The organism is Devosia sp. (assembly GCF_048261455.1).
In the GTDB taxonomy this organism is placed as follows: domain Bacteria; phylum Pseudomonadota; class Alphaproteobacteria; order Rhizobiales; family Devosiaceae; genus Devosia_A.
Map to the genome: position 1 here is coordinate 168,792 of NZ_JBLXGA010000004.1, position 57,671 is coordinate 226,462.

A 57,671-nucleotide genomic window follows, 5' to 3' on the forward strand; every position below is an offset into this window, starting at 1 on the left:
GCCCGCCAGCACATAGGAAAGCGTCGACTTGCCCGAGCCGTTGCGGCCCATGATGGCATGCACTTCGCCACCCGGGATCGTCAGGTTGACGCCCTTGAGGATTTCACGCTCCTCGATACGGGCATGCAGGTTGCGGATTTCCAGTACGGGGGTGCTCATCGCTCGTCTCCAGTTTGCGAACGGCGTCGCCTGTTGGCGCCAGCCGGAACCTTCTTTGTCTCAGTAGACCTCGGCGCGAGCCCGTCACATGACGAGGCCGCGCCGGGTATTTGCCTTAGCCCACGCTGCCTTCGAGGCTGATCGAGATCAGCTTCTGCGTCTCGACCATGAATTCCATTGGCAGGTGCTGCAGCACGTCGCGCACAAAGCCGTTGACGATCAGCGCCACCGCCTCTTCCTCGCTCAACCCGCGCTGCTGGCAGTAGAACATCTGGTCGTCCGAGATCTTCGACGTCGTCGCCTCGTGCTCGAACACCGCGCTCGCATTGCGGCTCTCGATGTAGGGCACGGTATGCGCCCCGCACTTGTCGCCGATCAGCAGGCTGTCGCACTGCGTGAAGTTGCGCGCATTCTTGGCCTTGGCATGCGCCGAAACCTGTCCGCGATAGGTATTGTCGGAAAAGCCCGCCGCGATGCCTTTGGAAATGATCCGGCTCGAGGTGTTCTTGCCTAGATGGATCATCTTGGTCCCGCTATCGACCTGCTGATAGCCGTTCGAGATCGCGATCGAGTAGAACTCGCCGCGGCTGTTGTCGCCCCTGAGGATGCAGCTAGGATATTTCCAGGTGATCGCCGAACCGGTCTCGACCTGGGTCCAGCTGATCTTGGAATTGTCGCCCCGGCAATCGCCGCGCTTGGTGACGAAATTATAGACGCCGCCCTTGCCGTCCTTGTCGCCCGGGAACCAGTTCTGCACCGTCGAGTACTTGATCTCGGCATTGTCCATGGCAACCAGCTCGACCACCGCCGCATGCAGCTGGTGCTCGGCCCGCGCCGGCGCCGTGCAGCCCTCGAGATAGCTCACATAGCTGTCTTCGTCGGCGATCAGCAGCGTGCGCTCGAACTGGCCGGTCTTGGCCTCGTTGATGCGGAAATAGGTGCTCAGCTCCATCGGGCACCGCACGCCCTTGGGAATGTAGCAGAACGACCCGTCGGTAAAGACGGCCGAATTCAGCGTCGCATAGTAGTTGTCCGACGGCGGCACCACCGTGCCGAGGTACTTGCGCACGAGATCGGGGTATTCGCGGATCGCTTCCGAGATAGAGCAGAAGATGATGCCCATCTTGTTCAGCTCTTCGCGGAAGGTCGTCGCGACCGACACCGAGTCGATCACCGCATCAACCGCGACATTGCTGCTCGGCTGCTCGACGCCGGCCAGCAGTTCACGCTCCTTCAGCGGCACGCCCAGCTTCTCGTACATTTCCAGCAGCGCCGGATCGACCTCGTCGAGACTCTTGGGCCGGTTTCCCGAGCCCTTCGGCGCGGCGTAGTAATACATGTCCTGGAAGTCGATCTGGGGGTAATGCACCTTGGCCCAGGTCGGCTCGGTCATGGTCAGCCAGCGCCGATAGGCCTCGAGCCGCCACTCCAGCATCCACTCCGGCTCTTCCTTCTTCGCCGAAATGAACCGGATCGTGTCCTCGTTAAGCCCCTTGGGGGCCATGTCGGACTCGATCAGCGTTTCGAAGCCATATTTGTACTTGTCGACATCGAGGGCCAGGACCTGATCGACGGTCTCCTTCTCGATCTCTTCCTTGAGGGTCGGGATGTCGTAATTGGCCATCTTCGTCTTCCTATGCCGCAACGCCGTGACGGGCACGATGCCGCCCGACGACGTCGCCAAAACCATTCAGATAAGCTTCCGCGTCCTGTTTTGTAGAGGACCAGCCGAAACTCACACGCAGGGCGCACTCGGTCAGCGCAGGCGCGACGCCCATCGCCTTGAGCACATGGCTCGGCCCGACCTTGCCCGAAGAACAGGCCGAACCCGATGAAACCGAAATCCCAGCGAGATCGAGCCCCATCATCGCCACCGAGGCCTTCAGCCCCGGCACCGCAAAATTGCTGACATTGCCGACGCGCTCGGCCGCCGCGCCAAAAACCACGAGGTCCGGCGCGATCTCGCGCATCCCTGCCTCGATGAAGCGCACCAGCTCCCCGACATCGGCCGCCCGATAGTGCTCGGGGAAGGCCTTGGCCGCTGCGCCGAACCCGGCGACAAGTGCCGCCGCCTCGGTGCCGCCGCGCCGGCCACTCTCCTGACCGCCGCCGGGGATCAGCCGGACCTGGTCCGCATGGCCCTTCATCAGCAAGGCGCCAATGCCAGTCGGGCCGCCGATCTTGTGCGAGCCGACCGCCATCAGATCCGGCGCCCGCGACGCAAAATCCAGCGTGGTCTTGCCAATTGCCTGCGCCGCGTCGACGAACAGATAGTGCGGGCTCGCGCCAACCAGCGCCTCGATCCGGCCCATCGGCTGGACGACGCCCGTCTCATTGTTCACCTGATGCACCGCGACCAGCATCCGCATGCCGACCATATCCGCCTGCTCCAGCATCCGGGCGATGTCATCGACCTTGATCAGCCCATCCGCATCGAGCCCGATCAGTTGCACCGGCAGCCCGGTCGCCTCGGCCGCTTTCAGAACCGCGCCATGCTCGCCTTCGGACACCGCAATCGCATCGACGTTGAACGCCCTGGCACCGCCCACGATCGCCTGGGTAATCGCCTCGGTCGCCGACCCGGTGAAGACCACCTGGTCACGCTCGGCGCCCGCCAGCTTAGCGACATCGCTCCGCGCCCTGTCGATCAGCGCCCGCAGCGCCCGGCCATGCTGATGCACCGACGACGGATTACCGGTCAGCGCCAATGCATCGACCAGCGCCAGCCGCGATTCCGCCAGCAGCGGCGCGGAAGCATTATGGTCGAGATAGGTGGCCGGTCGTTCCATGAACGTCTGGTTTGCCTCTGTCATTGCGGGTGGCCCGGCGGCGCCGAGGCGGGCAGGAACCAAACACTTCTTGAAATCTGGCGCTCACTTTCTCTAAAAGGAGCGCTCACCAGCAGCCGGGCCCGGTCGGCAGACCTGTTCAGCTGCGCGAAAAAGTCAGTTTAGAATAATTCGAAACTGGTTTTTCGGCCCCTGTTGTAGGGAGCGGCGGACACTTCGTCAAGCCGACAGGCCGGTTGCCGGAGCGAGCCTGATGCTCGTGTCCCAAGCCGCGCACCTCATGGAAGCGCATATGCCAGAAGTCATCTTCAACGGACCCGAAGGGCGGCTCGAAGGCCGCTACCAGCAGGGTAAAGACCCCAACGCACCCATCGCCATCGTGCTGCATCCGCACCCGCAGTTCGGCGGCACGATGAACAATCAGATTGTCTATAATCTGTTCTACATGTTTGCCGAGCGCGGTTTCTCGGTGCTGCGGTTTAATTCGCGCGGCGTCGGGCGCTCGCAAGGCCTGTTCGATCACGGTATCGGCGAACTGTCCGATGCCGCCGCAGCGCTCGACTGGCTGCAGTCCCTCAATCGCGAATCGCGCGGCTGCTGGATCGCCGGTTTCTCGTTCGGCGCCTGGATCGGCATGCAGCTTTTGATGCGCCGTCCGGAGGTCGAGGGCTTTATCTCTGTCAGCCCCCCCGAAAACCTCTACGATTTCTCCTTCCTCGCCCCCTGCCCCTCGTCGGGTCTGATCATTCATGGCGAGAAGGACCGCGTCGCACCGCCGGCTTCGGTCCAGAAGCTGGTCGACAAGCTCCAGGCACAGAAGGGCATTACCATCGAGCAGCAGATCGTCGATGGCGCCAACCACTTCTACGAGGGCAAGATCGACGACCTGACCGAAGCCTGCGCCGAATATCTCGATCGTCGCCGCGAAGACATCGCCAACGGCGGCGGCCGCTGACCGGCAAACGTCGCACCATTTGGGGACCTCAACCTTCAGCCGTCAGGCCGGGGGGCCCCACAGCACCGATCTCGTGGGTTCGACACGCAACCCGCGGGGCTTCACGAACCTCAGTGATTGCCAGATGACCAAGTACAAGTCCGACTTCCTGAACATCCTTGAGCAGCGTGGCTTCATCCACCAGATTTCCGACCCCGAGGGTCTGGATGCGCTGGCCGCAAAAGGCCGGATCTCGGGCTATGTCGGCTATGATGCCACCGCGACCTCGATCCACATCGGCAATCTGATTTCGGTCACCATGCTCTACTGGCTGCAGCACACCGGCCATCAGGCGATCAGCCTGATGGGTGGCGGCACCTCGATGGTTGGCGATCCGTCATTCCGCGATGATCAGCGCCGCCTGCTGACCGTCGAGCAGATCGCCGCCAATATCGAGAGCATCAAGTCGGTCTACAGCCACATTCTCGACTATGAGGGCTCCAACCCTGCCATCATGGTCAACAATGCGGATTGGCTCCTCAAGCTGAACTACGTCGAGTTCCTGCGCGACGTCGGCAAGCATTTCTCGGTCAACCGCATGCTGAGTTTCGACTCGGTCAAGCTGCGGCTCGATCGCGAGCAGTCGCTCAGCTTCCTCGAGTTCAACTACATGATCATGCAGGGCTACGACTTCGTCGAGCTCAACCGCCGCTACGGCACGGTGCTGCAGATGGGCGGGTCCGACCAGTGGGGCAACATCATCAATGGCGTCGACCTCAGCCACCGCATGGATGGCAACCAGCTCTACGCCCTGACGACGCCGCTGCTGACCAAATCCAGCGGCGAGAAAATGGGCAAGTCGGCATCCGGCGCCGTCTGGCTCAATGCCGATCTCTTCAGTCCCTATGACTTCTGGCAGTACTTCCGGAACACCGAAGACGCAGACGTCGAGAAATGGCTGAAGATCTTCACGCGCATGCCGCTGGACGAAGTCGCGCGCCTGGGGGCGCTCGGCGGATCCGAATTGAACGAAGCCAAAAAGATATTGGCGACCGAAGTCACCGCCATCGTGCATGGCCGCGAAGCGGCCGAACAGGCTGCCGCAACCGCACAGGCCACATTCGAATCAGGCGCAATCGATCTGTCGCTGCCGACCATCGAAATCGCCAGCGGCGAACTCGATGCCGGCATGGGTCTGCTCAACGCCATGGTCTCGGCCGGGCTCGCCGGCTCCAACGGCGAAGCCCGTCGCCACGTACAGTCCGGCGCGGTCCGCATCAACGACACGGTCACCGATGACGCCCGCGCGACACTCGACAGCGCCGCACTACTACCCGAAGGCGTGGTAAAGCTGTCGGTCGGCAAGAAAAAGCACGTGTTGCTGAAGCCGGTCTGACCAGCCAACGGAACTCCGCCTGCCTCGACGACCGGGACGAGACAGGCGGGCTACGATCGCGCAGCGAGGCCGCGCCCGCAGCTGCGTCAAGAAGCGTCAGCGGGTAACCAGCACCGGCAGCTTGCTCTGCGCCAGCACATTGGACGTCTGACTGCCCAGCAGCAGCCGGCTGATCCCCCGTCGGCCATGCGACCCCATGACAATCAGGTCTGCGTTACCCTTTTCAGCGGTAGCGACAATGCCTTCGGCGGCAAACGAATTGTCCACCAGCACGGTCTTGGCGGTCACGCCTTCCGCTTTGGCAATCTTCTGGGCTTCTTCCAGCACGTCCTTTGCCTGTGCCGCGACGGCCTCGGTGTATTCGGGCAATTGGTCGAAGGCTGTCCCGCCGAATGCCGCATAACCGGAGCCGACCAGCGTCGCAGGCTCGATAACAGTGACGATCGTCACCTCGGCGCCGGACAGTTTGGCGATGGCGCACCCCTGCTGGATAGCGCCCTGTGCGAGTTCGGAACCATCAGTGGCGATGAGAATCTGCTTGTACATGAAATGCACCTCCAGCTTTTGATATGGGGAGCATAGCGCGATCGCCAACGGCTGGCTTGATCCGGCTCAAGCGCCGGCTATTCCTCGCGGGGGATTTCGCGGGCGCGATATTCGAACAGCCGCCGGAAGGCACCCGGCACCAGGGCCGAGATCGGGTTGACCTTGAACTCCGGCTTGTCCAGCGCCCCGCGAATGGCGAACGTCACGGCAAACAGCCCTTCGCCGTCGCGGCCCGCAAGCGGTCCGAGCAACTTGCCAAAGGCGTTGTTCAGGCCGAACAGCGGCACATAGGTCCCCGTCAGGTCGTATTCGCCGCGATCGGTATAAATGAAGCCGCGCGCCGTGCCGCCGACTGTGGTGCCGGCCAGCAGCGCCTCGGTGATCTCCACACGATCGGAGCGGCGGACGAAGTCCACATCAGCGCTCTTGAACTCCAGCTTGCCCGAACCGGAAATGATCCGCCGCGAGTCGCGGCCGTTCCCGAGAATCTGCGCGACGTTCTTTTCGTCAACGATGGCGAAGTTATCGAGTGAGAACTGCCCGCGGTCGACCTTGTCCTTGGTATTGGTCGCCAGAACCAGGCTTCCCGCGCCGCCTTCGATGTTCGGATAGATGTTCAACAGGCGCAGCAGCGTGCCCAGATCATTGAACGCCACCGACATCGTGCGGCCGCTGTTGGTCGGATTCGTTGTCACAGAGATCGAACGGTTGCCGCCCAAATTGGCCTGCAGATTGACCCGTTGCAGGTCCGTGCCCTTCAGCCGAAGGTCGAGATTGAGATTGAACGCCGTGGTTCGATAAAAGCCCACCGCGCGTTTCAGCTCCACATCCAGCATGATCGTCTGGTCGATCGCCGTGGCCTGAGGCCCACCCGCGCCCCCGTCCAGGCTGAAGAAGCGCTCGAGCATGGGCTTGAGATCGAGCTGATCGCCCCTGATCCGCACAGCATAACCGCCATCCCGCGGTTCCATCGACATCGAGGCCGAGTCGCCCTCGCTGAGCCTGATGGTGCTGAACTCGGCAGATTGCAGGCCCTTTTTCAGGTCGACCTTCAGCCCGCCAGCCAGCTTCACGTTGCCGAACGCGATATCCACTTGGCTGACATCAGCCAGATCGTCCGTCTGCCGGATGGCCGCCTTGGCGGAGCCCTTGACGCCCACGGCCTTCGAAATGCCGAGGTCCTTGATCGTCAGCGCCGCCTGCTCGAGGTCCACCGCCAGCTGGATCGAACTGTCGGCCATCACTTTGGCAACGAACTTCACCTTGCCGTTGAGGAACTCCGACACGTCGAAGCCCAACTTCTTGAAATCGGCGACATCGATCGTCGTACTCAGCAGCATGTCCGGCGGCGGCGCGTTCTCTTCGAGCTTCCCGTCGATGACGACATCGGCAGAAATGCCGTCGATCGAAGCCTGTCCGGTCAACTGGTACCCGGCCTGCGATGCAATGAACGACAATTGCCCGTTGTCGATCGAATGACCCTGCAGCGGTTCGGTGGAGCCGAAATCCTGCAGCACGCCGTTGATTGCATAATCGGTGCTGCGCGGCTCGCCAGTCGCCTTGTCGAGAATGATCGTCGACACCAGCGACAGGGACAGTTTGCCAGCGATGGAATCGATGCTGATCGGCAACTCGGCGGCGGCCAGCGCCTCGGGCTGCTGCACTTTGGCCAGGGCCACCAGCGGCTTGATATTGCTCGACAGGTCGCCGGAAATCTCGACCACCTGTGTCTCGTCGGTATCCGGCGAAAACACCAGCGCCGCATTGGCGATCGCGATCGGCCCCTTGTCGGTAGGCACCGTCGCCCCATCGGCCGAAATCGTCACGTTCTCGCCCCGCACCAGCAGCCTGGTCTCGCCATCGACCGTGATGGGGTCCATTGTATCGAGCGGCTGCACCTGCACGTCTTCGCCCACGATGTTGATCGTCATGGCATTCGCCGGCAGCGGGACATTGCTGTTCGGATCGAGCGAACCCACCGGAAAATCATACCGCATCGACGACGCCTTGAGCCGGCCACCGACCACGGACTTGACGAACCACTCGCGCGACTCCGGCGCCAGCATCGGCAGCCACAGCCGCTTCACGTCCTCGGCGCTCATCTTGTCGCCGGCGACGGTAAGCTGGAACCCGGCGCCCGATTGCAGCATGTCGAGCCGCCCCGTCGCCGCCAGCTCCGAACCGTCGGCCTTTTTCATCTCGAACCGGTCGATGCCCACCGCGCCATATACGGGCGCCGACCAGCCGGCGAAATTCATCTCGTCGAAGGGCGCATCAACCGGCCCGACATCCGAAACGATCGCGATGTCGCGCCCGGTGATCGACATGCTGACGATCGGCCCGAACTTCGGGTCGAGCCCCATCCGGAACACACCCTTGAAGAACCCCGAGTTCTCGCCGACGCGAAACTCGGCCTCGTCCATGGTAAAGGTGGACGTGTCCGGGTCCCACTTCACCTCGGCGATCGAACTGACGATGGGAATATACTCGCCGTTCAGCTCGACATCGGTGCCCGTCATGTCGAGATGGAAAACGCCACCGGTTATCCTTCCCGTCGGATCGAAGCCGACATCGATCGACACTCCGCTCGAGCCGATCATTTTGAATGGCGAGGATTTGTCCTCGAGGAAGGTCACGAAGTCGCCGATGTTGACGTTGTTGATCGACGTCACCAGCTTTGTGCCGCCCTCCCCGTCGGGCAACTGCTCCAGCATGCCGCTCATCACCGTGCCGGCGAAATCCAGTGAGAACTCTCCGCTAGCACCCGTCGCATCGCGGTTCGGCGCCACATCGAGCGTGATCTCGCGGAAGGTGCGAAAGATGCCATAGAGCGCATCATTCATGTCGAGCGTGCCACCGCGCACCACAAGGCGCGAAAAGTTCCCCTGCCGTGCTTGCTCGACGATCCCGGCAATCCCCTCCTGCGCGGCCATCAGGTTGTAAATCAGCCAGTCATTGTCCGACCGCATGCCCAGACCCATCTGCGGCACATTGCCGGCCATCTCGACACCACTGGGCGACAGGTCGATATCGGGAAAGGCCTCCTGCCCTTCGATAATGCGCACGGTGCGCCCGCCATCCGGATCATCGACATACTCGAACTTGGCGAGCCGCGGGCCGAACAGGTCCTGGTTCACCTGCAGATGCGGACCGACGATCGTCACGGTCGCGCCCGGCTGTCCCACCAGGGCGCGTATCGGCGAGAACCCGACTTCCAGCGCCTCCATGCTGACAGCGCCGCCGGTCTTTGAATCGGTGTAGAGAACTGGCGTGAAGCGGATGACTGGCCAGACGAACCCTTCGAGGGCCAGCGCCATGTCACCCAGTTCGAGTTGCGATCCCTCGGGCATCGAGGCCAGCACGACATTGCGCACCTGCTTGGCCGCGAAGGGCAGAGGGATGGGCGTGATCATCAGCACGACATAGATCAGTGCCAGCAGCGCCACCGGGACGGCCAGAAACCATGCCGCCACCCGCCACAGAATACGAGATGCCGAACGCTTGCGGATTTCGGTGTCAGGCGCTGGGGTGGGTTTCACTGTTTTCCGACTTGAGACTGCCCGCTGCGACGCCCTATCCTAGAATCATCCGGCGCGAGTTCTAACTGGCTGATGATACCGGCTGGAATGTGGCACCAACACCCCACCACAGCCGCTTTCCGAAGCATTTCTCTCTTCATTTACGGACGATTACCATGCCCGAACCCGGCGAAACTGCACCCGACTTCGCGCTGCCGCTCGATGACGGGTCGACATTCACGCTTTCAAGTGAACGCGGGCATCCTGTTGTTCTGTATTTCTATCCGCAGGACGAAACGGAAGGCTGCACCATCGAAAATCGCGCCTTTACCGCGCTGGCACCTCAGTTCGCTGAACTCGGTGTCACGGTGATCGGCATCTCGCCCGACAGCGTCGAAAGCCACTGCGCCTTCCGCGACAAGCACGGCCTCGCCCTGCCCCTCGCCGCCGATCCCGACCACAAGGTCATCGACGCCTACGGCCTGTGGCAGCTCAAAAAGATGTTTGGCAACAGCTATATGGGCGTCAAGCGCGGCACGGTACTGATCGATGCCGACGGCCGCATCTTTCGCACCGTGATGGCGCCGCGCGTCAAGGATCACGCCGATAAGGTGCTGACGGCCACGCGCGAGATGGTGGCGACTGCCTGACCATCCTCAACTGATCGCAGCAACACTTTCGGCTTTGATTAACCTTAATGAGCCATGATTGGAACCAATTGAGTAGTGTGTTCCGGAGTATGCGGCGTGCGTGCGAAGTCAGAGGCCAGAAGGCCGCAGGTCAAAGTGTTCAGCCGGCCCAAGCCGGCACCCAAAACCGCGTCCGGCCCGGGGATACGACCTGCCCTGTTCTATAGCGTCTTTGCGCTGCTGTTCGGCTCCAATGTGCTGACCGCCGTCGCGCTGATGATGGCGCCGGATATCGCCGCGCTCGCGGGCGACAAGACGGCCATGGTCACCGCCGCCTACGAGGATCGGATCGCCCAGCTCCGCGTCGAAGTCGACCGGCTGCACTCGCGCCAATATGCCCAGGCCGGTGACATCAATCTGCAGCTGCAGGAAGTCAGCCAGCAACAGGAAGTCCTGTCGGAGCAGCACCAACTGGTTCGCCAGCTCGCCGCCAAGGCAGCAGAAATGGGCCTGCAGACGGCCGACCTGAAGATGACCGCCCCAGTTCCGCCGATTCCCGCGGTGCGCAGCGGGACCGACGAACTCGCCGATGTTTCTGCAAAGATGCACACAATGATGGACGAGAGCCGCCTGGCCCTCGCCGCCATCTCGCAGAGCGCCACGCAGTCGACGCTCGCCATCCTGGGCGCGCTCGATGACATCGGTATCAAACCAGCCCTGCCAGATGATGCGACCGCCATGGGTGGCCCGCTGCTACCGGAGGCAACGACGGCGCGCCCCATCAGTCTCGCCGACGAAGCGACGGAGGCCTTTCAGGCCCTCGCCCGTTTCCGGGCCGCACGAGGTGCGCTCGACTTCGCACCCATTCACGGCCCGATGGCGGACATGAGTCGGGTCAGCTCGAACTTCGGCAATCGCCGCGATCCATTCACCGGCAAGCGCGCCTTTCACGGCGGCATCGATTTCCCGGCAGCCCGAGGCACCCCCGTCCTCAGCGCTGGCGAAGGCAAGGTCACTTTCGTCGGCCGCAAATCGGGCTACGGCAATGTCGTGGAAGTCACCCACGATACCGGTCTCATCACCCGCTACGGGCACCTGTCCGCCTTCATTGCCAAGCAGGGTCAGAAGGTGAGCGCCGGCACGCCAATCGCCCGCGTCGGCTCTACGGGGCGTTCGACCGGCCCGCATCTGCATTTCGAGGTCCGGCGGAAAAATGTGCCGCTAGACCCCACGCGCTTCCTTGCGGTGGGACGCAAACTTCAGCAGTATTTGGGCGCTTGAGCCATACGTGGCGCATGGGGGCAACGTCTGGCGCACATCAGCCATGCGTGGCAGTTGTGCACGTGATCGGCGGTAGCGTTTCTTTCACGACGGGTTTACGCTCAACCGCAAATGCTGATGACGTCCGACATTCCAACGATGTTGCGCCTGCATCGTGCGATGTTTATCGCACGTGAGGTTGATCGGGTTGAGCAGGACCTGGTCAAGCAGGGCCTCGCGCATTTTCATGTTTCCGGCGCCGGCCACGAATCGACGGCTCTGATCGCCGACTATCTCGGCGCCGATGACTGGCTGCATTTGCATTATCGCGACAAGGCTTTGCTGCTTGCCCGCGGCCTGCCCATCGCCGAGTTCTTCCGCGGCCTCCTCGCCACCGGCCCGTCCCATTCCGCCGGCCGGCAGATGAGCGCCCATTTTTCCGCTCGCGACCTGCGTGTCGCCTCGATGGTGGGCCCGGTGGGCAACAATGCCCTCCACGCCGTCGGCAACGCCCAGGCGGTCAAACACCATCCCGATGCGCCGGTAGTCCTGTGCTGCGTCGGCGACGGGACCACGCAGGAGGGCGAGTTTCTCGAGGCTGTGGCCGAAGCCGTCCGATCCGAGGCCCCGGTCATCTTCCTCGTCGAAAACAACCGCTGGTCCATTTCCACCAGCACCCCCGGCCAGACCTTCTTCGACCTGCCGTCAGGCCCGGCCGACAGTATCTTCGGCCTGCCGATCGCCCGCGTCGATGGCGTTGATCTCACCGCCACGCGCGCCGCCTTCGAAACCGCCGTCACGGCGACCCGAGCCAGCCGCGGGCCCGCCATGATCGTCCTCGATGTCGAGCGGCTGACCAACCACACCAATGCGGACGACCAGACGCTTTACCGCAGCGATGCCGATATTGCCGCCAGCGCCAGACGCGATCCGCTCGCCTCCATCCGTCAGTCCCTGCGCGAATCTCAGATGGGCGAAGAGGCACTGGCCCAGCTCGAAACCTCTCTGATCGCCGAAGTGGCCCAGGCCGCTGCGGAAGCACGTGCCGAGGCGGCCCCGCAGACGGCCGGGACGGCAAAGGCGCCCTACCCGACTGAGATCGCCAGCCGGCGCGAGTATCGCGGTGACGACAAATCACCAGCGCTCAACATGCGCGAGGCACTCAACCGCGTGCTGCGCCAGCATCTGGAGAGCGATGCCGAGGTTGTCCTCTTCGGCGAGGACATCGAAGACCCCAAGGGCGACGTCTTCGGTGTGACCAAAGGGCTCTCTACGGCCTTCCCGGGACGGGTGCACAATTCGGCCCTCACCGAATCGACCATCGTCGGCACTGCCATCGGCCGCGCGCTCGCCGGCCAGCGCCCCGTCGGGTTCCTGCAGTTCGCCGATTTCCTGCCGCTGGCCTTCAACCAGATCCTCAGCGAACTCGGCTCCATGTACTGGCGCACGGATGGTGCCTGGCAGGCCCCGGTGATCCTCATGGTCTCGTGCGGCGGCTACAAGCCGGGCCTCGGCCCCTTCCACGCCCAGACGCTCGAAGGCCTGCTTGCTCATGTGCCTGGCATCGACGTCGTCATGCCCTCGAGCGCCGGCGATGCCGCGGGACTGCTCAACGCCGCCTTCGCCTCGGGCCGCCCGACGGTTTTTCTCTACCCCAAATCGAGCCTCAATCTCTCGGACCGCCGCACCTCCGACGATACCGACACCCAGTTCGTCCTCCCCGGTCGCGCCCGCACCGTGCTGCCCGGCACCGAACTGACGCTCGTCACCTGGGGCAACCCTTTGGCCCAGAGCCTGATGGCGGCAGAAACTTTCGCGGCTGCCGGCGGCGGCATCGAGGTCATCGATCTGCGCTCGATCTCCCCTTGGGATGAAGAGGCGGTGCTCCGCTCCGTGCGCCGCACCGGCAAGCTGCTGGTGGTCCACGAAGACAATCACACCACCGGCTTCGGTGCCGAAGTGCTGGCCACCGTGCTCGAGAAAGCCGGATGTCCGGTCGAGGCACGCCGCGTTACCCGCGACGATATCCATGTGCCGTTCCAGTTCGAGCGCCAGATCGACGCCCTGCCCTCCTACCGTCGCATCATCGAAGCCGCTGCAGCGCTGCTGAAATTCGATCTCGAGTGGGAAGCACACGCGGCCGAGACCGGCCCCACCGCCGTCACCGCCATTGGCTCCGGCCCGGCCGACGACGAGGTGGAAGTCATCGAACTGCTGGTCCGACCCGGAGACACCGTCCAGGTGGGCGATCTCGTCGCCGTGGTTGAAGCCACCAAAGCCGCTGTGGACGTCCAGTCGACTGTTGCCGGCAAGGTGCTGTCACACGCCGCCGAGCTGCGCCAGAAGGTCCAGGTCGGCGCGCCGCTGATCTATGTCGAGGCCGATCCGGACTCCGTGACCCAGACCCGGGCGCGCACCACCGAGCGGATCGACACGGCCCATCTGACGCGCCGCGCAGCACAGCCGGTCGCTGCAACGCCGCAGCATGTCGAGGTTGCCGTCGGCGTTGCCGGTATCGCCGTCACCACCGGCGGCCGCAAGGTCAACAACGCCGACCTCAAGGGCAACTGGCAGACCCGCGACGCCGCCGATATCGTCAAGCTCACGGGCATCGAAAGCCGCCGCTGGGTCATGCCGGGCGAGACCGTGCTGTCTCTCGCGACCGATGCCACCCGCAAGCTTCTCACCGAGCAGCAGCTCGAAATCACCGATATCGATCTGGTCATCGCCACCACCGGCACGCCCGATGTCATCACGCCGTCGCTGGCCTGCCGCGTAGCCGACGCGGTTTCCCCGGGTGGCCGCATCAGCCTGCCGGCCTATGACATCAACGCCGCCTGCTCGGGCTACCTCTACGCGCTCGGCCAAGCCCGCGACTACGTCAGCCGTAACCCGAACGCCCGGGTGCTGATTGTCACCTCGGAAGTGCTGTCGCCGCTGCTCGACCAGAACGACTTCAACACCGCGGTCATTTTCGCCGACGCCGCCACCTGCACCCTGGTGCAGTCGCTCGAGCGCGATGCCACGCCGCTCTTCACCTTCGCCCAGCCGACCATTTCCGGCGCGCCCGAAGCGGGAAAGCTGCTCAAGGTGCCGCGCGCCGGCAACGGCTATGTGGAAATGAATGGCCGGGAGGTGTTCTCCGATGCCGTCCGGTCGATGACCCAGACGCTGGTCTCGGCCTGCGCCGCCGAAGGCATCACCATGGACGACATCGATCTCATGGTGCCGCATCAGGCCAATCAGCGCATCATCGATGCTATCGCACGGCGCTCCGGCCGCCCGGCGCATTCGATCATCCGCACCATGGGCAATACCAGCTCGTCCACCATCCCGATGGCCCTGATGGACGCGCTGCCGGGCCGACAGCCCGGCGACCGCCTTGGCCTCGTCGCCTTCGGCGGCGGCATCACCTACGCCGCCGCCATCGCGACAGTTGGCGGCAAGGCCTGACACCAGGCGAGATTTGTCGGCCGCCATTGGGGTAGTTTGCACCCGCAGCTAGGACGCGCGAAGACCTCTTCCGACCGATCACTGACCGGACGAAAGAAAAACGCCCCGCTTCTTCCCGAAGCGAGGCGTCAATTCGTCGTTGATCGCGAAGACCCTAATCCGCGTCCTCCACGCTGTCGGCATAGCCACCGACGCGAGCGGCGAGCGAAGCCTCCATGAACTGGTCGAGATCGCCATCCAGCACCGCACCGGTATTGGAGGTTTCGACCGAGGTCCTGAGATCCTTCACCATCTGATAGGGCTGCAGCACATAGCTGCGGATCTGGTGCCCCCAGCCGATGTCCGATTTCGACGCGGCCTCGGCATTCGCCGCTTCCTCGCGCTTTTGCAGCTCGGCCTCATACAGACGCGCCTTCAGCATCGCCATCGCCGTCGCACGGTTCTTGTGCTGGCTGCGCTCGGCCTGGCAGGCCACGATGATGCCCGAGGGCACGTGCGTGATGCGGATTGCCGAGTCGGTCGTGTTGACGTGCTGACCACCGGCACCGGAAGCGCGATAGGTGTCGACCTTGAGATCGGAATCATTGATCTCGATGTCGATCGCATCGTCCACCACCGGATAAATCCAGGCGCTGGAAAAGCTCGTGTGCCGGCGGGCCGCACTGTCATAGGGCGATATCCGCACCAGCCGGTGCACACCGCTTTCGGTCTTCATCCAGCCATAGGCATTGTGTCCGGAGATCTTGATCGTCGCCGATTTGATCCCCGCCTCTTCGCCGTCGTGGATCTCCAGCGTCTCGACCTTGAACTTCCGCCGCTCGGCCCAGCGGGTGTACATGCGCAACAGCATGTTGGCCCAGTCCTGGCTCTCGGTTCCGCCGGCACCGGCGTGGATTTCGAGATAGGCGTCGTTGGAATCGGCCTCACCGCTGAGCAGCGTTTCGACCTGCGCCGAACGTGCTTCCTTCAGCGCCTCGATCAGCGCGGCTTCCGCTTCCTTGACCACATCCGCGTCGCCTTCGGCGTCGCCCATCTCGATGAGTTCGGAATTGTCGCGGATGGCCGCCTCGAGGTCGCGCACGGTTTTCACCTGTGCGGCGAGCTGGTCACGCTGCTGCATGACCTCGCGGGCTTTTTCGGGGTCGGCCCAGAACTCGGGGTTCTCGGTCCGGGCATTGAAATCGTCTAGGCGTGCTTCGGCTGTATCCCAGTCAAAGATGCCTCCTCAGCAGGTTCAGCACCTGCTCGATTTCGCCGACCACTTTCTCGATCTCTGTACGCATATTCGCCTCGATCTGTTTCGTCGCTGATTTAGTGGAGACCGCCCACGGGATCAACCCGTTGCACCATCTGCTGGCCCGGCTCAATCGTCTATGATAGGCAGAACGCTGCCGGCGGCAGGGGGCAAGGCGTGCAGGTCAATACCAGTAATATCAGCTTCGTATCGAGCGGAACGGCGGATGCCGAGGCAGCCATGGCCAGCCTGCGCGCTCAGTATGGCGAGGCCGGCTTCGACAATGCCACGGCCATCGTAGCGCTCGGCGGCGATGGTTTGATGCTGCAGACGCTACACCGCACCATGGGCCGCAACATCCCGGTCTACGGCATGAATTTCGGTTCGGTCGGCTTCCTCATGAACGACTTCAACACCGAGGACCTGACGACCCGGCTCGCCGAGGCCAAGCCGACCCACATCTATCCGCTCTCCATGCAGGTGGTCTGCGAAGACGGAACCGAGCATTCGGCCCTCGCCCTCAACGAGGTCTCGCTGTTCCGCATGACCTACCAGGCGATCAAGGTCGAGATCATCGTCGACGGCAATACGCGGCTGACCGAACTGACCTGCGACGGCGTGCTGCTGGCAACGCCCGCCGGCTCCACTGCCTACAACCTGTCGGCCCACGGCCCGATTCTGCCCATCGATTCGCCGCTGCTCGCGCTGACCCCGATTTCGCCCTTCCGGCCGCGCCGCTGGCGTGGCGCCATCCTGCCGAACGAGGCGATCGTCACCTTCCGCACGCGCGAAACCGACAAGCGCCCCACCAGCGCCGTGGCCGATAATGTGGAATTTCAGCGGGTCAAAGAGGTGACCGTGCGTGAGGATCGGTCGCGCCGCGTCACGCTGCTCTTCGATCCGGGCACCGGCCTCGACGAACGCGTCCTCAGCGAGCAGTTCCGCTACTAGCCGGCCGCCAGTGCCAGCTGCGGCGCGTCCTCGGCCGGCGGCAGCGCCATCTTTCGATCGGTCGATCCGGCAAAGCCCGACATCACCCCGCGCGCCGCCTTGCGGGCCAGCATGACATTCTGCTCGGAGAGGTAGGCAAATGCCTCTTCCAGCTCCGGCGGCACCATGCCCCCATGCTCGGCGATCAATTCCTCGGTCAGCGCCGTCACTACGAAATGCCGCGCCGCGAGATCGTCGGCGAGATCAGCGACACGGGCGTGGAAGATCAGCCGTGCGAGCAGGTTACGCACCGGCGCGCTCAAGCCGCAACGGCTCAGCAGCGCGTTCAGCGCCGCCCGGCTGCCGCTCTCGAGCAGCGTGAAAACCTTCTCGCGTCGCGTTTCGCTCAACTCGGCGAGGCAGTCGGCAAAAAACAGTACGTGCCCCTGCACCACCGCATGCAGCATGGTCCGTGTCGACACCTGCTCGCGCGCGATCAGCGCCGCCGAATAGGGTTCGCGACCCGCTGCGGCTTCAGCTTCCCCGATCCCGGTGAGCGCGCTATCCGTCGCATCGCGCAACAAGCGTTCCAGCCGGCGCGGCGCCACCGCGCCCTTGACGATCCGGCACCCCTGCAGCGCCGCCGCTACCGCCTGCACCAGCTCCAGCCGCACCTCTGGCGGCAGGTCCTTGCGGGCCAGCAGCAACCCGCGCACCTCGGCATCGGACTTGCCGCCATCGCTGGCCAATTGCCGCAGCAGCGCCGGCGCAAAGGCAATGTCGCGCCGCGGCAACAGCTTGATCAGCAGCTCCCGGTCGCCACCCGCCACCAGCGCCTCGCCCAGCCGCTGGCTGATCCGCTCGCGCATCGCAATCGCGTGCAGCATCGGCGCATCGGCCTGTCGCACCAGCGGAATCAGATCCGCATCGACCAGCGCGGGAGAATATTGCGCTACGGCCCGCGCAATCACCGGCGCGTCCTGCAGCAGTGCCAAAAGGATTGGCCGTGGCGCATCCAGAGTGTGCAGCAGCCCATAGGCCAGCGCGCCGCGCACCCGCACCGACGCGTCATCGAGAAATCCGATCAACGCCGCAAACAGCGCCGCGTGTTCGTCGGCCGGCCCGGTGTGGTTCAGATAGGCCTGCGCAGCCATATGCGCCGCACGGCCGCGCGCCTCGCTGTCGCGGGACTGACTGAGAGACACGAAATCCTGATACGCAACCATGGAACACTCCAACAGGGTGTCCCAAAACTAGCAGGCAAGATTTAAGGAACGGTTCACCCTGTTCGCTCAGGCCCCGTTAACCGCCATTGCCCCCTGGCTGGCCGTAAAGCTGGGTGAACAGCGCTGCCCCGATCGCCTTGTCCTCGGGGTCGATCAACACCCGCGGTTGCACGTCGCTTGCCGGCGCCACTTCGGTAGTGAACATCGAGGTGAAGCTCATGTTCTCCGGCCCGAAGCGCGACGCGACGGGCTCGGCGTCCGGCCACTTGCCATTCGCGTCGGCCTGCGGCGTCGTCGCGAGTTGCTGCACCGCGAAACTGGCGTCCACCGCGCCAGCGGTCAGTTGATCATGCTTGGCCACCAGCGCCTTGTAGACGTCGCGAATCGTGCGCGCCTTGCCGTCCTCGTAAAAGATGCTTGGGTTGGCGCGGGCCTGGCGCGGAAACAGCTTCGCAGCGATCTGGTTAGGATCATCCAGTCCGGCACGGAAAAACTGCGTCGCCCCCTGCGCCCCCATGAAATGCGCGATGTAAAGTTCACCGGCGCTCGGCATGCGCCCGAACTCAGCCTTTAGATGGGCGCCATTGCTCCGCGTGAAAGCGGCCGCCAGGTCTGCGGAAATCTGGGGGTCTTCACGCAGTTTGAGAATTTCCGCGCGCAAGCCATTGTCAGCGACGTGATATCCGCCATCACGACCGGGCTGAATCGCTTCGGCGTACTTGCCATAGCCCAGCCGTGGTCCCTGCTCTTTCATCACCTGCAGCCAGGTGCTGTCGATGAACTGAAACAGCCCCGTGGCGCTCGACGTCGGCGCTTTGGCCTTCGGATTCAGGCTGCTTTCGCGCATTGCGGTCTGCAACAGGTAGTCGAAGTCGACATTCGACTTTTCGCCCGCCGAATCGATGGCAAACGCGAGCTTTTCCGGAACGGATAGCTTTCGCACCTCCATCTTCGCGGTCCTCACGCTAAGCTTCGGTTAACCTTTTGCCCCAGCATGGTTAACAACCCGTTTATGCGCACCTACGCCGGCGGCTGCCAATTGCTGACGATGTCTTCCAGCTTCGGCCGGTCACGGTCTTCGGGCACCATCGTCGGCGTGCCGATATGCACAAAACCGACAAACCGCTCCCCCGCACGCGCGCCCAGCATCTCCTGGGCCGCCGGGTCAAAGGCGAACCAGCGGGTCACCCAGCTCGCGCCAAAGCCGAGCGCAAAGGCGGCATTGCAAAGGTTGAACGCAACGACGCCGGCCGACAGCAACTGTTCCAGCTCCGGCGCCTTGGGGTGCGGCTTGGGCGAATAGATGACCCCAATGGTCAGCGGCGCGGGCAGAAACTGCCGCCGCTCGATGTCCATCCCCGCCTCGTCCAGCTCGGGGCGCTTCTGCTTGGCGATCTGCGCCAGACGATTGCCGATCTCGGTACGCGCCTCGCCCTCGATCACGATCAGCCGCCAAGGTGCGAACTTGCCATGGTCGGGCACACGCATCCCAATTGTTAGGATCTGCTCGAGTTCATCCGGTGCTGGCCCGGGGTCTTTCAGGAAACCGCCGCCCACGGAGCGACGGGTCTTGAGATAGTCGAGTAGAGGTCCGTTGATGGTCATGCGTGAATCCTTGCGAGCGTCGCCTGCTTATGACACAGCTTTTCCCCATTCCAAGCGTAGCAGCGCACAAAATCGAGCCGCCAGCGGCACGGATTCCAGTCGGGGTATGCGGGTGAAACTGAGGCACTGGATCGCGATCACGGGTATGGCAGCCATGTTGGCGCCCCTGTTTGCCGTGGCACAGCAGGCGCCCATTCCCCTGCCACGGCGCGCCGACCGTATGCCCGACTCGGTGCAGCAGCTCGGCCCGGGCAGTGACACCGCCGCGCCGATCGAACTGCTCGATGATGGCACCAACCCCGCGGCAGACGCTGCAGAGGCCATCGCCCTGCCCCCCGTCCCCGTCACCCTCAGCGCCCGCATCACCGAGGACGGCAGCAGCATCCCCGATGGTCTCGTCTGGCGCGTCTTCGAAACCCGTACCGACGCCTCCGGCGATCTCGCTCTCGCCGCAAAATCCACCGATGCCACGGCGCGCATCAGTCTCGTGCCAGGTGAATATGTCGTGCATGTCGCCTATGGCCGCGCGCAGACCTCGGCGACCATTTCGGTCGGCCCCGATGAAGAAAATTCGCGCTCACTGGTTCTCGATGCAGGCGCCATGCGCCTCGCTGCCGCCATCACCGGCGACATTCCCATCCCGATCAATCTTGTGCGCTTCGATATCTTTTCGACCGACGACGAGACCGACCGCAACATTATCGCCCAGAACCTCGGCGCCAACGATCTCGTAACGCTCAATGCGGGCACCTATCACGTGGTCTCCTATTTCGGCTCGGTCAACGCCGTCGTGCGCGCCGATCTGCGGGTCGAACCCGGTCAGATGACCGACGCAACGCTCTACCACCGCGCGGCTCAGGTGTCGTTCCGACTTGTCAGCGAGGCCGGCGGCGAGGCGATCGCCGACATCGAATGGACCGTGAGAACGGCCGGCGGCGAAACCGTTTTCACCACCATCGGCACCTTCCCCACAACGGTTCTGGCCGAGGGCGACTACATGGTTTTGGCCAAACGAGGCGAGACCGTCTACAACCGCGAATTTCAGGTTCAGCCCGGAAACGCGCGGGAAATCGAGGTCCTGACCACCGTCTACGAGTGATTTATTTCGAGCATCTACGGCTCGAACTTCGCTGTGCTTTTTCGCCCGAACCCTTGTTGCATACCGAATTCATACAAAGCTTTTGCATTACATTGCAGGAAGCTGAATTACCGCGCAGTGACAATAGTAATGTAAGGAAATAGCAAGTCCTAGGGGCGTAATACTGCTCGGGCCAATAAGCGCATCTGACACCCGGGCTAGGAATTGACGCTGGTTGATCTGGACACATCATCCTGTGTGGACACGAAGCAGGACGAAGCATTGCTGGCGCTGCGCCAGCTGGAGCAGACCGAAGCCATCGCCGGGCTCGGACGCTGGATGCTTGCCGGCGACCGATTTGTCGCCAGCCCGGGTTTGGCCGCTCTGTCCGATGGACTTACGACAGCTCGCGCTTTGCTGCGCCGTCTGCCTGCACCAAACCGTCACGCGATCATGTCTGCAATTCGCGCAGCGCGTGCAGGAGGAACCCCGGCTTCGATCGAGCTGCGACCCGTTAAAGCCCAGCGAGACAGCTTGGGTCTTGTGCTCGCCATTCGCCGGGATGATCTGACCGGTATCGTCTGGGGCGTTTGCCAGGACGTGACAGCACTGCGTCGTGTCAGTGCCGAACTGGACCGCAGCGAGAGCCGATGGGAGATGGCTCTGGAAACGGCGCGTCAGGGCGCCTGGGACTCCGATCTCGTCACCGGCAAGGTCTATCACTCGCGCACCTGGCGCATGATCCGCGGTATGGACCCCGACGGCGACCCGAATGATCGCGCCGAGGTCTGGTCGAGCAATATTCACCCCGATGATCTGGCGCATGTGAACGAGCAGATCCGCCTTCAGCACGCCGGCTCGCCCGTCAACATGATCTATCGCGAGCGTATCGCCGACGGCAGCTACATCTGGATTTCCTCCATTGGTGCACCCGTCGCATGGTTCGAGGACGGACGCCCCAGCCGCATCATCGGCACCGATACGGACATAACGCCCCGCAAGCTCGCCGAAGACGAGATTGCACGGCTGTCGCGCCGCCATGCGCTGGCGCTCGACGTCACCCGCATCGGCGTTTTCGAGGTCAACCTCGAAACCGATGAGCTGTTCTGGGACGAGCGTGTCCGGGAGATCTACGGGATCGGCAAGGACGACGAGATCGTCCCCGAACACTGGCAGCAATTCCTCCACCCCGACGATGCGGACTACGCCCGGGCCGCGGTGCAAAAGGCCATCGATGATCAAACGAGCTACACTGCGGATTTCAGGATCATCCGGCCCGGTGGCGAAATCCGCCATCTGCGCGCCCGCGGCACCTGGTATCGCGACCCCATGGGGGCACCCTGTCTGCTCGGTGCCAACCGCGATGTCACCGACGAGGTGCGTGCGCAAAACGAGCTCGAGCGGGCCAAGCTGCTTGCCGAAGCCCGCAACGTGCAACTGGAAGCGGCGCGCGCCAGAATCGAGCACAATTCGCTGCATGACGCGCTGACCGGGCTCCCCAATCGCCGCTACCTTGATAAGACCCTGAAAGAGCGCGCCGAACGCAGTGCTGACAGCGGCGGCTCACTGGGCTTGCTGCACATTGATCTCGATCGCTTCAAGCAGATCAACGACTCCTTCGGTCACAATGCCGGTGATGCCATGCTGGTCCATACCGCAGAGTTGATCGGTGCCAGTCTGCGTGAGAACGAATTCCCGGCACGCATCGGTGGTGACGAGTTCATAGTCGTCGTGCCCTGCTCCGGTGACAAGACCCGCCTGATCGCGCTCGCTCAGACGCTTATCGAAGCGCTGGAGCAGCCGGTCATGTTCGAAGGCAACACCTGTCGTTTTGGTGCGAGCATCGGCATTGCCGTGCACACCGGTCCCTCAATCGACTACCCGGCCCTGATGTCCGAAGCGGATATGGCGCTCTACAGCGCCAAGGACTCCGGCAAGAACTGCTACGAGGTCTTTACGCGGCAGCTGCATATGGAAACCATCACCATGCGGCGGCTGGGCGACGAACTGCTGCACGCCGTCGCCAATGATGCCCTGTTGCCCTATTACCAGCCACTGTTCGACGCCAGGACCATGCGCCTCGTTGCCGTGGAGGCATTGGCCAGATGGCGACACCCGGTCGACGGCATTCAGGCCGCAGTCAGCTTCATGCCGATTGCGCAGGATCTGCGCGTCGTTCCCGATATCGACCGCATTATCCTGCGAAAGGCGCTGGCAGACTTCGCTACCTGGGAACGGAGCGGGCTCAACGTTCCGCACATGTGCCTCAATATGTGCCTCGACGACGTGGCCAACGACAAGCTGATCGCCCAGTTGGAGGGCACCGAGCTGTGCTCCGGCAGTCTGTCATTCGATTTGCCCGAACGCTGCCTGCCCGAAGACCTGGACGAGGAGCTCAACTGGAATCTCGATCAGGTCCGTGACCGTGGCATCGGCTTGACCATCGACGATTTCGGGACCGGCCGCGCCTCTATCCTGAACCTGCTGCGTCTGCGCCCCTCCCGGATCAAGATCGACCGGCGCCTGACTCACGACATCGTCGCCTCTGACGTCCAGCAGCGGCTCGTCGCATCCCTTATCGAAATCGGGCACTCCGCATCGGTTCAGGTTGTGGCCGAGGGCGTTGAAACACTCGAACAGGCCAACATCCTGCGTGAACTCGGATGCGACGTCCTGCAGGGCTTTGCCTTCTCGCGCCCCATGCCAGCCAAGGAGCTGGTCGCGACGCTCTCGGCAGGCGGCTGGCGCAACGCCTCCTGACAAGTCCACCACGGCATTTCACCAATATTTCATTGTATTACGGCTAGCTGCCTGCCTCTGGCTGCGACGATCCCAGCCAGGGAACGCGCGCGGCACCTATGCCGTTGAGCCAGCCATGATTGCAAATTCTCTACGGCCTGTGCCGGGAAACTGAAGTGACCTTACGACGAGAACATCGCCTCACCCCGCGCCGCAACACCATGATTCAGGCGACCATCGTCTTTAGCGGCGGCCAGAAGCAGGTGCCTTGCATCATCCGCAACCTGTCCGATGGCGGCGCCAAGCTCGAGGTCGCCAAGGTCGCCGGCATCCCGCAAACGTTCGACTTGCTGGTGCCACGCCAGCAGCCGCATCATTGCCGGGTCGCCTGGCGTGCACTCAAAGAACTCGGCGTGGCGTTCGAACCGCGCCGGACCTGACCGCACAAGGCGGCTTCGGCCCACCCCTGCTGCCGGATCGGAACGTTGGCAACCGCCCGAGCCGCTGGCGCCGAAGCCGAAGCAAATGCTCCGGCTCCGGCAAAGAGATCAGGCGGCCGTCGCGGCAGCCTTTTCCTTCAAGTCGGGTGGCACGGCTTCAGCCATCACGGCGAGAACCGCCTCTTCCGCCGACTTCACCTCTTGCCCCTGCGAGCCCAGCGTACGGACGGACACCGTGCCCTCGTCGGCTTCGCGCTTGCCCACCACAAAGATCTGCGGCACGCGCTGCAGAGAATGCTCGCGTACCTTGTAGTTGATCTTCTCGTTGCGGGTGTCGATCTCGGCGCGAATGCCGCTCGCCTTCAGCCGGTCGACCAGCCCCTGCGCATACTCGTCCGCTTCCGACACGATCGTCGCCACGACGACCTGCACGGGCGCCAGCCACATCGGCATGCGCCCGGCGTGATGCTCGATCAGCATGCCAATGAAACGCTCCAGCGACCCGAGGATCGCCCGGTGCAGCATCACCACATTCTTGCGCGAACCGTCCTCGGCGACATAGGTCGCGCCGAGCCGCTCGGGCAGAACATAGTCGAGCTGCAGCGTCCCGACCTGCCAGGAGCGCCCGATGGCGTCCTTGAGGTGGAACTCGAGCTTGGGCGCATAAAAGGCCCCCTCGCCCTTGGCGATCTCGAAGTCGTAACCGGTCGCGCGCAGGGCATCGCCCAGCGCCTTTTCCGCCGCATCCCAGCGCTCGATCGTCCCGCCGAACTTCTCTGGCCGCGTCGCGAGCTTGATCACCACATTGTCGAAGCCCATGTGGCCATAGACCGAATAGAGCAGATGCACGAACCGCTCCGTCTCGGCCTGGATCTGCTCCTCGGTGCAGAAGATATGCGCGTCGTCCTGCGTCATCTGCCGCACCCGCAGCAGCCCGTGCAGCGCGCCATGCGCCTCATTGCGGTGGCAGCAACCGAACTCCGCCATCCGCATCGGCAGATCGCGATAGCTCTTGATGCCATGGTTGAAGATTTGCACGTGCGCCGGGCAGTTCATCGGCTTGAGCGCCATCAGCTCGCCCTCGCCGCTCAGCACCGGACCTTCTTCCTCGGTCAGCGGCACCTCGTCGGGCACGACGAACATGTTCTCGCGATACTTGCCCCAGTGGCCCGAGGCGACCCAGAACTTCGAGCTCATCAGCTGCGGAGTCTTGACCTCCTGGTAGCCATCGGCGTTCACCCGGCGACGGATATACTCTTCCATCTGGTTGTAGAGTACATAGCCCTTCGGGTGCCAGAACACCGAGCCCTGCGCCTCTTCCTGCAGGTGGAACAGGTCGAGTTCCTTGCCGATCCGTCGGTGGTCGCGCTTTTCGGCTTCCTCCAGCATCGTCAGATAGTCGTCCAGTTCCTTCTGGCTGGCGAAGGCCGTGCCGTAGATGCGGCTCAGCACCGGATTGCTCGAATCCCCACGCCAATAGGCGCCGGCCACCTTGGTCAGCTTGAACGCGTTTCCGATATCCTTGGTCGTGCGCATATGCGGGCCGCGGCAGAGGTCGAACCACTGACCCTGCTTGTAGATCTTGATTTTCTGGTCTTCGGGAATGGCGTCAACGAGTTCGACCTTGAAGCTCTCGCCCTTGGCCCCGAAGACGCGCTTCGCCTCCTCGCGGTCCCACACTTCCTTGGTAAAGACCGCGCCGCGCGAAATGATCTCGGCCATCTTCTTCTCAATGGTCTCGAAATCGTCCTCGGAGAACGGCGTGTCCCGCTTGAAGTCGTAATAGAAGCCGTTCTCGATCACCGGGCCGATCGTCACCTGCGTGTCGGGCCACAACTCCTGCACCGCTTCGGCCAGCACATGCGCCGTATCGTGGCGGATCAGGCCCAGCCCGTCCTCACTGTCACGCATCACGAATTCGATCGCGGCATCATCGTCCAGTGGGTCGCTGAGGTCCGACAGTTCGCCATTGACCTTCATCGCCACCGTGCGCTTGGCGAGGCTCTTGGAAATGCCCTCGACCACGGTGGTCCCGGTGGTGCCACGCGCATAGTCGCGAACTGCACCGTCGGGGAACGTCACCTTGATCATTTTCATCTCCATGGAATGGTTTCCGGCCCACGGAACATGGGTCCGGCAAGGCGGCGTGTCTAACACGCGCCACACGCGCTGCTCAAGCGAACAGCGGGCCTGTTGCGTCGGAACCGTCCAGCACCGGTGCGGAGGGACGACTTCGCGCCCGTCCATCCGTTAAATCGAACCCGCGACCGCCCCCGGCGATGCGGCGAAGCTAGATCCGCTTCTGCAGCGCCAGCCAGACGCCGCCAGCCATCAGAATCGCGCCGGACACCCGGCTCATCAGCTTCAGCCGCGTCGCCGTCAGCACCTCACGCGCCCGGCCCGCCAGCACCGCATAGACACAGTCCGTGGCCGTTGCGACGGCCATCACGATCAGGCCCAGCACCATGATCTGGCTGAAAGCATCACGGCCCGGATCGACGAATTGCGGCAGGAAGGCCCCGAGAAACAACAGTGTCTTGGGGTTGGAGAGGTTCACCACCGCACCCTGCCAGACGTAGCGGGCATAGGGCAATCGCGACCCCGCCTCCACGACCAGTCGCCCGGTACTGTTGAACATCTTCCAGCCGATCCAGATCAGGTAGGCGGCGCCGACCAGCTTGATCACGACAAAGGCCTCACTCACCACCGACATGACAAAGTCGAGGCCCAGCGCCACCACCGTCACCATGATCAGCATCGCGATCTCGGTGCCCAGAATGGTCAGCAGTCCGGCCCGCGTCCCGCGCGACAGTGAATTGGCAATCACTACTGTCACCGATGGCCCGGGGACGATGGAGAACAGCAGACAGGCAAGCACATAGGGAATCAGGGTGCTGATGGTGATCATGGCGGAAACCTCGCGTTGAACACTGAGCAATCCACAGCCATGTATCCCTGACAAGCCCCGAACGAAGAACGGCGCCGCCCATTGGGCAGCGCCGTATTGTCTTTCTGGCCTGTGTCAGCCTGCCGTCAGCTCTCGCCGTCATCTCCCGGCGTCTCGTCACCCGCTTCCGGCGCCTCGGTTCCTGGCACCGCACCGTCCGGCGCCGTGCCGGTATCCGGTGCATCTGGACCGCCTTCCAGCGCTTCCGGCGTCTCACCAGCGTCCGATTCGGGCTCGCTGATCCGTTCGACCGACACAACCTTTTCGTCCTCGGCCGTGCGGAACACGCGTACGCCCTTGCTCGCGCGGCTGGTGAAGCGGATGCCGGCAACCGGCACCCGGATCAACTGGCCACCATCCGACACCAGCATGATCTGGTCGGCCTCATCCACCGGGAAGGCCGCAACCAGCTTGCCGATCTCGGCGACCTTGGTCTGGTCGGTTGCCTTGATACCCTTGCCGCCACGGTTCGAGATGCGGAACTCGTAGGACGACGAACGCTTGCCGTAGCCGAACTCGGTAATGGTCAGAACAAACTGTTCGGCCGCCCCCATCTCGATATAACGCGCTTCGCTCAACGCCATGTCGTCGCCACCGGCCTCGCCGTCGGCTTCCTCGATCGCATCGACTTCCGGCTCGGCTTCGACCTCTTCGCCTGTCGCAGCGCGGCGTACCGCACCCGACTGCTTGAGATAGGCCGCACGCTCGGCGGGGGTGGCATCCATATGACGCAGAATGGTCATGGAAATGACCGAGTCACCCTCGGAAAGCGTAATACCGCGGTTACCGGTCGACGTGCCGGTCGAGCCGCCGCCGCCAAACACGCGAATATCGCTGGTCTGGAAGCGGATCGCCTGGCCCAGAGCCGTGGTCAGCAGCACATCGTCGCTTTCCTGGCTCAGCTCCACACCGATGATGTGCTGATCGGTGCCGTCGAACTCCATCACCCGCTTGCCCAGCGTCGTGCGCGGCACGCAATCGCTCAGCTTGTTGCGCCGGATCGAACCGGTGGAGGTGGCAAACATCACGTCGTGACGATCCCAGTCCGCCTCGTCCTCGGGCAACGGCACGATCGAAGTGATCCGCTCGCCCTCGTCCAGCGGCAGCATGTTGATCAGCGCCCTGCCCCTTGCCTGCGGCTCTGCCACCGGCAGGCGCCAGACCTTCATCTTGTAGACCTGACCAGTCGACGAGAAGAACAGCACCGGCGCATGGGTAGAGGCCACGAACAGCCGGGTCACGAAATCGGCGTCACGCGTCGCCATGCCGGACCGGCCCTTGCCGCCGCGATGCTGCGCCCGGTACGCCGACAGCGGCACGCGCTTGATATAGCCGCCGTGGGTAACAGTGATGACCATGTCTTCGCGCGCAATCAGATCCTCGTCGTCGAGATCGCCTGCGGCCTCGTCGATCGTGGTCATGCGCGGCGTACCGAACTGGTCGCGCACCTCGATCAGCTCATCGCGAATGATCTGACGCACCCGCTCACGCGAGCGCAGGATGTCGAGATACTCGGAAATGTCCGCGCCGAGCCCGTTGAGTTCAGAGCCGATCTCGTCGCGGCCCAGTGCGGTCAGGCGGCTCAGCGTCAGCGCTAGAATGGCGCGCGCCTGCGTGTCGGACAAAAGGAAAGTGCCATCATCATGGATCCGGTGACGCGGATCATCGATCAGCGCGATCAGCGGCGCGACGTCACGGGCCGGCCAATGCCGCTCCATCAAGCGCTCACGGGCCGTGGTGGGATCGGGCGACGTGCGAATGAGCGCGATCACCTCGTCGACATTGGCGACGGCGACGGCGAGACCAACCAGCACATGGGCGCGGTCACGCGCCTTGTTGAGCAGGAAGCGCGTCCGCCGCGTCACCACTTCCTCGCGGAAATCGATGAACGCGCGCAGCATGGTCTGCAGGCCCATCAGCTCCGGCTTGCCGCCATTCAGCGCCACGAAGTTGCAGCCGAACGAACTCTGCAGCGGCGTAAAGCGATAGAGCTGGTTCAACACGACATCGGAGACCGCATCGCGCTTTAACTCGATTACCACCCGCATGCCCGAACGGTCGGATTCGTCGCGAATGTCCGAAATGCCCTCGATGCGCTTGTCGCGCACCAGTTCCGCCATCTTCTCGATCATCACCGACTTGTTCACCTGATAGGGAATCTCGGTGATGATCAGGGCTTCACGCGAACCGCGCATCTCTTCGACATGCACCCGCCCGCGGATCAGCACCGATCCACGGCCGGTCTCATAGGCCGAGCGAATGCCCGACTTGCCCAGGATGATACCGGCGGTCGGGAAATCCGGCCCCTGGATGATCTGCATGAGTTCCTCGACCGTGATGAACTCATTGTCCATGATCGCCAGAACGCCGTCGATCACTTCGGTCAGGTTGTGGCTTGGAACGTTCGTCGCCATGCCGACTGCGATACCGCCGCCGCCATTGACCAGCAGATTGGGGAAGCGCGCAGGCAGGACCACCGGCTCGGTTTCCGACGAATCATAATTTTCGCGGAAATCGACCGTGTCCTTGTCGAGGTCCTCGAGCATGGCGCCCGTGACCTTTTCCATGCGCACTTCGGTATAGCGCATGGCCGCCGGCATATCGCCGTCGATCGAACCGAAATTGCCCTGACCGTCGATCAGCGTCACGCGCAGGGAGAAGTCCTGCGCCATACGCACCAGCGAATGGTAGACCGCCGAGTCGCCATGCGGGTGGTACTTACCGATCACGTCGCCGACCACACGGGCCGACTTGCGATAGGGCTTGTTGTACTCGTAGCCCTGCACATGCATCGAATACAGGATCCGCCGATGCACCGGCTTCAGCCCGTCGCGCACGTCCGGCAGCGCCCGGCTGACGATCACGCTCATCGCGTAGTCGAGATAGGATTTGCGCATCTCCTCGGAGATGGAGATGTTCGCAACCTCTGAATTCGGCGGCAGCCCGCCCGGCTCGTCTGTCGTGTCGGTCATTTTTGCTTTTCTATCCGGTTGTGCCGGTATTAGGCGATTCCGCGCTGGGGAGCGAATCCGGTACGCCTGAACACCCCTTAGTCCCCCGGAATTTGGGTCTTTGAAGGGCCATCACAGCCAACAACACGCCAAACAGCGTCATGCGGCTGCTGTTTTGCGTCGAATTGCTACGAAACAGCGGACTTTGAGGTGAGCTAGTTCTGGACGGACTCTATGCCAGCCCTTAGAAACGCGCTGAACTCGTATAGCGCAATATACCTCGGAGACTAGCTCGTGTCAGATGGCCGTGACTCCCACAAGGGTGGGTCTTTTCCCAAGTGGTCGATCGGCTTCGGACTGGAAAAAGTAGCGTACCTGACGCTCCGCTTCCCGCGCATCATCGGAATTGCGGCCCTGCTCTTTACCATCCTGTGCGGCTACCAGGTGACGCGGGTCTCCGTCGACGGCGATTTGATGCGCGTCTTCTCCGACTCGGGCGAGCAGTTCGACCGCTACCAGAAACTGACCGAGGCTTTCGGCACCTTCGAGGAAGATGCCTATGTCCTGGTCAACTCGCCTGACCTGACCAATCCCGAGGTCATCGAGCGCATGCGCGACCTCGCCTTCGATCTCGAGCTCAGCGACTGGGCCGTGGGCACGATGACCCCGTTCACCCTGCGCAAGCCCAGTGCGGATGGCGGCACGGTACCGGCGGTGCCGGAAGACATGGCCACGCGCGCCGAAGTCGCCGAGGTGATGACCGATCTGCGCAACAATGACCCGATCATGCGCAACCTCATTGTCGAGGATCTGTCGGGCGTCGTCATGATTCTCTTCCCCGACGTCGAAAAGCTCCGCGAACCCGGTGGCACAAAGGCCATGATCACCGATCTGCGCGAGCTGATCGCCGATTACAATTCCGGCGACCTGACCGTTCAGCTGACCGGGCCGCCGGTCTGGTCGACCGAACTGCTCGAATCCACCGTCGCCGATCAGGCGATGTTCTCGATTGTCGGCTTCCTCATCGGCGCCGCCATTTCGCTGTTCACCCTGCGCAGCTTCTGGGGCGCCGTCCTCGCCACCTTCACCCCGGCCATCGCCGTGCTCTGGGTTATCGGCGCGGTCATGCTGATCTTCGGCTCGTTCAGCTTCCTCACCAACATCATCGTCACCCTGGTGCTGGTCGTCGCCTTCGCCGAGTCGATGTATTTCACCTTCACCTGGCTGCGGCTGTGGAACGACGGCCTCGACCCATACGAGGCCATCGACGAGGCCGTGCGCCGCGTGCTGCCAGCGGCCGCCCTCACCTCGCTCACCACCATGGTGTCCTTCGGCACGCTGATCGTCACCCAGGGCCGCGGCATCGAGGAATTCGGCCTCTCGGGCGTCCTCGGCGTCGCCATGGCCTTTTTGACCTTCGCCACCATAATGCCGCTGACCATGCGGCTCGCCATCCGGCTCGGCTATCGCCCGCCGCGCAAGATGAGCATTGCCGTCACTGCACCAATTCCCCTTGCCCGCAGCATCACCCGTCGCTTCTACAAGCCCATCGCCGCCTTTGGTCTGGTGCTGGCGCTGCTGCTGCTGGTTCCGCACTTCCTGCTGCAGCCGCAGTTCTCCTTCGAAGACTTCCTGCCCCGCAATTCGCAGGCGCTGGCGACCGCGAACAGCATCGATGATGGCGTCGGGGGCGTCGCCCCGGTCTATGTGCGCATCCCCCTCGCAGACAACGATCCCAACCTGTCGGACGCCGATTTCGAGCGGGTAAAGCAGGTGCAGGACATCGTCGAAGGCATCGTCGGCCAGGGCAAGGTCATCTCGGGCGCCTCGATGCTGCAATACGCCGAGGCCGGCTTCAGCCGCGAGGATATCTTCAACGCCGTCGGCCCCTTCATGAAGCGCCGCTTCGTCACCGACGACGGCAGTCAGGCGCTGATCACCGCCTTCCTGCCCACCATCATGGAGTCCGACGATCTCGAGCGCATGGTCAATGAGATGGACACCCAGATCGCCGCCGCCGGCGTCGAGGGGGCCGAAGTCGCCGGCTACCGTCTGATGACCACCTTTGCCAGCACCGGCATCATCCACTCGATCCGCAACAGCCTGATCGCCGCGATCGTCATCAACATCTTCCTGATCGGCCTTGCCTTCCGCTCCTGGCGGCTGGGCCTGCTGTCGATCGTTCCCAACATGTTGCCGATCCTGGGCACCGAGCTCTACCTCTACGTGTCGGGCGCCGGCCTGCAGCTCACCACGGTCATCGCGCTCACGGTCGCCTTCGGTATCGCGGTGGACGACACCATCCACTTCCTGTTCACCTACAAGCGACAGCGCGAAGCAGGCGCGTCCCATCCCGAGGCCTGCGACCTGACGCTCGAGCGCGTCGGGCCGGCCCTCATCGCCACGACGCTGATTATCTGTGCGGGCACTTCGGTTGTGATGTTTTCAACATTGCCTCCCGTTGCATTATTCGGCACCCTGACTGTCATCACACTGATCGTTGCATTGATCGGAGATCTGTTGTTGCTCCCATCTCTGCTTCTCGCCGGGGGGCGGTTCTTTCAGTCAATTGGAGGCAATAAGAAATGAACACTCTGGGGACCCTGCGCGCCATGACGCTCGCAGGTCTGTTGGTCGCATCGCCATTTTCGATTGCTTCGGTCATGGCGGCGCCTGCTGACGTCGCCCTGCTCAAAACCTACCTGGGCAGTTGGAAGGGCAAGGGCAAGCTGGTCGGAAAAGACTCCGAAACGGTTGCCTGCAAGCTCAACCTGTCGCCGGGCAATGGCGACAAGATGAACTACGAGGGGCGCTGCGCCCTGGCCGGTACCAATGTCACTGTCGCCGGCACGATCCAGTACAACGACGCCGGTCGCCGCTACGAGGCGATCATGAGCACCAATGTCACCTTCTCTGGGGTCGCCATCGGCAAGCGGCGTGGTGACGCCATCGTCTTCGATCTGCGCGAGCGGGAAAAGGATGCAGACGGCAACGACCTGACCGTCACGGCTGGCATTACCCTGCGTCCCGCCAAGATCGAGGTGAAATTCAACGTGCTGTTCAACGACTCCGGAGAGAAGTGGGCCGCCACCGTCCCGTTCACCAAGTAGCTGTTTCGCCGGCATTTTCGGTCTTGCGGACGGGTCCCGAACACGGGCCCGTCCGTTTGCATTCGCAAAGGTAAATGCGATGCCACGCATGCCACCTACCGAATTACTTCGGGTTTAAGACGAAACTGGCACAAGCGACCGTCCGACTAAGCGCGACGGTTGCAGTGAAAACCATACTAAAATTTCTGGCCAGACATCGTGCTGTCCTGCTCATTCTGGTCGCATCCACAGCGCTGGTTGCTATCGAGGGCTGGCGCGAGTGGACCTCGCGCAGCGATATTCTTGGCCATACACAGCGCGACGCGCTGAACGTGGCCGATCTCGTCAATTATCATGCTCAAGCGAGCTTTGAGCTCGCAGAACAGACCATTATCGCGACCACCCTCCTGCTCGAGGACGGTGTCCATACGACAACCGAAGACAGCTTGCCGCGGATCATCGCGGCCCAGGCACGCAACGCCGGCTACCTGCAGGGCATATTCGTCTACGGACCTGATGGCGGTGTCATTGCGTCGACCGCCGCACCGCCGATAATCGCCGCGAATGGTGCAGCGGCTGAGCTGGTCGCCCGTCATCGCAAAGATAGCGCCGCCGAGACGCTGTTCGACGGTTTGATGCGCGACATCAACGGCGAATGGATGACGGTCATCAGCCGCCGGGTCACCGCCGATGACGGCAGTTTCGCCGGTGTCGTCGCCGCGGGAATTTCATCCGATCGTCTATCTGCCGTCTATAGCCCGCTGGCAATCGGCGATCACGGCTCTATCACGCTGATGACCCGCAAATTCGAGGTGGTCGCTCGCGGACCGGGCAACGATCTGATAATCGGCACCGTTCCGGACATGACCGGCAGCAAGCTGCTGGATGACGGCACGACGCTCATTCTGCCGCCACTGAACGGCAGTCCAAGGGTTGCGGCCATAGCGCGCAACGAACGCTATCCCATCATTTCGATATCTACGGCCTCGACTGACGAAGCGCTGGCCGATTGGTGGAGCGGCGCAATTCCGCGCTTTGCGACGATGCTGACCATCGTCCTCGGCCTGACACTGCTGGGCTATCGCCTCGCCCAGCAGATCAAGATTCGCGAGAAGAGCGAACTGGCGCTTCGCGAGCGCGAAGCCGAATTCCGCCTGCTTGCGGAAAACGCCAGCGACCTTGTCGAGCGCTTCGACAAGAAGGGCCGGCGTGTCTACATCTCGCCGGCCATCTCGAGATTGACCGGCCACCAGGCCGAAGAACTCATCGGCAAGTCCGCCTACAGCGCCATCCATCCCCAGGACCTTCCGGCCGTCAGTCAGGCGCGTGACCGGCTGCTGAGCGGTCTTTCGTCCCAGGAAACCATCACCTTTAGGCGCCAGCACAAGGACGGCCATCAGCTCTGGCTCGAAACGTCGCTGCGTGTCGTTGAGGACCAGAGCAAGTCCTTTGGAGTGGTCGGAGTCACCCGGGACATCTCCAGCAGGAAAGCGTTGGAGGAGCGTTTGGAGATCATGGCCACCCAGGATGGCCTCACCGGCCTCGCCAATCGCGGCGCCTTCGACAAGGCGCTCGCCGAGGAGTTCGAACGGGCCCACCGCACTGGAGGGTCGCTCGCCCTGTTGATGCTCGATGCGGACCGGTTCAAACGCTTCAACGACGACTATGGCCATATCGCGGGAGACAATTGCCTGAAGGCCATTGCCAGCATCACCCAGGACGCGGCACGTGGTTCGGGCGATCTCGCGGCCCGCTATGGCGGAGAGGAACTCGCGCTGCTGCTCCCGGGTATCGACCATCGGGCCGCAACCGGTATCGCCGAGCAGATCTGTCGCCGCATCTTTGCCCTCGACATCCCTCACGAACGCAACCTGCCTTGGAAACAGGTCACCGTGAGCATTGGTGTTTCGGTGCTGAGGCAGGAGGATCATCTCAGTGCCACAGATGGCACCTGGCTCATCGAGCGAGCGGATAGCGCGCTGTACCGGGCCAAGGCGCGCGGTCGCAACCAGTGGATTCTCTCACAGCCGGAAGCGGCACGTATGGTGGGCTGATCCGAGCGGATCGGCCCAAGGCCGGCGGCGCACCGCCGACCCTTATGCGCTTTGCATCATCCCGATCAGAACGGGATATCGTCGTCCATACCGCCTGACTGGAAAGCCGGAGCGTTCTGCGCCGGACGCCGCTCCTGCTGGCGGCCACCGCCGACGGATTCACGCGGGCCGGAGAAACCGCCGCTCTGCCCCTCACCGTCGCCACGGCCATCGAGCATCGTCAGGTTCGAGTTGAACCCCTGCAGCACCACCTCGGTGGAGTATTTGTCCTGGCCGGACTGGTCTTGCCATTTCCGCGTCTGCAGCTGGCCCTCGAGATAGACCTTGGAACCCTTGCGCAGATATTGCTCGGCGACCCGCGTCAGTCCCTCCGAAAAGATCACCACGCGGTGCCATTCGGTGCGCTCCCGGCGCTCGCCGCTGTTCTTGTCCCGCCAGCTTTCCGAGGTCGCCACGGAAAGGTTCACCACCTTGCCGCCGCTCGGCAGGCTCCGTACTTCGGGGTCCGCACCCAGATTGCCTACGAGAATGACCTTGTTCACGCTGCCTGCCATGGCGGCTTCCTTTCACTGAAACTTCTGTCCCGGATAACGCCCGGGCGAACTGGCGCACATCCTACCGGTCCTTCGTCGCCTGCGCTTGCGGCAATCGGCCCTCGCCCACAGGTTCGTTCGTTCCCTATATGTTCTCTATCGTCAAATTCTGTCAAGGATATGTCCGTCCGCTCCATTGTCCGGTTCCTGATATGGACTTGACCGAATCCCTATTGTTCTCGATATGTTCCTTTCGGAACAAATCGCCCGCCATTCGGTTTGATCGGGCATCACAGCGGATTGCATGTGAAGGGATTGCGTGGCGGGCATTCAAAGCCCATCTTTGCTCTTGATCTCCGCACTCCGCGAACCCTGACACGCCTTGGCACATTTCCGGCTCCGCACCGGCGCGCCAACTTACGGATCTTTCATGGCCAAAGCTTCGTCCTCCCGCCCCGTCAATCCGCACCGCGAGCTGGTCGTTCGTGGTGCCAAGGAACACAATCTCAAGAACGTCGATGTACGGCTGCCGCGCGACAGCCTGATCGTCATGACGGGACTGAGCGGCTCGGGAAAGTCCTCGCTCGCTTTCGACACCATCTATGCCGAAGGTCAGCGGCGCTATGTCGAAAGCCTGTCGGCCTATGCGCGCCAGTTCCTCGAGATGATGCAAAAGCCCGATGTCGAGCAGATCGACGGGCTCAGCCCCGCCATCTCCATCGAGCAGAAGACCACCAGCAAGAACCCGCGCTCGACCGTCGGCACGGTCACCGAGATCTACGACTATCTGCGTCTGCTGTTCGCCCGCGTCGGCGTGCCCTACTCCCCGGTCACCGGCCTACCGATCGAAAGCCAGACCATTTCGCAGATGGCCGACAAGGTTCTCGCTCTGCCGGAAGGCACCCGCCTCTACTTGCTGGCACCCATCGCCCGCGGTCGCAAGGGCGAGTACAAGCGCGAGCTCAACGACCTGATGCGCAAGGGCTTCCTGCGCGTGAAGATCGACGGCGAGTTCTACGACCTCGAAGACACCCCGGCGCTCGACAAGAAGCTCAAGCACGACATCGAGGTCGTCGTTGACCGCATCGTCACCGGCCCCGATATCGCCGCCCGCCTCGCCGAGAGTTTCGAGACCGCGCTGAAGCTCGCCGACGGCATCGCCTTTGCGGAGTTGGCAGACGAGACCGAGCCGGACGGCAAGCCGAAGCGCCTGGTCTTCTCGGAAAAATTCGCCGACCCTGTTTCGGGCTTCACCATCCCGGAGATCGAGCCGCGGCTGTTTTCCTTCAACAACCCGTTTGGCGCCTGCCCGGTGTGCGATGGCCTCGGCACCGAGCAGAAGATCGATCCGAACCTGGTGGTGCCAGACGCCACGCTCACGCTGAAGGGCGGCGCCATCCTGCCCTGGTCGAAGACGTCTGCGCCCTACTATCAGCAGACGCTCAAGGCCATCACCGCGCATTGTGATGCCGACACCGAAACGCCGTGGGAGGACCTGCCCTTCGAGGTGCAGCACGCCGTGCTCTACGGCACCGGCAAGACCAAGATCACCTTCGTCTATGATGACGGGCTGCGCACCTACAAGAGCACCAAGCCGTTCGAAGGAGTCATCGGCAACCTGCAGCGCCGCTATCGAGAAACCGAGAGCGCCGGCATGCGCGAGGAGATCGAGCGCTACATGTCCCAGGCGCCCTGCGTCGCCTGTAACGGCTATCGCCTCAAGCCGGAGACGCTGGCGGTCAAGATCGACGGGCTGCACATCGGCGAGGTGAGCCAGAAATCCATCCGCGCCGCCGCCGAGTGGTTCCAGACCCTGCCCGAGCGGCTCAGCGCGCAACAGAACCAGATCGGCGAGCGCATCTTCAAGGAGATCCGCGAACGCCTGGGCTTCCTCAACGACGTCGGTCTCGACTATCTCACGCTCAGCCGCAATTCCGGCTCGCTGTCGGGCGGCGAAAGCCAGCGCATTCGTCTCGCCAGCCAGATCGGCTCCGGCCTGACCGGCGTCCTCTATGTTCTGGATGAGCCGTCGATCGGGCTCCATCAGCGGGACAACGAGCGCCTGCTCGAGACGCTGCGACGCCTGCGCGACCTGGGCAATACCGTCATCGTCGTCGAACATGACGAAGATGCCATCCTCACGGCGGATTATGTTGTCGACATTGGCCCGGGCGCCGGCGTCAACGGCGGCAATATCGTCGCCGAGGGCACGCCGCAGGACATTGTCGCCAACCCAAAATCCATCACCGGGAAATATCTCAGCGGTGAGATGTCGATACCCCTGCCGACCGAACGGCGTGAGCAGTCCAAGACGCGCAAGCTGCATCTGGATGGTGCCACCGGCAACAATCTGAAAAACGTCTCCGTCGATGTGCCCCTGGGCAATTTCGTCGCCATCACCGGCGTCTCCGGCGGCGGCAAGTCGACGCTGATGATCGACACCATGTATCAGGCGATCGCCCGGCGACTGAATGGCGCCCGCGTCATTCCGGCACCGCACGAGCACCTTAGCGGCCTCGAGCACCTCGACAAGGTCATCGACATCGACCAGTCGCCGATCGGCCGAACCCCGCGCTCCAACCCTGCGACCTACACCGGCGCCTTCACCCCCATGCGCGAATGGTTCGCGGGCCTCCCCGAATCCAAGGCCCGTGGCTATGGCCCCGGCCGCTTCTCTTTCAACGTAAAAGGCGGTCGCTGCGAAAAGTGCGAGGGCGATGGCGTCATCAAGATCGAGATGCACTTCCTGCCCGACGTCTACGTCACCTGCGAAGTGTGCAACGGCAAGCGCTACAACCGCGAAACGCTCGACGTTCACTTCAAGGGCAAGTCGATCGCTGACGTGCTGGAGATGACCATCGACGAGGCCGTGGAGTTCTTCTCCGCCGTGCCGTCGATCCGCGACAAGTTCAAGACGCTACAACGCGTCGGCCTCGGCTACGTCAAGGTCGGCCAACCGGCCACCACGCTGTCGGGCGGCGAGGCGCAGCGCGTCAAGCTGTCGAAGGAGCTGTCGAAGCGCGCCACCGGCCGCACGCTCTACATGCTGGACGAACCGACGACCGGCCTGCACTTCCACGACATCGCCAAGCTGCTCGAAGTGCTGCACGAACTTGTCGACACCGGCAACACGGTCATCGTCATCGAGCATAACCTCGAAGTCATCAAAACCGCCGACTGGGTCATCGACATGGGTCCCGAGGGCGGCGATGGCGGTGGCGAGGTCGTCGGCATCGGCACGCCGGAGGACATCGCGGCGAATCCCCGCTCGCACACCGGACGCTTCCTCAAGGAAGTCATGGACCGCCGCCCCCAGCGTCGCGCTGCCGAGTAGCACGGCATCCGCGCTGCGGTACCTTGCCCGGGACCAGTGGTCTCAACTCACATGGAAAAGGCCGTCCTTCTGGGCGGCCTTTCTTTTGGGTCGGGCTGACACGTTTTCGCCGGTCAGGTAGCGACATTGGCGACGAATCCGCGCTGCCAGCGCCTCAGGAAGCGTTCATCCAGGTGTCAATCGCGCGGCGATAGCGGGGCAACACTGTGCCGCCGCCTCCCGAGGCGCGCGCCGAGCACAGGTCACAAGCGCCCGCCACGACTCATTTGCGTGTCACTTTCACGAAAAAGCTATGCACGCAATGCATGAGGTACGTACCGAAACCGCAGTTACGCTCCACCGCAAATCGGCTCATGCTACGAAAGTCGCGATCCTTGAAAGGACACAACGATGTTCGTCCGTGCCGTATGGCGTACTAAGCGGCTGGTGGACATCAAACAGACGCTACGGGAGACCGAAGTGCCCACAACCCGAGACGCCCTAGGGCTTTCGCGCACGGATTTCCCCCAGATGACCCGCGGACTGTTTGACCGCTAGGCGTTAATTTTACAGTAACCATCCCAGACGCCGGCCCTCCCCCCAGATGGCCGGCGTTGTCGTTCCCGCCCCGACGACCTACGCCGGCCCGTTTTCGCCGCCGCGGATCGCCATGCAGTCAGCGCATATCGGTTGTGAGACTTTTGGCACTGCTCATTTCCCGCCGATGCACTAAATCTACCCTTGCAAACGCAAGGAGACTTCCAATGGGTATTCGTACAAGCTTCAAGAAATGGTCGGCCTACCAGCAGACTGTCCGTGAACTGACCTCGCTCGACAATCGTCAGCTCAGCGACCTCGGCATCAGCCGCACCGACATCACCCGGATCGCCCGCGATCATGCCCGCACGCTCTGAGGGTTCTGACCGTCAGTCTTGCGCGCCTGCGATGTCCTGAAAGCCCGCTTCTACCGAAGCGGGCTTTCGTTTTTATGGGGCGTTCTGCCTTAATAAGCGGTCCGCCCTCGTAGCTCTTCGAAAGACCGACAGACGGCCTCTCGGAACGCCCGCCGTTCAGACAGCCGTTCGTGCCAGGCCTCCACATGGGGCAGCTCCGGCCGATCAATCTCCATGCTCGACCAGCGATAGAGCGCGGCACCAGCCGCGATATCCGCAATCGAGAATGCGTCGCCAGCCAGCCATGGGCTACTCGCCAGGCGCGTATCCATGATCTCGAAAGACCGATAGGTCCGATGCAGCGCTGCGGCGATCGCCTCGGCATCGTGTTGCGGCGCCGGCGTCCGCACCACCTGCCAGAACAACGCGATCCAGGCGGGCTGAAACGTCGTCGCCGTCCAGTCCGTCCACTGGTCGACGACAGCACGATCCACCGGATCCTCTGGCCAGAACCGGCCCGATCCGTATTGCGCCGCGAGATAGCGCAGGATCGCGTGGCTCTCCCAAAGCGTCAGCCCGCCGTCCTTGAGCACCGGCACCGTCCCGTTTGGGTTCAGGCTCAGGAACGCGGCGCTGTCATTGCCGCCGAAAGCGCCGCCGATCTCGACGTGATCATGGTCGAGCTCGAGTTCGTCCAGCATCCACATGACCTTCTGAACATTGCACGAGTTGCGGCGTCCCAGCAGCCTGATCGTCACCACTCTTCTCCTCCGTTGCGCTGCGCCTGCGGCCCTGTTATCTCGCGCCCATGAGCAACACCACCACCCAGCCAATCCACATCATCGGCGCCGGTCTCGCCGGCTCCGAAGCCGCCTGGCAGGCTGCCGAAGCCGGCGCCAAGGTCATCCTGCACGAGATGCGGCCGAACGTCCCGACAGACGCACACAACACCGACGGTTTCGCCGAACTGGTCTGTTCCAACAGCTTCCGCTCCGACGACGCGCGGCACAATGCCGTTGGCCTGCTGCATGAAGAAATGCGCCGCTGCGGCTCGATCATCATGCGCGCCGCGGATGCGTCGGCCCTGCCGGCCGGCGGCGCTCTCGCAGTCGATCGGGATGGCTTTTCGGCCAAGGTCACGGAGGCGGTGCGCAACCACCCCAATCTCACCATCGAACTGGGGGAAGTGCCTGGCCTGCCGCCGGCCGAGTGGGAGAACGTCATCGTCGCCACCGGCCCGCTGACCTCGCCTGCCCTCGCGTCCGCCATTCAGGAACTGACGGGAGAGGAATCCCTCGCCTTCTTCGATGCTATCGCACCGATCGTCCATTACGACTCGATCGACATGGATATCGTCTGGGCCCAGTCGCGCTACGACAAGGTCGGCCCGTCCGGTACAGGCGCGGATTACCTCAACTGCCCGATGGACGAAGCCCAGTACAACACCTTCGTCGATGCCCTGCTTTCAGCGCCACTGCATGAGTTCAAGGACTGGGAGAAGGTCCCCTATTTCGATGGCTGCCTGCCGATCGAAGTCATGGCCGAACGCGGCCGCGGCACACTGCGCTTCGGCCCGATGAAGCCGGTGGGCCTGACCAATCCGCGCAACCCCACGGTCAAGCCCTATGCCATCGTTCAGCTGCGCCAGGACAACGAGTTGGGCACGCTTTGGAACATGGTCGGCTTCCAGACCAAGATGCGCTACGGCATCCAGACGGAAATCTTCCGCTTGATCCCGGGACTTCAGAACGCGCAGTTCGCGCGACTCGGCGGTTTGCACCGCAACACCTTTCTCAATTCCCCCAAGGTCTTGGGCGCGGATCTGAAACTTAAGGTAATGCCACGGTTACGCTTTGCCGGTCAGGTGACTGGCGTCGAAGGCTACGTCGAAAGTGCTGCCGTCGGGCTCATCGCCGGCCGCATGGCGGCGGCCGAGGCACGGGGTGAAACCCTGGCCGCGCCACCCGCCACTACGGCGCTGGGTGCCCTCGTCAATCACATCACCGGCGGTCACCTCGAGGCCGAAGCCTATTCCGGTGCCCGCAGCTTCCAGCCGATGAACGTGAATTTCGGCCTCTTCCCACCGGTGACGATCACCAAGCCGGAAGGCCACGTCGGCCGCTGGAAATCGACTGAAAAGACCATTGCCAAGCGCGAGGCCATCACCGGGCGCGCGCTCGACGACGTGATGGCCTGGGCCTGACCACAAAGTGCCTGCGCCTCAGTGGCGCAGGTTCCACCACCACATGATGACGAGCTTGCGCCAGTCGGCAATCTCATCGGGCGCAGCGAAGAACCGCCGGTTCTCGCGCACCTGCTGCAACTGCGACGCGACGAGCGCGACGGGCGCAAACACCGGCCGCAACGCCTTGGGAACGGTTCCGATCGCAGTCCTCGCCTGAGCGATGTGTTCAGCGGCCATATCGGCGATCTGGCCCAGCGCCTCCGCAAGCCCCTCGCTTTCGGTGCCGGTGAGAATCTCGCGATCCGTCACGCCATTGGCTGACAGTACCGCCATTGGCAGAAACACCCGCCCCTGGCTGGCATTGTAGCCGAAGGCGCGCAGATGTCCGACGAGGGCATGAGCGACACCCAGATGCCCTGCGGCATCGCCGGTCTCGATTTCCTCACCGCCGTTCAGGATCATGGCCGCCAGCTGATAGGGCGTCGATACCGTCTCACCGGCATAGCCCTCAAAGCTCGCCACATCGGGCATCGGATCTTGATAAAGGTCGAACCGTCGCGCGCGCAGCAGCCGGATCAGCGCCCCCGCCGGCAACCCGAATTCGCTGATCGTATCGAGTAGCGCCGCGGCGATCGGGTTCTGCCGCACATTGCCATGCCCGTCCCCCTCAAGCGCATCGATCCACCACTGCAGCCGAAACTCGCCAGCCGCCGGCTCACGGGCCCGATCGCGGATCGCCGCAACATCAGCACTGAAGGCATAAAGCGCTTGCACTGCACGCCGGCGCGCGGGCGGCAGGAACAGCGTCGCGTAATAGCGGTCCCGATCGGCCTCGCGCAGGAACGCCGCCACATAGTCAGGCGGCTCGCTCATTTGGCGTCGTCGACGGCGATCAGCGCAGCCGCCACGGCACGGTCTTCACCCAACAGGATATTATAGGTACGCACGGCCCCGCCGGTCGCAATCGCTTCGACGATCACACCGCTGGCGCGAAGCTCTTCGCGCAATTCGCGGTCGAGCCCCACGATTTCCCGGCCAAGTCCGATCATCAGCACGTCGATATCGGCAGCCGCATCGAACACGGGCTGTAGCGCCGCGCGGGTGATCTCACTCGCCGCGCCCACGTCCCAGCGCACCATCCGGCCAGGCAGGCACAGCAAGGAGCCATGGTGGGACATGCCGCCAAAGCGGAAGCCGCCATTACCATAGGCATCAATCTGCACCTGCTGGGGGAAGCCCCCCTGCTCCGGTACCGTCTCGCTCAAACCGCTGCGCCGTCGGCCCGCTTCGGCGTCTCCTTGGCCTCGGCCACGTCAGCACGTGACTTGAGACCGAGATAGATCAGGATCGGCGAAGCGATGAAGATCGACGAGTAGGTGCCCACGAACACACCCCAGGCCATGGAAGCCGTGAAGCTGCGGATCACCTCGCCACCGAACACAACCAGGGCCATCAGCGCGACGAATGTCGTGAACGACGTCAGGATGGTTCGCGGTAGCGTCGAATTGATCGCGATATCGATCAATTCGGACAGGTTCGTCTTCTTGTATTTGAGCCTGTATTCCCTGATCCGGTCGTAGACCACTACCGTATCGTTCAGTGAGTAACCAACGATCGTCAGCACCGCCGCAATCGACGACGCATTGAATTCCATGCCTGTAAAGGCGAAGAACCCTATCGTCAGGATCACGTCATGCGCCGTGGCGATGATCGCACCGACGGCGAACTGCCATTCGAAGCGGAACCACAGGTAGACAAGGATACCGAGCAGCGCGACGCTGAGCCCGATGATACCGGTTGTTGCCAGTTCGCTCGAGACGGTGCCGCTGATGCTCTCCGTTCGGCGGATTTCATAGGCGTCGCCCTGCAACACGGTTTCGACCCGCGAGATCGCGGCCTGCTGTGCCGCGTCGTCGCCCGGCTGCAGCTCGATGCGAACCAACAGATCCTCCGGCGTGCCGAAGTTCTGCACCTGCACTTCGCCCAGGTCGAGCGGCGCAAGCAGCGCCCGGACCTCGGCGGGATCAGCCTCGCCATCTTGCGCCCGCACTTCGATGGCCGAACCGCCCTTGAAGTCGATACCGAAGTTCAGGCCGGGGATGAAGGCGCCGCCGAGCGACAGCAGAGACGCCAGCACCGAGAAGGTGACGAGCATCTTGCGCCACCGCATGAACGAGATCTTGGTGCCATCCGGTACCGGACGCAGCAGGCCGATCTTGAGCGTCTTGGGACGGAACCATGCATACCAGCGGCTGACCATGAACTTGGTCACCAGATAGGCGGTGAACAGCGTGGTCAGAATGCCGATCGCCAGGGTCACCGCAAAGCCCTGCACCGGGCCGGAACCCAGGAAGAACAGCACCACGGCTGCAATGAGCGTTGTGATGTTGGCATCGAGAATGGTCGCCATCGCACGGGAAAAACCGGAATCTATCGCGGCTATGACCGACCGGCCGGCTGCGCGCTCCTCGCGAATACGCTCGTAAATCAGAACGTTGGCGTCCACCGCCATACCGATGGTCAGAACGATACCCGCGATGCCCGGCAGGGTCAGTGTCGCGCCGAGCGCCGACAGCGTGGCGAGTATCAGCGTGACGTTCAGCGCCACGGCAATGTCGGCCATCACGCCGAACCAGCCATAGGCGGCGATCATGAACAGCACGACGGCGATGGCACCAACGATACCGGCGAGCACACCGGCCTCGATGCTGTCCTGGCCCAAGCTCGGGCCAACGGACCGCTCCTCGACGATGTCGAGGGTCGCCGGCAGCGCGCCAGCACGCAGCAGCACAGCGAGATCTGCGGCGGACTGCGGCGTGAAATTGCCACTGATCTGCCCCGAACCGCCGGTAATCGGCTGCTGGATCACCGGCGCTGTGATGACCTGATTGTCGAGCACGATGGCAAAACGCTTGCCCACATTGCGCGAAGTGATCTCACCGAAGACGATCGCACCACGCGTATCGAACTGGAAGCTCACCACCGAGCGCGAATTTTGCTGGTCGAACCCGGGCTGCGCATTGGTCAGCGACTCGCCGCCCAGCTCAACGTTCTCGTTCAGCAGCTCGTCCCCTCCGTCAGCGCTGGGCAGGATGTAGTAACCGGAGGGGATACCCTGAGCCTCGGCCTGCGCCGCGGTCATGGAGGGATGAACGAGGTGGAAGGTCAGGCGCGCCGTACGGGAAATCAGCTCCTTGAGCCGGGTCGAATCGGCGAAGCCCGGCACCTGCACAAGCACGCGATCGTCGCCCTGCCGCTGAATTACCGGCTCGGTCGTACCGACCTCGTCGATACGGTTGCGGATGACCTCGATGGACTGGGCAACGAGCGCCGACATTCGGGCCGAAATGCCATCCGGAGTCAGCGACACGACGATCTTGCCGTCGGGCGTCTCCGAGAAAGCCAGTTCCGGCGTGCCACCCGCACCGAACGTGCCCGAAATATTGTTCTGCAGACCCTCGATAGCCGCCATCGCGGCGTCTTTCTGGCTCGGGTCGGTCAATTCGACAGTGATCGAATCCGTCGATGTGGTGATCAGATTGCCAATGCCATTGTCATTGGCCAGCGTCGAACGCACGTCCCGGCGCAGATCCTTGATCCGCTCCGAAATGATCGAGTCACGATTGACCTGCAGCAGCAGGTGCGATCCGCCCTGTAGATCGAGCCCCAGCGTGATCTGCTGCTTGGGAAGGAAGTCCGGCCAGGCGGCCAGCTGATCCTTGTCGAGCAGGTTTGGGATCGCCATCAGAATCCCGAAAACGGCAACAATGGCTATGATGGCAGTCCGCCAGGGCGAGAAGTGCATCGCTGGAGTGATCCTGTTATGGCCCCGAAAGGCGGAGGGCGGGTGCCGTGCACCCGCCCATTATGTCGCGCTGTATCAGCGTTACTTGTTGTCGTTGACCGGCGTTGACTTCGAGCGCACGTCGGTAACGCCGCCACGGGTCACGCGAACGCGGGTCCCCTGGGCGATCTCGACTTCGAGGTCTTCGCCATCGACAGCCTTGGTCACCTTGCCCACGAGGCCGCCCGAGGTCACCACGGTATCGCCGCGGGTGATCGCACTCAGCATGGCCTGGTGCGCCTTCATCCGCTTCTGCTGCGGGCGGAAGATCAGGAACCAGAAGATGACGACCAGCAGCAGGATGGGCGCAAACTGGATCAGCAGATCACTGGCGCCCATGGATGGTGCTGCGGCTGCATCCTGTGCGATGGCAGGGGTAACGAACATAAAGTGAAGCTCCTCGCTCGGTGGCTTATTGGCCCGACGGTGGCCGTGCTAGCCCATATAGGGCGCGTTTGCGGCGTTGGGCAGACCCACCGGGCAAAATCGCGCGGAATATAGTGGCCTGACCATAGGATTGCAAAGCCATTCGGCCTGCGGCAAAACGGGCCATCCTCTGGGAGTTCACGCCACCGATGACTGAAGACAATCCGGCGACGATCGTCGCGGCCCTGACACGCATTGCTGATGCGCTTGATCGCCTCGCTCCGTCACCCGCCCCCCCTGCTCCCGACTTCAAGGCAGCCGACGCCTTTCACTGGGATGGCGCAGCCGATCGGCTGGAACCGGTGCATCGGGTTTCTCGCGTACCGCTGGACCTGCTGGAGGGCATCGACGACGTGCGGCGCATCCTGCTCGACAATACGCTGCAGTTCGCACAGGGCCATGCCGCCAACAATGCTCTGCTGTGGGGCGCTCGCGGCATGGGCAAGAGCTCGCTCGTCAAGGCCGTACATGCGCACATCAACGCGCAGAGTGATGCTGCGGCCGGTCGCCTGATCCTCATCGAAATCGCCCGCGAAGATATCGAAACCCTGCCCCGGCTGATGCGGCTGATCGCGCGCGAGCCGCACCGCTTCGTCATCTTCTGCGATGATCTGAGCTTCGATCAGGAAGAAACCAGCTACAAGTCGCTGAAGACCATCCTCGATGGTGGCCTCGAGGGACGTCCGGACAACGTTCTGTTCTACGCCACCTCGAACCGCCGACACCTCATGCCGCGCGACATGGTCGACAACGAACGCGCAACCGCGATTACACCCGGCGAGGCGGTCGATGAGAAGGTGTCGCTGTCGGATCGCTTCGGCCTGTGGCTCGGCTTCCACAATTGCGACCAGCCGACCTTCCTGGCGATGATCCGCGGCTATTGCGATGAGTATGGGCTCGAGGTCGATGACGAGACCCTGCGTGCCCGCGCCATCGAATGGTCAATGACGCGCGGGGCCCGGTCGGGCCGGGTCGCCATCCAGTTCGTCCGCGCTCTGGCCGGCGAAATGGGCAAATCGGTCTAAGACTTCGCGCCTGAAAAAACTAAGGGCGGACCATTGGTCCGCCCTTTTGCATGTCCTGCCAGGCCCTTGGCTTAGCTGGCGAGCAGCGGCATCGGATCGACCGGGGTTGCGCCCTTCCGCAGTTCGAAGTGCAACTGCGGCTTGGAAACCGAACCGGTCATGCCGGCGGTGCCGATATTGTCGCCGCGGTTGACCACCGTGCCCTTGGCCACGTTCATGTCCTTGAGATGCGCATAGGCGGACACGAAGCCGTTCGGGTGGCGAATGAGGATCAGGTTGCCGTAGCCGGCGACACCGGAGCCAGCATAGATCACCTGGCCATTCTCGGCAGCGCGGACCACCGCACCTTCCGGTGCTTCGATATTGATGCCAGTGGCTTTCGAATTGGCGAAATCGGTGATGACGCGGCCCGAGATCGGCCAGCGGAACTTGTCGGCGCCCGACAGCGTCGGTTCCTTGCTCGGCTGAACCAGCGGACCGGGATCGGAGGTCTTGGCCTCGAGCACTGGCTTCGGCGCCGGCTTGGCGGCCGGCGCGGCCGGCTGGGCGACGGGTGTCGAAGGTTGCGGGCTGGCAGCGGCCACCTGAGTGGTCGGACGCGTCTGCGGCACCACCGTGCCTGTCGGTTTGGCCGGAGCCATGTTCGCAAGCAGGTCGGCCCGGCCCGGGATGATGATCTTCTGGCCGACATAGATCTTGTCAGGCGACGAGAAGCCGTTGGCCGCAACGATCGCCTGCGCCGTCACATTGTAGCGCCGTGCGATCGTGTACAGCGACTCGCCACTCTCGATCACATGCACATAGGCGTCTGATGGTACCGATACCGGCGCCGAGCCACCGCCCTGAGTGGCAACGATGGCAGGCGTCGGAACCGAACTCTGGGGCTGGGCTGCGGGCATCATTTGGGTGTTTCCATTTGCGGCTGATGAAGTGAGCACAGGCAAGTCTTGAGTCGAAACTGAGCCCAGCGGCTGGCCAGCCGATGGATTGGCTCCGATCACGGGTGCACCGCGACCGCCACCAATGTCGTTGGGGGGAATGAACGGACCAGTCGCCACATCAGTGGTCGAATTGGGCGCCGAAAGCGTCCTCGGCATTGTCGACGCGCCACTCATTTGTGCAGGCGATCCAACCGAACCCGTGGGGGTCCGATCCAATCCGAGGCTGCTCAACGAACTACACCCTGAAAGTGCGGTCGCAGAGGTCAGCATCCCCACAATTGCAGCGGTCTTCAGCGCCTTACCGGAAATGCGGTTACTCATCAGTCCACTCGTACGCAGGTACTCAATGGAGCTGAAGTTAGGCCGTTAAGGTAAAGACTGACTTAAATGCGATGGAATTTCCGCGCGAATCGCGAATCCGGATTCAGGCCTTCTTAGGGTTACCGCGAAGACCGGCGGGCTAGAGCTGCAGTTTCCCGTCGAGCGCCGCCGCAACAGCCGCGTCTGTCTGCTGCAATTGCAGCGGGGTCACCGTGACGGCGCGCTCGTGCAGCAACTGGTGAAAATCCTGCTGCGGGTCGAGTGGGGACGGCGTTCCGAGGATGGTGATGAAAAATTTGCCCGCGTTGTCGCTGGGGTAATACGCGATGGGCGACCGGGCGAACCGCTGCGCCGGCACCACCCGGATACCAGTCACTTCATCACCGAACGGGATGTTCACGTTGTAATAGACGCCTTCGCCCTGCGCCTTCGCGATCAGTTCGGAAATGACGCCGGCGCCGTGACGGCGCGAGTTGGCCCAGTCCAGCGGCCCACCGGCGGCATAATCGACAGACTGGCTAACCGCTATTCCCAAAACGCCATACATGGCGGCCTGGCGCGCACCAGCCACCGTTCCCGAACAGTTGGAAATATCGCCCAGGTTCTGCCCGTTGTTGATGCCGCTCAGCACCACATCCGGCGTATGGTCCTTGCACAAGTGGGTAAAGCCGACCGCCACGCAATCGGCTGGCGAACCACCATGCACCGCGTACACCTTGGGCTCCCGCTCTTCCATGCTGAGCTCGCGCCCAAAGCTGAAGCGGTGCCCTGCCCCGGATTGATTGCCATCCGGCGCCACAACCCAGACATCATCGCTCAGCGTCGCTGCGATCTCGCGCATCACCGTCATGCCCGGGGCATCGACGCCATCATCATTGGTGATGAGGATCCTCACGAGCGTCCGCCGATCGACGTCAGCCCTTTCATGTAGGGCTGCAGCACGTCGGGGATAGCGACGGAGCCATCTTCTTGCTGATAGTTCTCCATCACCGCGATCAGCGCACGGCCGACCGCGACGCCCGAACCGTTGAGCGTATGGACGTGGCGTACCGTACCCTCGGCGTCGCGATAGCGGGCCTCCATGCGGCGCGCCTGGAAATCACCACAAACCGACACCGATGAGATCTCACGATAGGCGTCCTGTCCCGGCAACCAGGCTTCGATGTCATAGGTCTTCTGCGCACCGAAACCCATATCGCCGGTACACAGCGTCATGACGCGATAGTGGATGCCCAGTTTGTTCAGCACGTCCTCGGCATCGGCGAGCATCTTCTCATGCTCTTCATCGGACCTGTCGGGGGTGGTGATCGCCACCATTTCGACCTTGTTGAACTGGTGCTGCCGCAGCATGCCCCGCGTATCGCGGCCGGCCGATCCGGCCTCCGAGCGGAAGCACGGGGTGAGCGCCGTGAAACGCAGCGGCAGCTCGTCCCCACTGAGGATCGACTCACGGACCAGATTGGTCAGCGGCACCTCGGCGGTGGGGATCAGCCACATCTGATCCTTCTCACCCTCGTCATAGGCGATGATGTTCTTGATCGCTGCGAACTGGTCCTCCCGAAACTTCGGCAATTGGCCAGTGCCGAACAGCGCCTCGTCACGCACCAGCAGCGGCGGCTGGACCTCCGTGTAGCCGTGCGCATCGACATGCAGATCGAGCATGAACTGTCCGATGGCGCGTTCCAGCCGGGCGACTTCGCTCTTCAGCACCACGAACCGGCTGCCCGAGAGCTTGGCCGCGATCTCGAAGTCCATGCCTCCCATGGCCTCGCCAGTCTCGTAGTGCTCCTTCGGTGCGAACGCGAAGCTCGGCTTGGCGGGGCGAACCTTGGACGCTGTCTCGGGCGACCCGTTGGGCCCGAAATATTCGACATTGTCACTTTCATCCGCTCCGACCGGCACCTCCGCCAGCGGCAGATTGGGCGTGGCGAGCAATGCCGCGCGCAGCGCCTCTTCCGCTTCGCGACGCTTCGCCTCCCCGGACTGGATGGTGTCCTTGAGCTCGGCGACTTCGGCCATCAATGCCTGAGCCTTCGCCTCGTCTTTTTGCGCCTTGGCCTGCCCGATCAATTTGGATTGCGCATTGCGCTGCGCTTGCGCCGTCTCGACGATTGCAATCGCGGAACGGCGCGCCTCGTCGAGAGCAATCAGTTCGGATGCCGAGAACGGCGGCTTGCCGCGCGCGGCCAGCGCCTGATCGAAGGCTTCGGGATTGGCTTTGATCCAGTTGATGTCGAGCATGAGGCACCTGCGTGAGAAGCGCCTCGGTTTACCGGATCATGACGGGAGTGCAAGAGGCGCCTGCCCACTCCGCGTCAGGAGTGGGCCGAGAAATCCTGTCGGATCCTGACCCTACTCCGCCGTTTCGGCGGCAGACTCGGCTGCCTTGCGCTGCTTTTCGACCCAGCGCACGGAGAGGATCGCGAGCTCGTAAAGCAGATACATTGGCAGCGCCAAGCCGATCTGCGAGATCGGATCGGGCGGCGTGATGAAGGCAGCGAACAGCAAGATGCCGACGATGGCGTAGCGCCGGCCCTTCTTGAGCATGTCCGAGTTGACGAGCTCGATCCGCGCCAGAAGCGTCAGCACCACCGGCAGCTGGAAACAGATGCCAAACGCGATGATCAACGTCATGGCCAGCCCCAGATATTCGCTGACCTTCACCAGCATCTGGATTTCTTCGGTCTCCATCGAATGGAAGAACCGCATGGCGAGCGGCAGCACGGCGAAATACACCATGCACGCGCCGAGCACGAAGAACACCGGCGTCGCGATCAGATAGGGCACGAAGGCGCGGCGCTCCTTCTTGTAGAGCCCCGGCGCGATGAAGCCGTAGATTTCGATCGCAAGATAGGGAAAGCCCAGGAACAGCGCGCCGAAGAAGGCAAGGCTGAGCTGGGTGAAAAAATACTCCTGCGGCGCGGTGAAAATCAGTTCCACCGGCTGCGGCGCCACGGCCTCACGATACGGCTGCACCAGTATGTTGAAGATCGGCTCTGCGACAAAGAAACAGACGATCAACAGGCCAAAAAGCACTAGCAGCGACCGGATCAGCCGTTTGCGCAGCTCAATCAGGTGGTCGAGCAGCGGCGCCTCGCTGCCAGCAAGCTCATCTTCATCGTCATCCGCAACCGAAGTCGACGGCGTCTTTGTGTCATCCACCTTCGCAGGCGCGGCTGCAGCGGCCGGCTCTTCGGCCTCGGTCTTGTTGGGATCGGCCATGGGTTAGGCCTTCTTGGTGCTGGCGGCGCGCTTGCGCGGCGCCTTGGCAGGCTCCGCGGCCGTGCCAGTATCGGTTAAGGTCTCGGCCTTGCCCGTCCTGGGCGCCTTCGCCGGGGCTGAATCGGCACCTGTCGCGGCCGACTTGGCCGTCCGCGTGGTCCGGGCCTTGGGCGCCGGCTTGGGCGCATCTGCTGGAGCAGATTTGGCAGTTGCTGTCTTGGCCGTGGCGGACTTCGCAGCCCGCGGCTTTGCGGTACTCGACCGAGCCGAGGTCGCCTTGGTGGGCCCGGCTTTGGCGGGCGCAGCTTTGACCGGGGCATCGGCCTTGGCCGTCTCGGCAGGCTGCTTCGCGGGCTTGGCCGTTGCAGTCTTTCGACCTGAGGCGCCTGACTTTCGAGGTGCCTTCGGCTTGACCTCGGCTGTCGGCGTGGCATCAGTCGATTTCGTGGTCGGCGTCATTTGCGGACCGGACGTATCGGTCGACATCCCGGCCTTCGCCTTGATCTCGTCGACGACGCTTTCCTTGTTGGGATCGGACGGCTTGATCGCCCCCGACGGCTTCTCCTTGCCGTCGGCGCCCACCGTGTTGAATTCCTTGCGGATTGCGTCCGTCGTCGCCTTCAGCGGCTGCGTGATCGACGACCGCAGATTACGGATCTCGTTGAGCCCCGTAGTCTTGTTGATTTCCCGCTGGAACTCGGAACCCATGCGACGAATCTGGCCGGCAAACTTGCCGACCCGATTCATCACCGCGGGAAGATCCTTGGGGCCGATGACGATCAGGGCGAGAACCCCGAGCACCAGCATTTCCGTCCAGCCGACGCCGAGCATATCTTAGTGTTCCTGGAGCCGACCCTCAGATCGCAATGATCAGACGTCCTTAGCTTTTTCAGTCTGGCGAGGCGTTTCGGCGCTCGCGCTGGCGTCGATCTGAGGCGACGACTTTGGCGTCTCGTCCTCGTCCTTCAACCCCTTCTGGAAGGACTTGATGCCAGAAGCAACTTCCCCCATGAGGCCTGAAATCTTACCGCGTCCGAACAGCACGATCACGACGACCGCTACAACGATGATGCCCCAAATGCCTGGCGCGTGCATGGCTTTCTCCGAGAAATTTGCCTAACGCTTACTCTATCACGCAGAAATAGGTTCATTCATTGGCGAACACAAGGACGTGTTCCGGATGCAGCGTCAGGAATACGTCACAGCCGACATAAAACCGCGCGTCGACCGGCCTGCGAATCTGTACAGGGGCGTCGAGACCGTCCACCCGGACTTCGCACAGGGCTACGCCGATTGCGTCCCGCCGGGCGACGATACGCCCCGGAATACCGGGCCCATCGAGCGCCACATCCACCACCCCCACCGGCCTGATGCCAACCGTCACGGCAGCACCTTCCGCATATCCCTCGACTGGAACGCTGCCGAGGGGTGTGTCTATTCGTCCCGCCGACACCCGGCCGGCCATTTCACTTAATGGAGAGAAGAACCGCGCAGCACTGAGATCGGCCGGTTTTTCATAAACCGTAGTCGCCGTATCGATCTGAACGATTCGTCCCTTGCGGAGCAAAGCCACCCGATCACCGAGCAGCATCGCCTCTTCAGGGTCATGCGTCACGATCAGTGTCGTCGCCCCGGTTTCGCGCAGCACCGCCATGGTTTCGGCCCGCACACTTTCGCGCATCCTCGCATCGAGGCTTGAGAACGGCTCATCCAGCATCAACACACCAGGGCGTGGCGCAATCGAGCGCGCCAACGCCAGGCGCTGCTGCTGGCCGCCCGACAGCATGTGCGGATGATCATCTTCGCGGTCCACAAGCCCGACCCGTCGCAAGGCCTGCCGTGCTTGCGCAACCGCAGACGTACGATCCAACCGGTCGAGACCGAACATCACGTTCTGCAACAGGCTCATATGCGGAAACAGCGCGAAATCCTGAAACATCAAACCAATACCGCGCCTGTCCGGCGGCAAATGCACGCCGCCACCCGACACCACCTCGCCATTGATCCGCACAACACCGGAGTGAATACGCTGGATGCCGGCGGCCACCCGAAGGATCGTCGATTTGCCCGACCCCGACTCGCCGAGCAAACACACGATTTCGCCGGGGGTCAGTGTCAGATCGAGCTGTCGAAGCACCTCGCGGCCGCCGAGGCGCACATCGACGCCCTCAAAGCTCAATGCAGAGGCAAAGCTGACGCCGGCGGTGCCACGCGGGCCCCAGCCTTCATTCGATTGCAGAGGCGCTTTCAACTGTCAGTCCCGTCGGGTTGGTCATGGTCTTCCGCATCGAGCGGATCTTCGTCGTCGCGCAGCGGCCCGTCGATGGGCAGCGGCACCTGGAAATTGGGGGGCAAGCGGTTGGACAACAGCCCCGTCCCCTTCAGTTCGTCGAACCCAGGCAGGTCAGTGATGCTCTCCAGGCCGAAATGATCGAGAAACGCCTCCGTCGTGCCATAGGTCACTGGCCGGCCCGGTGTCCGGCGGCGGCCGCGCATCCGGATCCACCCCGTCTGCAACAGCACATCGAATGTGCCGCCACCACTTTGGACACCACGCACCTCTTCAATTTCGGCACGTGTTGCCGGCTGGTGATACGCAATGATCGCAAGCGTCTCCAGCGCCGCGCGCGACAGCTGACGATTCTCAGTCTGTTGGCGCCGCAGCAGGAATGACAGGTCGTCTGCCGTGCGAAACGCCCAGCCCTCGCCACGGCGCACCAGATTGACGCCACGATTGGCATAGCGATCGGTCAACAGGCCGAGCAGCTTTTCGACATTGCTGCCCTCCCCGAGATAGGGCGACAACTCGTCGATCGACAGTGGGGCCTCCGACGCGAACAGCACGGCCTCGAGCACGCGCAGGTTGCGTTCCGTCACGAACGCCACCTCGTCGTCTCCGCTCAGCGGCTCGTCATCCATACCAGAATCCTATTCGGTATCTTTGGGCGCTTCGTCCTTGCGCCGCCGAACCAACAGCGGCCCGAAGGTCAGCGACTGGCGCAGTTCTAGTTGCCCCTGCCGCACGAGTTCAAGGCTGGAGGCAAAGGTCGATGCCATCGCCGTCTTGCGCAGTTCCGGAACATCGAGAAATTGCGCCAGATAGGTATCGAGCGGCACCCAGTCCATGCTGTCGCCGACCAGCCGCGTGAGGATGTCCCGCGCCTCCTTCAGCGACCAGACGCTGCGCTCGAACAGCTCGTAGTCTTCACTGAGCCCGGTGGACCGTCCGCTGGCATAGGCCGCCAGCAGCTCATACAGCGTCGCCTCGAACAGCTGAAGGCGATCGACCACCACGGGCTCGGGCTGGCCGCGGGCGTGGATTTCGCGACCGAGCCGCGGCCGGTTCATCAACTGCATCGACGCATGGCGCATGGCTTCGAGCCGCTTCAGCCGGAACTGCAGCAATGCGGCCATCATCTCGCCGCTCGGTTCTTCGTCACCCGGAACTGGGGGAAGCATCAAACGGCTCTTGAGATACGCCAGCCAGGCCGCCATCACCAGATAGTCGGCGGCCACCTCGATCCGCTTCTGACGCACGGTCTCGATGAAGTCGAGATACTGCTCGGCCAGTGCCAGAACGGAGATTTTTGCCAGATCGACTTTCTGGCGCCGCGCCAGATCGAGCAACAGGTCGAGCGGCCCTTCGTACCCGGCCACGTCGACGTACAGCACCTCATCGTCGCGCGAAGCCTCGGGCTCCGCGAACCAGTCGCGGGGAGTATCGGTCATGGTCGCGCCAGCTCTTTCACCAGGCGGCAAGCTTTAAGGCTGCCATCCGACCCGTCAAGCGAGGCGCACTGCCGATCAACCGTTGATCGGCACGCAATCCGAGCCGTTGGCCTTGATCGTCGCACAGGCCTGCGTTGCCTGCTGGAAAGACCCGGTGGGCAAGACCACGCGATACCAGACGCCCTTGGACCCAAGGTTCACTGGCCGCACCTGCAGCTGCGCCCCATTTAGCAACCCGTTGAGCCGGCTCTGTAGCGTGCGCAGCGAGGCCTGGGCGTCACCTTCCGTCCGCTGGGAGGACAGTTGCACATAAGGTCCCGACGCCGTCGCGGGCGCATCGACATTGAGCGGTGCACTGTTGCTTGCCACTGGCGTCGCAGTGCCGCTGGCGAGGCGGCTGCGGTCTGTCGGACGCGGCATAGGCACGGGCGCAACCACCGACGGATCGATGTTAGCCGGATCGCTCGGCTGCGCCAGCACTGTGTCCGTATCGCTCGAAGGCTGCTCTACGGGTGCGACGACATCTGTCGTCGCGGGTTCTGAATCCGGGATGGACGCCAGGAGTTCCGATGGTTGCACGTCAGCGCCGGGCAGTTCTGGCACGGTCGGGCGATCCACGGGCAGCGGCTCGCTGCCGGCCAGCGCGTCGTCGCCGCTGACGATGGTGCCATCGGGCCGCACCGTCACGGTCCGCACCTTGCGATTGGCCAGCTCGCTATCACCGATATCGCTGTCACCAACCGGGCGTGCGACATCGGCAACGCTGGTCTCTTCGCTGCCATCGCGCGATACGAGCTGCTCTTCACCGGTCGTTTCGACGCCATCGAGTTCGTCGAAGACGACAGAATTGGTTGCCTCGGATTCAGCCTCAGGCGGCGGGGCTTCCTTGGTCGGGGTCGCATCTGCCGACAGAACCGGCGCTTCCGCATCGGTCGGGCCACTGCCCATATTGAAGACCCAATACAGTCCCAGCCCGGCGGCAAGCAGCAGAGTGCCCGCTACTGCCATGCCGATATATTGGCGCGCCCCGCCGGAAGCAGTGCGCTTCTGTTCGGGCTTGGCCTTGGGACGGCGATAGGCCTGGTTCGCCCGCACACGACTATCGTTTCGGTCGACCTCGGCGCCAGCTGACGCGGCCGCAGCCAGAATCGCAGCCTCCGCAGACGAAACGGTGGCCTCGCTTTCCTTGATTGCGGCGCGGCGCGGCGCAAATCCAGTCGTCAGCGGCGGCACGACCGGCGCACCGGATTGGGTCGCGGGTGTCGGTTCGACTGCGCGGGGCGTCGAAGTCGGGGTCGGGGCTGGCGTGGAGACTTTCGGCTCTTCCCCACGCGCCGGCCGTTCCGGCGCGGCGAGCTCGACGCGCACGGCTTCTCCGATGAGACTCTCGATCTCATCCATTGGATCGCGCTCTGCAGCAGGCGCCTGGGCCGACGGATTGGCGTCCTGGCCCGGACGCTGGGCAGCAACCGGGTCAACACGCGGCGCCGAAGTCATCTCGTCACGCGCCGGTTCGCCTGCACTCGGTCCGGGAACGCGCGGAGCTGCCTCATGGGCCTGAGGCGCTTTGGGCATATCACGCGGCGCTTGCTGCGGCGAAGGCTGGCGCACCGGCCCCGGCACGATGACCGGCTCCTCTGCGGTTTCGTTGGCGTCGAGTTCAGCCGAAATCAGATCGGCAATCGGATCGACTTCCTCGTAAGATCCCGTGGCAGCTTCGGGTTCGTTCTGCGCGGCAGATTCCTCCACCTCGGACGAACCGAACCCGAAGTCGAAATCAAAACTGTCATCATCCGGCTGCGGCTTGCCGACAACCAGCGGCTCCTGATCGTTCTGCTCAGAACCGACCCCAGTCTCCGACGACGGGCCAGCCTTATCCTGCTGATCGACTGACGGCTCGACGCGCTCCGGCTGGCTCTGCGTGGCGCCGCTGCTGCGTGTTTCGCCACTGACGCTCGGCGTCACAGCAGGCTGCGGGACGCTCGCCGGCCGCGTTTGCGAACCGAAATCCGCAGATTTTGGGGTTTCCCGCTCGCGCCAATTGCTCATCGGCTCAGGCGCAACGGAAGGCGCCGCAGGCGGCTTGCCGAAATCGAAGGACGGCACTTTGGGCGCCGGCGCCGCTGAAGCCGCCCCCGCCTGCTCGTCATTCCGCGAAGGCTCGTCGAACGCGCTGGTCTTGGCCGAAGGGGTTGCGCTCTGCGCCGGGTTAGGCTCTGCCGGTGCCGGCTGGTCCATGCCGGGAATGCGAATACTCGGTCG

At 63.1% G+C, this 57,671-nt stretch carries 44 protein-coding genes (2 of these 44 cut by a window edge); 16 read left to right on the top strand and 28 right to left on the bottom strand.

The window, feature by feature from the left end:
- From sufC to ACN0TK_RS06260, 3 genes are all read right to left on the bottom strand, one after another.
- On the bottom strand, positions 1-159 hold the start of the coding sequence (sufC, locus tag ACN0TK_RS06250; RefSeq protein ID WP_417308606.1) for a Fe-S cluster assembly ATPase SufC. Its footprint begins 606 nt before the window's first position; only the first 159 of its 765 coding nucleotides appear in the window; its start codon is at positions 157-159; the stop codon falls past the left edge of the window.
- A 115-nt stretch (positions 160-274) separates the two neighbouring features.
- Positions 275-1,783, bottom strand: a complete 1,509-nt coding sequence (sufB, locus tag ACN0TK_RS06255; protein ID WP_417308607.1) for a Fe-S cluster assembly protein SufB — start codon at positions 1,781-1,783, stop codon at positions 275-277.
- A 10-nt stretch (positions 1,784-1,793) separates the two neighbouring features.
- Positions 1,794-2,948, bottom strand: coding sequence for a cysteine desulfurase family protein (locus ACN0TK_RS06260; RefSeq protein WP_417308608.1), 1,155 nt, complete (start codon positions 2,946-2,948; stop codon positions 1,794-1,796).
- A gap of 292 nt (positions 2,949-3,240) precedes the next feature.
- On the opposite strand from ACN0TK_RS06260, the gene ACN0TK_RS06265 reads away from it, so the two are divergent.
- Complete coding sequence (locus ACN0TK_RS06265) at positions 3,241-3,903, top strand: alpha/beta hydrolase (RefSeq protein ID WP_417308737.1); 663 nt, start codon at positions 3,241-3,243, stop codon at positions 3,901-3,903.
- Between the two features lie 124 nt (positions 3,904-4,027).
- Positions 4,028-5,278 (top strand): tyrosine--tRNA ligase, encoded by a 1,251-nt coding sequence (tyrS, locus tag ACN0TK_RS06270; RefSeq protein WP_417308609.1) that lies wholly within the window; start codon positions 4,028-4,030, stop codon positions 5,276-5,278.
- Between the two features lie 96 nt (positions 5,279-5,374).
- Here the strand turns inward: tyrS and ACN0TK_RS06275 are convergent, their stop codons facing one another.
- Positions 5,375-5,824, bottom strand: a complete 450-nt coding sequence (locus tag ACN0TK_RS06275) for a universal stress protein (protein ID WP_417308610.1) — start codon at positions 5,822-5,824, stop codon at positions 5,375-5,377.
- Between the two features lie 77 nt (positions 5,825-5,901).
- Positions 5,902-9,363, bottom strand: coding sequence for a hypothetical protein (locus ACN0TK_RS06280; protein ID WP_417308611.1), 3,462 nt, complete (start codon positions 9,361-9,363; stop codon positions 5,902-5,904).
- Positions 9,364-9,518: 155 nt separating this feature from the next.
- Between ACN0TK_RS06280 and ACN0TK_RS06285 the strand changes: the two genes are divergently transcribed.
- From ACN0TK_RS06285 to ACN0TK_RS06295, 3 genes are all read left to right on the top strand, one after another.
- Positions 9,519-9,992, top strand: coding sequence for a peroxiredoxin (locus ACN0TK_RS06285; RefSeq protein ID WP_417308612.1), 474 nt, complete (start codon positions 9,519-9,521; stop codon positions 9,990-9,992).
- A gap of 96 nt (positions 9,993-10,088) precedes the next feature.
- Positions 10,089-11,252 carry a M23 family metallopeptidase gene (locus ACN0TK_RS06290; protein WP_417308613.1) on the top strand — a complete coding sequence of 388 codons (1,164 nt, stop codon included), beginning with the start codon at positions 10,089-10,091 and terminating at the stop codon, positions 11,250-11,252.
- 159 nt (positions 11,253-11,411) lie between these two features.
- Positions 11,412-14,684 carry a thiamine pyrophosphate-dependent enzyme gene (locus ACN0TK_RS06295; RefSeq protein WP_417308614.1) on the top strand — a complete coding sequence of 1,091 codons (3,273 nt, stop codon included), beginning with the start codon at positions 11,412-11,414 and terminating at the stop codon, positions 14,682-14,684.
- A 154-nt stretch (positions 14,685-14,838) separates the two neighbouring features.
- On the opposite strand, the gene prfB is transcribed toward ACN0TK_RS06295, so the two are convergent.
- Positions 14,839-15,967 (bottom strand): peptide chain release factor 2 gene (gene prfB / locus ACN0TK_RS06300; RefSeq protein ID WP_417308615.1). Its coding sequence is split into 2 segments (ribosomal slippage): positions 14,839-15,897 and positions 15,899-15,967, totalling 1,128 coding nucleotides; the frame shifts between segments, so codons are not numbered across the junction.
- 128 nt (positions 15,968-16,095) lie between these two features.
- Between prfB and ACN0TK_RS06305 the strand changes: the two genes are divergently transcribed.
- Positions 16,096-16,869, top strand: a complete 774-nt coding sequence (locus ACN0TK_RS06305) for an NAD kinase (RefSeq protein WP_417308616.1) — start codon at positions 16,096-16,098, stop codon at positions 16,867-16,869.
- Here ACN0TK_RS06305 and ACN0TK_RS06310 read toward each other — a convergent pair.
- The 3 genes from ACN0TK_RS06310 to ACN0TK_RS06320 all read right to left on the bottom strand — a co-directional run bounded on the left by ACN0TK_RS06310 (position 16,866) and on the right by ACN0TK_RS06320 (position 19,679).
- On the bottom strand, positions 16,866-18,074 hold the full coding sequence (locus tag ACN0TK_RS06310; protein WP_417308617.1) for a DUF2336 domain-containing protein: 1,209 nt from the start codon (positions 18,072-18,074) through the stop codon (positions 16,866-16,868). The genes ACN0TK_RS06305 and ACN0TK_RS06310 overlap by 4 nt on opposite strands.
- A 76-nt stretch (positions 18,075-18,150) precedes the next feature.
- Positions 18,151-19,023, bottom strand: a complete 873-nt coding sequence (locus ACN0TK_RS06315; RefSeq protein WP_417308618.1) for a transglycosylase SLT domain-containing protein — start codon at positions 19,021-19,023, stop codon at positions 18,151-18,153.
- Positions 19,024-19,094: 71 nt separating this feature from the next.
- A complete protein-coding gene (locus ACN0TK_RS06320) occupies positions 19,095-19,679 on the bottom strand; it encodes a nitroreductase (RefSeq protein WP_417308620.1) in 585 nt (194 codons plus the stop codon).
- A gap of 154 nt (positions 19,680-19,833) precedes the next feature.
- Here ACN0TK_RS06320 and ACN0TK_RS06325 point away from each other — a divergent pair, with 154 nt between their 5' ends.
- From ACN0TK_RS06325 to ACN0TK_RS06335, 3 genes are all read left to right on the top strand, one after another.
- Positions 19,834-20,778 carry a hypothetical protein gene (locus tag ACN0TK_RS06325; RefSeq protein ID WP_417308621.1) on the top strand — a complete coding sequence of 315 codons (945 nt, stop codon included), beginning with the start codon at positions 19,834-19,836 and terminating at the stop codon, positions 20,776-20,778.
- Between the two features lie 237 nt (positions 20,779-21,015).
- The gene (locus tag ACN0TK_RS06330) at positions 21,016-23,517 is read left to right on the top strand and encodes an EAL and GGDEF domain-containing protein (protein ID WP_417308622.1); all 2,502 of its coding nucleotides are present in this window, start codon (positions 21,016-21,018) and stop codon (positions 23,515-23,517) included.
- Between the two features lie 119 nt (positions 23,518-23,636).
- Positions 23,637-23,936: a PilZ domain-containing protein gene (locus ACN0TK_RS06335; RefSeq protein WP_417308623.1), complete on the top strand. Its 300-nt coding sequence runs from the start codon at positions 23,637-23,639 to the stop codon at positions 23,934-23,936.
- Between the two features lie 108 nt (positions 23,937-24,044).
- Here the strand turns inward: ACN0TK_RS06335 and thrS are convergent, their stop codons facing one another.
- From thrS to gyrA, 3 genes are all read right to left on the bottom strand, one after another.
- Positions 24,045-26,027, bottom strand: a complete 1,983-nt coding sequence (gene thrS / locus ACN0TK_RS06340) for a threonine--tRNA ligase (protein WP_417308624.1) — start codon at positions 26,025-26,027, stop codon at positions 24,045-24,047.
- A 199-nt stretch (positions 26,028-26,226) separates the two neighbouring features.
- Positions 26,227-26,844 carry a LysE family translocator gene (locus ACN0TK_RS06345; protein WP_417308625.1) on the bottom strand — a complete coding sequence of 206 codons (618 nt, stop codon included), beginning with the start codon at positions 26,842-26,844 and terminating at the stop codon, positions 26,227-26,229.
- 125 nt (positions 26,845-26,969) lie between these two features.
- Positions 26,970-29,855 carry a DNA gyrase subunit A gene (gene gyrA, locus ACN0TK_RS06350; protein ID WP_417308626.1) on the bottom strand — a complete coding sequence of 962 codons (2,886 nt, stop codon included), beginning with the start codon at positions 29,853-29,855 and terminating at the stop codon, positions 26,970-26,972.
- Between the two features lie 273 nt (positions 29,856-30,128).
- Between gyrA and ACN0TK_RS06355 the strand changes: the two genes are divergently transcribed.
- The 3 genes from ACN0TK_RS06355 (at position 30,129) to ACN0TK_RS06365 (ending at position 34,977) form a co-directional block, all read left to right on the top strand.
- The gene (locus ACN0TK_RS06355) at positions 30,129-32,423 is read left to right on the top strand and encodes an efflux RND transporter permease subunit (RefSeq protein ID WP_417308627.1); all 2,295 of its coding nucleotides are present in this window, start codon (positions 30,129-30,131) and stop codon (positions 32,421-32,423) included.
- A complete protein-coding gene (locus ACN0TK_RS06360; protein ID WP_417308628.1) occupies positions 32,420-32,944 on the top strand; it encodes a hypothetical protein in 525 nt (174 codons plus the stop codon). Before ACN0TK_RS06355 ends, ACN0TK_RS06360 begins: the two co-directional genes overlap by 4 nt.
- A gap of 164 nt (positions 32,945-33,108) precedes the next feature.
- Complete coding sequence (locus ACN0TK_RS06365; RefSeq protein ID WP_417308629.1) at positions 33,109-34,977, top strand: diguanylate cyclase domain-containing protein; 1,869 nt, start codon at positions 33,109-33,111, stop codon at positions 34,975-34,977.
- 65 nt (positions 34,978-35,042) lie between these two features.
- Here the strand turns inward: ACN0TK_RS06365 and ssb are convergent, their stop codons facing one another.
- A complete protein-coding gene (gene ssb / locus ACN0TK_RS06370; protein WP_417308630.1) occupies positions 35,043-35,531 on the bottom strand; it encodes a single-stranded DNA-binding protein in 489 nt (162 codons plus the stop codon).
- Positions 35,532-35,940: 409 nt separating this feature from the next.
- Here ssb and uvrA point away from each other — a divergent pair, with 409 nt between their 5' ends.
- Together uvrA and ACN0TK_RS06380 are read left to right on the top strand one after the other, a co-directional pair.
- Positions 35,941-38,844, top strand: coding sequence for an excinuclease ABC subunit UvrA (gene uvrA / locus ACN0TK_RS06375; protein WP_417308631.1), 2,904 nt, complete (start codon positions 35,941-35,943; stop codon positions 38,842-38,844).
- Between the two features lie 743 nt (positions 38,845-39,587).
- Positions 39,588-39,737: a DUF1127 domain-containing protein gene (locus ACN0TK_RS06380; protein WP_417308632.1), complete on the top strand. Its 150-nt coding sequence runs from the start codon at positions 39,588-39,590 to the stop codon at positions 39,735-39,737.
- An 89-nt stretch (positions 39,738-39,826) separates the two neighbouring features.
- Here the strand turns inward: ACN0TK_RS06380 and ACN0TK_RS06385 are convergent, their stop codons facing one another.
- Positions 39,827-40,474, bottom strand: coding sequence for a glutathione S-transferase family protein (locus tag ACN0TK_RS06385; protein ID WP_417308633.1), 648 nt, complete (start codon positions 40,472-40,474; stop codon positions 39,827-39,829).
- A gap of 50 nt (positions 40,475-40,524) precedes the next feature.
- On the opposite strand from ACN0TK_RS06385, the gene trmFO reads away from it, so the two are divergent.
- Positions 40,525-41,919 (top strand): methylenetetrahydrofolate--tRNA-(uracil(54)-C(5))-methyltransferase (FADH(2)-oxidizing) TrmFO, encoded by a 1,395-nt coding sequence (trmFO, locus tag ACN0TK_RS06390; protein ID WP_417308634.1) that lies wholly within the window; start codon positions 40,525-40,527, stop codon positions 41,917-41,919.
- 18 nt (positions 41,920-41,937) lie between these two features.
- Here trmFO and ACN0TK_RS06395 read toward each other — a convergent pair whose 3' ends face one another.
- From ACN0TK_RS06395 to yajC, 4 genes are all read right to left on the bottom strand, one after another.
- On the bottom strand, positions 41,938-42,774 hold the full coding sequence (locus ACN0TK_RS06395; protein ID WP_417308635.1) for a phytoene/squalene synthase family protein: 837 nt from the start codon (positions 42,772-42,774) through the stop codon (positions 41,938-41,940).
- Positions 42,771-43,166: an Mth938-like domain-containing protein gene (locus ACN0TK_RS06400; protein ID WP_417308636.1), complete on the bottom strand. Its 396-nt coding sequence runs from the start codon at positions 43,164-43,166 to the stop codon at positions 42,771-42,773. Before ACN0TK_RS06400 ends, ACN0TK_RS06395 begins: the two co-directional genes overlap by 4 nt.
- Positions 43,163-45,706, bottom strand: a complete 2,544-nt coding sequence (gene secD, locus ACN0TK_RS06405) for a protein translocase subunit SecD (protein ID WP_417308637.1) — start codon at positions 45,704-45,706, stop codon at positions 43,163-43,165. Before secD ends, ACN0TK_RS06400 begins: the two co-directional genes overlap by 4 nt.
- Positions 45,707-45,787: 81 nt before the next feature.
- Entirely contained in the window at positions 45,788-46,132 is a 345-nt protein-coding gene (gene yajC / locus ACN0TK_RS06410; RefSeq protein ID WP_417308638.1) for a preprotein translocase subunit YajC, read from the bottom strand.
- A gap of 188 nt (positions 46,133-46,320) precedes the next feature.
- On the opposite strand from yajC, the gene ACN0TK_RS06415 reads away from it, so the two are divergent.
- Complete coding sequence (locus tag ACN0TK_RS06415; RefSeq protein WP_417308639.1) at positions 46,321-47,196, top strand: ATP-binding protein; 876 nt, start codon at positions 46,321-46,323, stop codon at positions 47,194-47,196.
- Positions 47,197-47,267: 71 nt separating this feature from the next.
- Here the strand turns inward: ACN0TK_RS06415 and ACN0TK_RS06420 are convergent, their stop codons facing one another.
- From ACN0TK_RS06420 to ACN0TK_RS06465, 10 genes are all read right to left on the bottom strand, one after another.
- Positions 47,268-48,098 carry a peptidoglycan DD-metalloendopeptidase family protein gene (locus ACN0TK_RS06420; protein ID WP_417308640.1) on the bottom strand — a complete coding sequence of 277 codons (831 nt, stop codon included), beginning with the start codon at positions 48,096-48,098 and terminating at the stop codon, positions 47,268-47,270.
- Between the two features lie 499 nt (positions 48,099-48,597).
- A complete protein-coding gene (gene surE / locus ACN0TK_RS06425) occupies positions 48,598-49,353 on the bottom strand; it encodes a 5'/3'-nucleotidase SurE (RefSeq protein ID WP_417308641.1) in 756 nt (251 codons plus the stop codon).
- Positions 49,350-50,699 (bottom strand): serine--tRNA ligase, encoded by a 1,350-nt coding sequence (serS, locus tag ACN0TK_RS06430; protein WP_417308642.1) that lies wholly within the window; start codon positions 50,697-50,699, stop codon positions 49,350-49,352. The genes surE and serS overlap by 4 nt, the downstream gene beginning before the upstream one ends.
- 111 nt (positions 50,700-50,810) lie before the next feature.
- Entirely contained in the window at positions 50,811-51,680 is an 870-nt protein-coding gene (gene tatC, locus ACN0TK_RS06435) for a twin-arginine translocase subunit TatC (protein ID WP_417308643.1), read from the bottom strand.
- Positions 51,681-51,683: 3 nt separating this feature from the next.
- Complete coding sequence (tatB, locus tag ACN0TK_RS06440; RefSeq protein ID WP_417308644.1) at positions 51,684-52,511, bottom strand: Sec-independent protein translocase protein TatB; 828 nt, start codon at positions 52,509-52,511, stop codon at positions 51,684-51,686.
- 39 nt (positions 52,512-52,550) lie between these two features.
- Positions 52,551-52,775, bottom strand: a complete 225-nt coding sequence (gene tatA, locus ACN0TK_RS06445) for a twin-arginine translocase TatA/TatE family subunit (RefSeq protein WP_417308645.1) — start codon at positions 52,773-52,775, stop codon at positions 52,551-52,553.
- Positions 52,776-52,827: 52 nt separating this feature from the next.
- On the bottom strand, positions 52,828-53,931 hold the full coding sequence (locus tag ACN0TK_RS06450; RefSeq protein ID WP_417308646.1) for an ABC transporter ATP-binding protein: 1,104 nt from the start codon (positions 53,929-53,931) through the stop codon (positions 52,828-52,830).
- Positions 53,928-54,599, bottom strand: a complete 672-nt coding sequence (gene scpB / locus ACN0TK_RS06455; protein ID WP_417308647.1) for an SMC-Scp complex subunit ScpB — start codon at positions 54,597-54,599, stop codon at positions 53,928-53,930. The genes ACN0TK_RS06450 and scpB overlap by 4 nt, the downstream gene beginning before the upstream one ends.
- Positions 54,600-54,608: 9 nt before the next feature.
- A complete protein-coding gene (locus ACN0TK_RS06460) occupies positions 54,609-55,409 on the bottom strand; it encodes a segregation and condensation protein A (protein ID WP_417308648.1) in 801 nt (266 codons plus the stop codon).
- Positions 55,410-55,484: 75 nt separating this feature from the next.
- Positions 55,485-57,671 carry the 3' portion of an SPOR domain-containing protein gene (locus ACN0TK_RS06465; RefSeq protein ID WP_417308649.1) on the bottom strand. It continues 282 nt past the right edge of the window, so only the last 2,187 of its 2,469 coding nucleotides appear in the window; its start codon lies beyond the right edge, outside the window; it ends in the stop codon at positions 55,485-55,487.

What these genes read in the sequence shown, in the direction of transcription:
- thrS (WP_417308624.1), bottom strand. Translation starts at nt 26,027, where the DNA reads ATGATCAAGGTGACGTTCCCCGACGGTGCAGTTCGCGACTATGCGCGT.
- ACN0TK_RS06420 (WP_417308640.1), bottom strand. Translation starts at nt 48,098, where the DNA reads ATGATGCCCGCAGCCCAGCCCCAGAGTTCGGTTCCGACGCCTGCCATC.
- ACN0TK_RS06310 (WP_417308617.1), bottom strand. Translation starts at nt 18,074, where the DNA reads ATGGTTGCGTATCAGGATTTCGTGTCTCTCAGTCAGTCCCGCGACAGC.
- ACN0TK_RS06345 (WP_417308625.1), bottom strand. Translation starts at nt 26,844, where the DNA reads ATGATCACCATCAGCACCCTGATTCCCTATGTGCTTGCCTGTCTGCTG.
- yajC (WP_417308638.1), bottom strand. Translation starts at nt 46,132, where the DNA reads ATGTTCGTTACCCCTGCCATCGCACAGGATGCAGCCGCAGCACCATCC.
- tyrS (WP_417308609.1), top strand. Translation starts at nt 4,028, where the DNA reads ATGACCAAGTACAAGTCCGACTTCCTGAACATCCTTGAGCAGCGTGGC.
- secD (WP_417308637.1), bottom strand. Translation starts at nt 45,706, where the DNA reads ATGCACTTCTCGCCCTGGCGGACTGCCATCATAGCCATTGTTGCCGTT.
- ACN0TK_RS06360 (WP_417308628.1), top strand. Translation starts at nt 32,420, where the DNA reads ATGAACACTCTGGGGACCCTGCGCGCCATGACGCTCGCAGGTCTGTTG.
- tatA (WP_417308645.1), bottom strand. Translation starts at nt 52,775, where the DNA reads ATGCACGCGCCAGGCATTTGGGGCATCATCGTTGTAGCGGTCGTCGTG.
- ACN0TK_RS06275 (WP_417308610.1), bottom strand. Translation starts at nt 5,824, where the DNA reads ATGTACAAGCAGATTCTCATCGCCACTGATGGTTCCGAACTCGCACAG.
- ACN0TK_RS06395 (WP_417308635.1), bottom strand. Translation starts at nt 42,774, where the DNA reads ATGAGCGAGCCGCCTGACTATGTGGCGGCGTTCCTGCGCGAGGCCGAT.
- trmFO (WP_417308634.1), top strand. Translation starts at nt 40,525, where the DNA reads ATGAGCAACACCACCACCCAGCCAATCCACATCATCGGCGCCGGTCTC.
- tatC (WP_417308643.1), bottom strand. Translation starts at nt 51,680, where the DNA reads ATGGCCGATCCCAACAAGACCGAGGCCGAAGAGCCGGCCGCTGCAGCC.
- ACN0TK_RS06285 (WP_417308612.1), top strand. Translation starts at nt 9,519, where the DNA reads ATGCCCGAACCCGGCGAAACTGCACCCGACTTCGCGCTGCCGCTCGAT.
- ACN0TK_RS06320 (WP_417308620.1), bottom strand. Translation starts at nt 19,679, where the DNA reads ATGACCATCAACGGACCTCTACTCGACTATCTCAAGACCCGTCGCTCC.
- tatB (WP_417308644.1), bottom strand. Translation starts at nt 52,511, where the DNA reads ATGCTCGGCGTCGGCTGGACGGAAATGCTGGTGCTCGGGGTTCTCGCC.
- ssb (WP_417308630.1), bottom strand. Translation starts at nt 35,531, where the DNA reads ATGGCAGGCAGCGTGAACAAGGTCATTCTCGTAGGCAATCTGGGTGCG.
- ACN0TK_RS06380 (WP_417308632.1), top strand. Translation starts at nt 39,588, where the DNA reads ATGGGTATTCGTACAAGCTTCAAGAAATGGTCGGCCTACCAGCAGACT.
- ACN0TK_RS06315 (WP_417308618.1), bottom strand. Translation starts at nt 19,023, where the DNA reads ATGGAGGTGCGAAAGCTATCCGTTCCGGAAAAGCTCGCGTTTGCCATC.
- gyrA (WP_417308626.1), bottom strand. Translation starts at nt 29,855, where the DNA reads ATGACCGACACGACAGACGAGCCGGGCGGGCTGCCGCCGAATTCAGAG.
- ACN0TK_RS06415 (WP_417308639.1), top strand. Translation starts at nt 46,321, where the DNA reads ATGACTGAAGACAATCCGGCGACGATCGTCGCGGCCCTGACACGCATT.
- ACN0TK_RS06460 (WP_417308648.1), bottom strand. Translation starts at nt 55,409, where the DNA reads ATGACCGATACTCCCCGCGACTGGTTCGCGGAGCCCGAGGCTTCGCGC.
- ACN0TK_RS06260 (WP_417308608.1), bottom strand. Translation starts at nt 2,948, where the DNA reads ATGGAACGACCGGCCACCTATCTCGACCATAATGCTTCCGCGCCGCTG.
- ACN0TK_RS06325 (WP_417308621.1), top strand. Translation starts at nt 19,834, where the DNA reads ATGTTGGCGCCCCTGTTTGCCGTGGCACAGCAGGCGCCCATTCCCCTG.
- sufB (WP_417308607.1), bottom strand. Translation starts at nt 1,783, where the DNA reads ATGGCCAATTACGACATCCCGACCCTCAAGGAAGAGATCGAGAAGGAG.
- serS (WP_417308642.1), bottom strand. Translation starts at nt 50,699, where the DNA reads ATGCTCGACATCAACTGGATCAAAGCCAATCCCGAAGCCTTCGATCAG.
- scpB (WP_417308647.1), bottom strand. Translation starts at nt 54,599, where the DNA reads ATGGATGACGAGCCGCTGAGCGGAGACGACGAGGTGGCGTTCGTGACG.
- uvrA (WP_417308631.1), top strand. Translation starts at nt 35,941, where the DNA reads ATGGCCAAAGCTTCGTCCTCCCGCCCCGTCAATCCGCACCGCGAGCTG.
- ACN0TK_RS06265 (WP_417308737.1), top strand. Translation starts at nt 3,241, where the DNA reads ATGCCAGAAGTCATCTTCAACGGACCCGAAGGGCGGCTCGAAGGCCGC.
- ACN0TK_RS06295 (WP_417308614.1), top strand. Translation starts at nt 11,412, where the DNA reads ATGTTTATCGCACGTGAGGTTGATCGGGTTGAGCAGGACCTGGTCAAG.